General features: G+C 43.4%; 46 protein-coding genes, 2 pseudogenes and 1 riboswitch. Of the genes and pseudogenes, 35 read left to right on the top strand and 13 right to left on the bottom strand.

Annotation, left to right across the window (positions count from 1 at the left end; all coding sequences use genetic code 11):
• Positions 1–124: 124 nt before the first annotated feature.
• Complete coding sequence (locus KQH97_RS08840; RefSeq protein ID WP_367614652.1) at positions 125–376, bottom strand: DUF4367 domain-containing protein; 252 nt, start codon at positions 374–376, stop codon at positions 125–127.
• On the opposite strand from KQH97_RS08840, the pseudogene KQH97_RS02985 reads away from it, so the two are divergent.
• The 3 genes and pseudogenes from KQH97_RS02985 to KQH97_RS02975 form a co-directional block, all read left to right on the top strand.
• Positions 366–497 (top strand): annotated as a pseudogene (locus tag KQH97_RS02985) (resolvase); the annotation flags it as partial. The gene KQH97_RS08840 and the pseudogene KQH97_RS02985 sit on opposite strands and share 11 nt — an antisense overlap.
• 55 nt (positions 498–552) lie before the next feature.
• A complete protein-coding gene (locus KQH97_RS02980; protein ID WP_216552640.1) occupies positions 553–855 on the top strand; it encodes a hypothetical protein in 303 nt (100 codons plus the stop codon).
• A 110-nt stretch (positions 856–965) separates the two neighbouring features.
• Positions 966–1,370: a hypothetical protein gene (locus KQH97_RS02975; RefSeq protein WP_216552639.1), complete on the top strand. Its 405-nt coding sequence runs from the start codon at positions 966–968 to the stop codon at positions 1,368–1,370.
• A 241-nt stretch (positions 1,371–1,611) separates the two neighbouring features.
• Here KQH97_RS02975 and KQH97_RS02970 read toward each other — a convergent pair.
• Both KQH97_RS02970 and KQH97_RS02960 read right to left on the bottom strand, forming a co-directional pair.
• Positions 1,612–2,049 (bottom strand): annotated as a pseudogene (locus tag KQH97_RS02970) (GGDEF domain-containing protein).
• A gap of 60 nt (positions 2,050–2,109) precedes the next feature.
• On the bottom strand, positions 2,110–3,000 hold the full coding sequence (locus KQH97_RS02960; RefSeq protein WP_216552635.1) for an AraC family transcriptional regulator: 891 nt from the start codon (positions 2,998–3,000) through the stop codon (positions 2,110–2,112).
• A gap of 135 nt (positions 3,001–3,135) precedes the next feature.
• Here KQH97_RS02960 and KQH97_RS02955 point away from each other — a divergent pair, with 135 nt between their 5' ends.
• The gene (locus KQH97_RS02955; RefSeq protein ID WP_216552633.1) at positions 3,136–4,680 is read left to right on the top strand and encodes an alpha-amylase family glycosyl hydrolase; all 1,545 of its coding nucleotides are present in this window, start codon (positions 3,136–3,138) and stop codon (positions 4,678–4,680) included.
• 16 nt (positions 4,681–4,696) lie between these two features.
• Entirely contained in the window at positions 4,697–6,475 is a 1,779-nt protein-coding gene (locus KQH97_RS02950; RefSeq protein ID WP_216552631.1) for a glycoside hydrolase family 44 protein, read from the top strand.
• 1,078 nt (positions 6,476–7,553) lie between these two features.
• Here the strand turns inward: KQH97_RS02950 and nrdR are convergent.
• Both nrdR and KQH97_RS02940 read right to left on the bottom strand, forming a co-directional pair.
• A complete protein-coding gene (nrdR, locus tag KQH97_RS02945) occupies positions 7,554–8,006 on the bottom strand; it encodes a transcriptional regulator NrdR (protein ID WP_022288601.1) in 453 nt (150 codons plus the stop codon).
• Between the two features lie 407 nt (positions 8,007–8,413).
• Entirely contained in the window at positions 8,414–9,589 is a 1,176-nt protein-coding gene (locus KQH97_RS02940) for a glycosidase (RefSeq protein WP_117928113.1), read from the bottom strand.
• Between the two features lie 424 nt (positions 9,590–10,013).
• Between KQH97_RS02940 and KQH97_RS02935 the strand changes: the two genes are divergently transcribed.
• A complete protein-coding gene (locus KQH97_RS02935) occupies positions 10,014–11,432 on the top strand; it encodes an ABC transporter substrate-binding protein (RefSeq protein WP_181979838.1) in 1,419 nt (472 codons plus the stop codon).
• Positions 11,433–11,496: 64 nt separating this feature from the next.
• Here KQH97_RS02935 and KQH97_RS02930 read toward each other — a convergent pair whose 3' ends face one another.
• The 4 genes from KQH97_RS02930 to KQH97_RS02915 all read right to left on the bottom strand — a co-directional run bounded on the left by KQH97_RS02930 (position 11,497) and on the right by KQH97_RS02915 (position 18,745).
• Entirely contained in the window at positions 11,497–12,513 is a 1,017-nt protein-coding gene (locus KQH97_RS02930; protein ID WP_216552629.1) for a CPBP family intramembrane glutamic endopeptidase, read from the bottom strand.
• Between the two features lie 198 nt (positions 12,514–12,711).
• Positions 12,712–13,287, bottom strand: coding sequence for a phosphate propanoyltransferase (pduL, locus tag KQH97_RS02925; protein WP_253286352.1), 576 nt, complete (start codon positions 13,285–13,287; stop codon positions 12,712–12,714).
• Positions 13,288–13,451: 164 nt separating this feature from the next.
• On the bottom strand, positions 13,452–18,029 hold the full coding sequence (locus tag KQH97_RS08835; RefSeq protein ID WP_216552627.1) for an NPXTG-anchored protein: 4,578 nt from the start codon (positions 18,027–18,029) through the stop codon (positions 13,452–13,454).
• Complete coding sequence (locus KQH97_RS02915) at positions 18,026–18,745, bottom strand: TetR/AcrR family transcriptional regulator (protein WP_367614651.1); 720 nt, start codon at positions 18,743–18,745, stop codon at positions 18,026–18,028. Before KQH97_RS02915 ends, KQH97_RS08835 begins: the two co-directional genes overlap by 4 nt.
• A gap of 240 nt (positions 18,746–18,985) precedes the next feature.
• Here KQH97_RS02915 and thrH point away from each other — a divergent pair, with 240 nt between their 5' ends.
• The 14 genes from thrH (at position 18,986) to KQH97_RS02845 (ending at position 32,771) form a co-directional block, all read left to right on the top strand.
• Positions 18,986–19,588 carry a bifunctional phosphoserine phosphatase/homoserine phosphotransferase ThrH gene (thrH, locus tag KQH97_RS02910; RefSeq protein WP_038673078.1) on the top strand — a complete coding sequence of 201 codons (603 nt, stop codon included), beginning with the start codon at positions 18,986–18,988 and terminating at the stop codon, positions 19,586–19,588.
• Between the two features lie 26 nt (positions 19,589–19,614).
• Entirely contained in the window at positions 19,615–20,859 is a 1,245-nt protein-coding gene (locus KQH97_RS02905) for an SGNH/GDSL hydrolase family protein (protein ID WP_216552625.1), read from the top strand.
• Positions 20,860–21,111: 252 nt separating this feature from the next.
• Positions 21,112–21,411 carry a DUF2325 domain-containing protein gene (locus KQH97_RS02900; RefSeq protein WP_022288593.1) on the top strand — a complete coding sequence of 100 codons (300 nt, stop codon included), beginning with the start codon at positions 21,112–21,114 and terminating at the stop codon, positions 21,409–21,411.
• Positions 21,412–21,454: 43 nt separating this feature from the next.
• Positions 21,455–22,027: a DUF3793 family protein gene (locus KQH97_RS02895; RefSeq protein ID WP_117858587.1), complete on the top strand. Its 573-nt coding sequence runs from the start codon at positions 21,455–21,457 to the stop codon at positions 22,025–22,027.
• 12 nt (positions 22,028–22,039) lie between these two features.
• Positions 22,040–22,447: a flavodoxin gene (locus tag KQH97_RS02890; protein ID WP_038671242.1), complete on the top strand. Its 408-nt coding sequence runs from the start codon at positions 22,040–22,042 to the stop codon at positions 22,445–22,447.
• Positions 22,448–22,743: 296 nt separating this feature from the next.
• Positions 22,744–22,956, top strand: coding sequence for a FeoA family protein (locus tag KQH97_RS02885; protein WP_022288590.1), 213 nt, complete (start codon positions 22,744–22,746; stop codon positions 22,954–22,956).
• A gap of 69 nt (positions 22,957–23,025) precedes the next feature.
• Complete coding sequence (locus KQH97_RS02880; RefSeq protein ID WP_022288589.1) at positions 23,026–23,247, top strand: ferrous iron transport protein A; 222 nt, start codon at positions 23,026–23,028, stop codon at positions 23,245–23,247.
• A 104-nt stretch (positions 23,248–23,351) separates the two neighbouring features.
• On the top strand, positions 23,352–25,841 hold the full coding sequence (locus KQH97_RS02875; protein ID WP_216552623.1) for a ferrous iron transporter B: 2,490 nt from the start codon (positions 23,352–23,354) through the stop codon (positions 25,839–25,841).
• 51 nt (positions 25,842–25,892) lie between these two features.
• On the top strand, positions 25,893–26,051 hold the full coding sequence (locus KQH97_RS02870; protein WP_117865120.1) for a FeoB-associated Cys-rich membrane protein: 159 nt from the start codon (positions 25,893–25,895) through the stop codon (positions 26,049–26,051).
• A gap of 34 nt (positions 26,052–26,085) precedes the next feature.
• The gene (locus KQH97_RS02865) at positions 26,086–26,463 is read left to right on the top strand and encodes a metal-dependent transcriptional regulator (RefSeq protein ID WP_117877934.1); all 378 of its coding nucleotides are present in this window, start codon (positions 26,086–26,088) and stop codon (positions 26,461–26,463) included.
• A gap of 177 nt (positions 26,464–26,640) precedes the next feature.
• Positions 26,641–27,339 (top strand): ABC transporter ATP-binding protein, encoded by a 699-nt coding sequence (locus KQH97_RS02860; protein WP_216552652.1) that lies wholly within the window; start codon positions 26,641–26,643, stop codon positions 27,337–27,339.
• 11 nt (positions 27,340–27,350) lie between these two features.
• Entirely contained in the window at positions 27,351–29,609 is a 2,259-nt protein-coding gene (locus tag KQH97_RS02855) for an ABC transporter permease (protein ID WP_216552621.1), read from the top strand.
• Between the two features lie 296 nt (positions 29,610–29,905).
• On the top strand, positions 29,906–31,291 hold the full coding sequence (gene trkA, locus KQH97_RS02850; RefSeq protein ID WP_216552619.1) for a Trk system potassium transporter TrkA: 1,386 nt from the start codon (positions 29,906–29,908) through the stop codon (positions 31,289–31,291).
• 10 nt (positions 31,292–31,301) lie between these two features.
• On the top strand, positions 31,302–32,771 hold the full coding sequence (locus KQH97_RS02845; RefSeq protein ID WP_216552617.1) for a TrkH family potassium uptake protein: 1,470 nt from the start codon (positions 31,302–31,304) through the stop codon (positions 32,769–32,771).
• A gap of 71 nt (positions 32,772–32,842) precedes the next feature.
• Here the strand turns inward: KQH97_RS02845 and KQH97_RS02840 are convergent, their stop codons facing one another.
• Positions 32,843–33,634 (bottom strand): hypothetical protein, encoded by a 792-nt coding sequence (locus KQH97_RS02840; protein ID WP_117938386.1) that lies wholly within the window; start codon positions 33,632–33,634, stop codon positions 32,843–32,845.
• Positions 33,635–33,910: 276 nt separating this feature from the next.
• Between KQH97_RS02840 and KQH97_RS02835 the strand changes: the two genes are divergently transcribed.
• Positions 33,911–34,237, top strand: a complete 327-nt coding sequence (locus KQH97_RS02835; protein ID WP_117877944.1) for a helix-turn-helix domain-containing protein — start codon at positions 33,911–33,913, stop codon at positions 34,235–34,237.
• A gap of 123 nt (positions 34,238–34,360) precedes the next feature.
• Here KQH97_RS02835 and spoIIID read toward each other — a convergent pair whose 3' ends face one another.
• Complete coding sequence (spoIIID, locus tag KQH97_RS02830) at positions 34,361–34,627, bottom strand: sporulation transcriptional regulator SpoIIID (RefSeq protein ID WP_038671255.1); 267 nt, start codon at positions 34,625–34,627, stop codon at positions 34,361–34,363.
• A gap of 209 nt (positions 34,628–34,836) precedes the next feature.
• Between spoIIID and KQH97_RS02825 the strand changes: the two genes are divergently transcribed.
• The 3 genes from KQH97_RS02825 to KQH97_RS02815 all read left to right on the top strand — a co-directional run bounded on the left by KQH97_RS02825 (position 34,837) and on the right by KQH97_RS02815 (position 39,278).
• Positions 34,837–36,423, top strand: a complete 1,587-nt coding sequence (locus tag KQH97_RS02825) for an MBL fold metallo-hydrolase RNA specificity domain-containing protein (RefSeq protein WP_117938385.1) — start codon at positions 34,837–34,839, stop codon at positions 36,421–36,423.
• A 92-nt stretch (positions 36,424–36,515) separates the two neighbouring features.
• Positions 36,516–37,451 carry a uridine kinase gene (locus KQH97_RS02820; RefSeq protein WP_216552615.1) on the top strand — a complete coding sequence of 312 codons (936 nt, stop codon included), beginning with the start codon at positions 36,516–36,518 and terminating at the stop codon, positions 37,449–37,451.
• A 153-nt stretch (positions 37,452–37,604) separates the two neighbouring features.
• A complete protein-coding gene (locus tag KQH97_RS02815) occupies positions 37,605–39,278 on the top strand; it encodes a bifunctional diguanylate cyclase/phosphodiesterase (RefSeq protein WP_216552613.1) in 1,674 nt (557 codons plus the stop codon).
• Between the two features lie 87 nt (positions 39,279–39,365).
• Here the strand turns inward: KQH97_RS02815 and KQH97_RS02810 are convergent, their stop codons facing one another.
• Together KQH97_RS02810 and recQ are read right to left on the bottom strand one after the other, a co-directional pair.
• Positions 39,366–39,950 carry an energy-coupled thiamine transporter ThiT gene (locus KQH97_RS02810; RefSeq protein WP_216552611.1) on the bottom strand — a complete coding sequence of 195 codons (585 nt, stop codon included), beginning with the start codon at positions 39,948–39,950 and terminating at the stop codon, positions 39,366–39,368.
• Positions 39,951–40,008: 58 nt separating this feature from the next.
• A riboswitch (TPP riboswitch) is annotated at positions 40,009–40,118 on the bottom strand.
• A 111-nt stretch (positions 40,119–40,229) separates the two neighbouring features.
• Positions 40,230–42,515, bottom strand: coding sequence for a DNA helicase RecQ (recQ, locus tag KQH97_RS02805; RefSeq protein WP_216552609.1), 2,286 nt, complete (start codon positions 42,513–42,515; stop codon positions 40,230–40,232).
• Between the two features lie 252 nt (positions 42,516–42,767).
• Here recQ and KQH97_RS02800 point away from each other — a divergent pair, with 252 nt between their 5' ends.
• From KQH97_RS02800 to KQH97_RS02750, 11 genes are all read left to right on the top strand, one after another.
• Positions 42,768–45,362: an EAL domain-containing protein gene (locus KQH97_RS02800; protein WP_216552607.1), complete on the top strand. Its 2,595-nt coding sequence runs from the start codon at positions 42,768–42,770 to the stop codon at positions 45,360–45,362.
• An 83-nt stretch (positions 45,363–45,445) separates the two neighbouring features.
• On the top strand, positions 45,446–47,782 hold the full coding sequence (locus tag KQH97_RS02795) for a diguanylate cyclase (protein WP_216552605.1): 2,337 nt from the start codon (positions 45,446–45,448) through the stop codon (positions 47,780–47,782).
• A gap of 294 nt (positions 47,783–48,076) precedes the next feature.
• Complete coding sequence (gene hflX, locus KQH97_RS02790) at positions 48,077–49,330, top strand: GTPase HflX (RefSeq protein ID WP_181982684.1); 1,254 nt, start codon at positions 48,077–48,079, stop codon at positions 49,328–49,330.
• Positions 49,331–49,680: 350 nt separating this feature from the next.
• Complete coding sequence (gene aroF / locus KQH97_RS02785; RefSeq protein WP_038671269.1) at positions 49,681–50,703, top strand: 3-deoxy-7-phosphoheptulonate synthase; 1,023 nt, start codon at positions 49,681–49,683, stop codon at positions 50,701–50,703.
• 112 nt (positions 50,704–50,815) lie between these two features.
• Positions 50,816–51,286, top strand: a complete 471-nt coding sequence (locus tag KQH97_RS02780) for an LURP-one-related/scramblase family protein (RefSeq protein ID WP_216552603.1) — start codon at positions 50,816–50,818, stop codon at positions 51,284–51,286.
• 49 nt (positions 51,287–51,335) lie between these two features.
• Positions 51,336–52,445, top strand: coding sequence for a 3-dehydroquinate synthase (aroB, locus tag KQH97_RS02775; protein WP_216552601.1), 1,110 nt, complete (start codon positions 51,336–51,338; stop codon positions 52,443–52,445).
• Between the two features lie 12 nt (positions 52,446–52,457).
• The gene (gene aroA, locus KQH97_RS02770) at positions 52,458–53,687 is read left to right on the top strand and encodes a 3-phosphoshikimate 1-carboxyvinyltransferase (RefSeq protein WP_216552598.1); all 1,230 of its coding nucleotides are present in this window, start codon (positions 52,458–52,460) and stop codon (positions 53,685–53,687) included.
• Positions 53,688–53,773: 86 nt separating this feature from the next.
• A complete protein-coding gene (aroC, locus tag KQH97_RS02765; RefSeq protein WP_038671275.1) occupies positions 53,774–54,865 on the top strand; it encodes a chorismate synthase in 1,092 nt (363 codons plus the stop codon).
• Between the two features lie 27 nt (positions 54,866–54,892).
• Entirely contained in the window at positions 54,893–55,492 is a 600-nt protein-coding gene (locus tag KQH97_RS02760; protein ID WP_022288567.1) for a DUF4364 family protein, read from the top strand.
• 107 nt (positions 55,493–55,599) lie between these two features.
• Positions 55,600–56,103 carry an RNA polymerase sigma factor gene (locus tag KQH97_RS02755; protein ID WP_117877962.1) on the top strand — a complete coding sequence of 168 codons (504 nt, stop codon included), beginning with the start codon at positions 55,600–55,602 and terminating at the stop codon, positions 56,101–56,103.
• Positions 56,096–57,193, top strand: a complete 1,098-nt coding sequence (locus KQH97_RS02750) for a hypothetical protein (RefSeq protein WP_216552596.1) — start codon at positions 56,096–56,098, stop codon at positions 57,191–57,193. The genes KQH97_RS02755 and KQH97_RS02750 overlap by 8 nt, the downstream gene beginning before the upstream one ends.
• The last annotated feature ends 478 nt before the right edge of the window (positions 57,194–57,671 follow it).

The following is a 57,671-nucleotide window of genomic DNA, read 5'->3' as shown; positions in this document are numbered from 1 at the left end:
TTTTCTCCTACACCTAATATGACAATGAAAATTGTTTGTTTGTGATATGTTTTTATTAATTTACTTTATTTTTGTGGGTTCACACAATTCCAACACAGATCGTTTGTCTAAGTTGCTGCATATTTCAAAAAATATATTTACCATTGTCCCATATAAATGTATGATCATGATCTGTATTATGAACTAGATACTCTTGTCCGTTTTCATCTGTATATGATTCAAATGTTGACTGTTCATTATCATAATTACTAAGATATGCATCTTTTGTGTATTGTTCAAAAAAGATATAATCATCATCCTTGAAGTATGTTATTATAATTGAATTTTCCATTTTATCATAGTCGACTTGTTTAAATCCGTCAATGGCTATCCTCAAGATGTATGCAGCGGATAATGGTTTTAGTAATACCGTTTACTATGTCGATGACGTGGTTTTGGGAACAACTTTCGAGCGTGACGGATTCAAAGCAATGATGACGGACATCGAGGAGGGTAAGAGCTGAGATCTAGGATGAACTGATCCGTGGACTTATGAATGTTGTCGGCGGAAATTTGAACAGACCTTTGTCTATGGCAGATATGGATAAAGCTCTTGAAGATATAGAGCTTTTACTCAAGGAGCATTGGAGCGTCTTTCATGCTTTTATGATAACTCATCCGGATCTATGCTTTATTGAAAAATGGGAAAGCTGTACCAAGCTCAAATTCAAACTGCGTTATCCCGAAAAGGTCACAATAAAAAACTATGTCCTTATCGCTGAAATGGTGGCTTCCGCTGTAAACGGTGCATACACCTTTCTGGCTGTCCTCACCGGACAAGGTCAGCACCAAAGACCTGAAAGAGATCATCTTTGAGGTCATGGATAATATTGTTGAGATACTCTAAAGTCCGAACACTTTTTGCATTTTTGTAGTGGTAAATTGATCGCTTTTGTGCTATGATGATAGTAAGCCGAATGAACGTAATGCTTACGATCAGTTGCGGTGCAAAGGTGATTTTAATTTTAACAAGGAGGATATTTTATGGAAAACATCATTATCGTAAATTTTGCGTTGAAAGCGAGGGCTTTCAAGCGCTTTCAGAGCTTAAAGCAAGGTCAGTGACAAATGATTATGTCGTATCTCAGGCTATCATCGCAAAGAATACCGAGGGCTCGATCAAGACACTTGACGGCTTCGACACGGGTGCGCAAACATCGAATGATACCGCTGTCGGTGGTCTTATTGGTTCCCTCCTCGGTATCGCAGGCGGACCGCTTGGAATGATGATCATGGGCGGCTACGGTGCCTTGATCGGCAGTGCTGTGGACTGGAGCGATGCGGCTGAGGTAGCAGCAGAGGTCGATGAAGCTGCAAGAGCGCAGGAGTAAGATCGCATCACAGTTTGCCGAGATAAGCAGCAAATTCAAGAAATAATATCACGGAGGGATCGGCGATCCAACTTTTGAGGGCTGAATTTTCTATTTGGAAAAGCTGTAATAATAAGACACGGATAGCCGTCTGAAGCAGGACGGTTATCCGTGTCTGAGTGTATTCGGCAGCTAAGGTAGGTATTATAAGTACGCAAATGATATCAGATTTTTTACCCATAAGCAGTGATATGATTGTATGTCATATCCTGTTTTTCTTTCTCATCAGCTTATTTTCATACATTCGCTCATCAGCGGTCTTGAGCAGCTCGCTTACAACATTTTCACTGTAAGGAGCACTTGCCCACCCTATGCTCGCTGTTATCTCGTAGGGCTTGTCGGAACTTCGACCCACAGCTTCGAGTGTTTTTAAAAAGCGTTCTGTTCGTCTTTGCGGTTCATCATCAGCGTATTTTCCTATCCCTATAAGACAAAACTCATCACCGCCTGTGCGTACACATATCTCTTCATTACTGGCAATGCTCTAAACAACATTCGAGACGGTTCTGATCCCATAGTCTCCTTCAGCATGGCCAAAGGTGTCATTTATCGCCTTCAAGCCGCCCATATCTGTTCTAAGTACCATTGCAGTATCGTCAGGGGCGGCATTCTGAGCCTTTTCGTGCAGCCAGCTTTTCATGCCGCAGCAGTCTGACAAACCTACAGTGAAAACACGGCTGTACAGCTTAATGATAACCTTTCAATCATTCTGTACTGTCTGATCTGAGTCTGTGCAGCGTGAGCGGTACTCCTTGGGAGAGCAGCCGCCGGCGGATCTGAACTGCCTGTTGAAGTTCGAGAGGTTGTGATATCCGCATTCAAAAGCTATATCTGCAACGCTTTTGTCGGTGTCTCTCAAAAGCTCTCTTGCAAGCTTCAGGCGCAGCTGGGCTATATATTCCATTGCTCCGACGCCGGTTTCCCTCTTGAATGCACCCATGAAATAGCTTTTGCTCAGGTGAACAACGCCCGCAAGCTGGTCTATGGTGAGGGGCTCAGTAAAATGCTCATTGATGTACTCTATCGCGGGGCGCATCAGTGAGCTTTTTTTTACAAAACCGTTCCTTGAAATGCTGCCGCTCTCATAGAGCAGGAACATGAACCGAAACAGCTCGCTTTTTATCAGCATATCAAGAAGGGGCGTGTCACCCTTGGCGGCACTTATCATATTTTCCACCGTGGTCAGAAGCTCGCTGTAATAGCAATGCTCGGGGGTAATGTGAGTTTCTATACTGTACGCTCCTGAAATGAGAGGTGCGATAAACGCATCTGCGGCACGGTCATTGTCACGGCTGCCCAGCATGGAGCCGTCAAGATCAAGGGTATCGTAGACACATCTCTTGTCATCATGCTGATAAACAGCATGGAGCATGTCAGGCGGCGTCAGCACAATATCGCCCTTGTAAGCTGTAAAGTGTTTATCGCACGTTATAAAATCACCCTCGCCCTCCAGAATGACATTAAGCTCAAATTCCTTATGCCAGTGCAGCGGAACATTGGGAAAGTATTCGGAAATATTCGAGATATAGTAAGAAAACGGCTTGTCGGCTGTGCTGTGCCGGCGGTGTTCCTTTAATGCGGCTTTTTCCATATTATCACCATAAAAGTATTATAGTATCGGTTTATGATATTATCGGCGTAGATTTTTTCTCCAATATGTAGTATTATATCATACAGAAGCAAGCAAATCAACCCCTTGACGAATATTTATACGGAGGTAATTATTATGGCAAAAAGACCTGACTGGCTCGACGACGCAGTATTTTATGAGATCTATCCCCAGTCCTTCAAGGACACGGACGGTGACGGCATCGGAAATATAAACGGCATCACCGAAAAGCTGCCCTACATCAAGGAGCTGGGCTGCACGGCGATATGGATAAACCCCTGCTTTGAATCGCCCTTTTTGGATGCAGGCTACGATGTTTCGGACTATTGCAGGGTAGCCCCCAGATACGGCACAAATGACGACCTCGTTCGTCTGTTCGAGGAGGCTCACAAGCTGGGTATGCACGTTCTGCTTGACCTCGTGCCGGGGCACACCTCATGGGAGCACCCCTGGTTCAAAGAAAGCATGAAGGCCGACCGCAACGAGTTCACCGACCGCTATGTCTGGACGGACAGCGTTTGGGAGGAGCCTGCGGGCTACCCGTCAATAAGGGGCATATCCGAACGTGACGGAAGCTGTGCGGTCAATTTCTTCACCCACCAGCCTGCTCTTAACTACGGCTTCTACAAGCCGAACGCTCCCTGGCAGCAGTCTATGGATTCCGAGGGCGCTGTAGCTACCCGGGAGGCGCTCAAGGACGTCATGCGCTTCTGGCTTTCACGGGGCTGTGACGGCTTTCGTGTGGACATGGCAGGTTCACTTGTCAAAAACGATGAGGATCAGAAGGGCAACATCGCCCTCTGGCAGAACATAAGGGCATTTCTTGACGAGGAATACCCCGAGGCCGCAATGGTCTCCGAGTGGGGAGAGCCTTACCAGAGTCTTGCAGGTGGCTTTCATATGGACTTCCTGCTGCACTTCGGGTCTTCCCACTACAACGACCTGTTCAGAAATGAAAAGCCCTTCTTCAGCGGAGAGGGTGACGCATCGGCGTTTGTGTCCAAATATATGGATAGCTATGAGCGTTCGCAGCGTAAGGGACTGATTTGCATACCCTCGGGCAATCACGATATGGACAGACTCGCCCGCCACATCAAAGGAGAGCGCAGAAAGCTTGCCTTTGCCTTCCTGCTGTCGATGCCGGGAGCACCCTACATCTACTACGGCGATGAGATCGGCATGAACTACGTTGAGGGGCTGAACTCTGTTGAGGGCGGTTACGGCAGGACCGGCTCGCGCTCACCTATGCAGTGGGACAGCTCGGAGAATGCAGGATTTTCTTCCGCTCCGGCAGAGAAGCTCTATATCCCCCTTGACCCCGACCCCGACAGACCGACTGCGGAGAAGCAGATTGCCGTCAATAATTCGCTGCGCAGCGAGGTCAAAAAGCTAATTGCAGTAAGACAGGCGCACAAAGCTCTGCAAAGCCTTGGAGATATCGAGTTTGTCTGCGACGGCGCAAAGGGCAGACCTCTTGCATATGTCAGAAGCTTTGACGGCGAGAGAATACTCGTTGCAGTAAACCCTACCGATTCCGCCTATGAGCTGACGGTCGGCGGCTCACTTGGAGAGGTTATATACAGCTTCGGGAGCGGTGCAGAGATAAGCGGCAACAGCTGCGTTATCGGAGCAGGCTCGGCAGCGTTTGTGAAGCTTGATTAAAAAGGACAGTGATACTATGCGAATAAGAAATCTTGCGGCTTTTATGGCAGCAATGTCCATAATGCTCAGCTGCACGCTTTCGGTGAGCGGCACTTCATCGGGCAGAACAGTGAACATAACCGTTGATACGGGCAAGGATAGAAAAGCGATCTCTCCCTATATTTACGGCGTTAATGCGGAGCTTATGGAAAATGACGTTTCCTGTAAGGCGGTGCGTGCGGGCGGCAACCGCTACAGCGCTTACAACTGGGAAACGAACGCTTCAAATGCAGGAGCTGACTGGAAAAACATCTCCGACGGATATTTTCAGCAGAATGTTCCGGAGGATATGAAGGACAAGCCGGGCTGTGCCGCTCTGAAGCTGAATGAGGTCTGCACCGCAAAGGGCGCATACCCTCTTATGACGCTGCAGCTTGCGGACTACGTTTCTGCCGACATGAACGGCGAGGTCAGCAAGGCTGAGAGAGCGCCCTCTGACCGCTGGAAAAAGGTTGAACTTGTAAAGGGCGATGAATTCAGCCTGACGCCCGATCTGAATGACGGCACTGTTTATATGGACGAGTTTGTAAACTACCTTGTGAACACCCTTGGAGACTCACAGAACGGCGGCATCAGGGGCTATTCTCTCGACAATGAGCCGGGGCTGTGGAGCAGCACTCACTCACTCGTTCATCCCGAAAAAACCACCTGCGCTGAGATCGTTGAAAAGTCGGTAACTATGTCTAAGGCAGTAAAGGATATTGACCCGAATGCCGAGATATTCGGTCCTGCGCTTTTCGGCTACGGGGCGTTTACGAATTTCGCTGATGCGCCTGACTGGAAAGAGATAAAAAACGACAACCCCGAGTACAAATGGTTTATAGATTACTATCTTGACGAAATGAAGAAGGCAGAGGACGAGAACGGCAGGCGACTGCTCGATGTACTCGATGTGCATTTTTACACCGAGGCAAAGGGCGCCTGCGGAAAGCGCTACTGCGAGCATTATGGCGATCCCGACTGTGTTTACAATAAGCTGAACTCGACCCGAAGCTTCTGGGACGATACCTACACCGAGGACAGCTGGATAACCGACGCAGGCGCAGAGTTCCTGCCGATACTTCCGGCACTTAAGGAGTCAATAGATACCTATTACCCCGGCACAAAGCTTGCCATCACTGAATATGATTTTCAGGGAGCTTACGATGTCTGCGGTGCTATAATGGAGGCGGACACCCTCGGCATTTTTGCACAGAACGGGGTCTATGCTGCCAACCTGTTTACAATGGACGCACAGTATCAGCTTGCCGCGATCAATCTGTACACCAACTATGACGGCAGCGGAAGCGGCTTTGGCGATACGCTTGTGTCCTGTACCACGGACGATATCGAGACCTCGACCGCCTATGCTGCAATTAACGGAGATAACGAGGACGTCATCACCCTCGTAGTGACAAACAAGGCGTTTGACGACAAAACGACCGCAAATATCGAGCTTGGAAACGAGTACAAGTACGCTCACCTTTACGGGATAAACAGTATGTCAGCACAGTTATTTGATATGACCGATTCAAACCCGGCTGTGACACTGAATGGCAGCAGCCTGACTCTTGAAATGGAGCCAAGGACGGTATCGCTTCTGGTAATTGCCAAGGATAAGGAAGCTCTTGATACAAGAGAAGCTGTTTCCTCCGCTGCCGAAAAGGGAGAGGAAAAAAGCAGTCTCCCGCTTATCTTGGGGATAGTCGGAGGGGCAGCGGCTCTTGTGGCAGCTATAGTGTTTGCTGTATTCAGGATAAAGAAAAATCAACACTGATCGCAGGTTCTCGGAAACGCCCTGAAAGCGTTTTCGAGGGCTCTTTTGGGCGCTTTAGTGTAATTAAACGTCCGGTTCTACCGGGGACATAAAAAAGCTTCAGCGAACGCTTTAAAAAAACCTCCGAATATGATAAAATAGTAGTAATTTGGCGACTGCATTACTAAATTAAAATACACGGAGGTTATAAACAAATGAAATTAAGCACCTAACATATAAGGGCTGCCAGTGAATGTAATGCGGTGCTGAACCCTCAGAGTCTCTTGAGAGGCAAAGTCAGTAACAGTTCCTTTTTGGAGCAAAGCAAACCACCACTTTTGTGGTGGTAATGATTATAAAAAGTCACTTTAACTATGCGTGCTAATATCCTCTTTCTAAAATCATCTCCGTCATTTCCTTCTCGGCAACAGACTGCTGTATGAAAAATACAATAAGAAGAATAAGGACTCAGTAACCAAACGGTTATGGAGTCCTTTCTGCTTTCATAAGACAGATAATGTCTGTTAGAACTCTATTTTAAATATGAAATTTCCAGAGCTGAAAGCAAAGATAATTCTGATTTTGGAATATACGGCACAGCGATATTTTTCCAGTTATACTTAAAAATGAGAGCAGTCAGCACATCTGTCATCAGGTTCGGCTGTTTGGTGTCGATCACAGGCGTAAGATCATCACTATGCCGCCCATTGTCATTTTAACGGACAGGGCAATATATCGCCTATGCCTGATCATGCAGCTTGCTGATTCTTTTTGAATCTTTTGTAAACGAGTGCAAATTTCGCCCGAGTTCTGTCCTATATATGTGAAACGTGTATTCAGTTAGAGCAGGCTGGCTCTTTTGACCAAATTTCATTTTTTTACTTGCTGTTTTATATTGCTCGGAACAGATTCAACCAGATCTTTTACAATATGAATCTCTCCACGGAGTGTAGATCGCTTTGTTTTGACACTTTTTACGAAAATTGATTACATTTATTGTTGGTTTATTGGTTGCATAAAAGCAAAACCCCTGATTCGAGATGAATCTAGGGGTTTTGCGACAGGCTGAGCGTCCCGAAAATTATCGGAACGCTCTTATTTATTTCTTCTTGTCAGAAAGCTCAGTGATTATCTGAATGAACGAATCAACGTCAGAGAAGTCTTTGTAAACGGAAGCGAAACGCACATATGCAACGTGGTCGAGCTTTTTCAGACCCATAAGCACCATATCGCCTATCTCGCTTGTAGTTGTCTCAGTCTGCATTTTGTTTGCAAAGGTGTTCTCTATATCGTCAACAAGGTTTTTCATATCGTCAACACTGACGGGACGCTTTTTGATAGCGTTCTGAATGCCTTTTATAAGCTTCTGTCTGTCAAAAGGCTCAAACGAGCCGTCACGCTTGTATACCATAAGCTGTGGCTTTTCGACCACCTCGTAAGTAGTGAAACGCTTTCCACATTTCGGACACTCACGGCGGCGACGCTTTTTTCCCTCGCTTGGACGTGAATCTATTACTCTTGTATCTTCATAGTTGCAAAAAGGACATCTCATTATTAACACTCCTTAGTTAAGAGAAAATGTTGTGTGTGATATTGCATATATTGTGCTTTTATTAATTAATTATACCATAGATTGTGGACGATTGCAAGAGGGTATTAAAAAAAGTTTCGGTAAAGGGATTCAGCAGTTTTGCGGCAGACAAACCATAGCATAATTGTAGGGGACGGCGCCCTCGACGTCCCGTTTCTGGTAGCGTCAAAGTTTTGGCTTTGTCACAGATTTGTGTAGACATTCCGTGCGGATAATGTATAGTTCGTCGGGCAAACAACCAGGGGACGTCGAGGACGACGTCCCCTACATGGGTAGTGCAATATTTATGCACGGATATGGCAGACTTGAAAAAAGTTTTAGTGTACAAAAAAACAGACAGCAGAAGCCGTCTGTTTGTGTTTGATATATTACTTGTTAAGATATTCGAGATTTTTTCTGATAAGCTCGCATCTCTGCTTTACGCAGTCAACAGAACGCAGTGGGTCTGACGGAGTGTTGAATGTGTAATCCATAAGCTTGTCGATCGTTGTTGCCGCAACGTGAAGTCTTGTGTCTGATGAAGCGTAGTAAATATACACGTCACCGTTTTCACGAACGATCGCGCCGTTTGTGAACGCAACGTTTGATACGTCGCCCACTCTTTCACTGCCGTGTGGTGCAATGAAAAGTCCTGACGGCGAAGCGATTAGCTTGGAAGGGTCTTTAAGGTCAGTTGCAAATACATAAATTACGTATCTAAGACCTGCGGCTGTGTTTCTTACGCCATGTGCAATGTGTATCCAACCCTTTGGTGTCTTGATAGGCACTGCGCCTGCACCGTTCTTTACCTCTGTGATTGTGTGATACTGCCTTGGTGAGATAACAACTTCATCTGTGCAGATAACAGGGTTTGTGATGTCTTCGCAAAGACCGAAGCATACTCCTCCGCCTGAGCCGGTTTCGATAAAATCGTCCTGTGGACGTGTGTAGAATGCGTACTTTCCGTCAACGAACTCAGGGTGAAGTACAACGTTTCTCTGCTGTGGTGACTTGGACTTGAGATTAGGAAGTCTTTCCCATGTCTTAAGATCCTTTGTCCTTACGATTCCAGCCTGAGCTGTTGCGGCAGAAAGATCGTTTGAAGTCTTGTCTTTGCTTTCTGAGCAGAATACACCGTATATCCAGCCGTCCTCATGCTGAGTAAGTCTCATATCGTATACGTTTGTTTCCTCCGGTTCAGTGTCAGGAAGCTGAACAGGGAAGTCCCAGAAACGGAAGCCGTCAACAGGGCTGTCGCTCTCTGCTACTGCAAAAAATGACTTTCTGTCATTGCCCTCAACTCTTGCAACAAGGTAATACTTGCCGTTGAGATAAATAGCGCCTGAGTTCAGTACTGCGTTTATGCCCAATCTCTCCATGAAGTATGGATTTGTCTCAGGGTTCATGTCATATTTCCAGATAATAGGTGCGTGTGCGGCTGTCAGAACAGGGTAAACGTATCTGTCATAAATTCCGTTGTAGCTGTCTGACACAATGTTTTTTCTGTTGATGAGAGCCTCATATTTGGCTGTCACCCTTGCTTTGTTTCTTTCAAAATCTGTCATATCAAGCAATTTCCTTTCGGTAAAAAATCTTCTTAAACAAGTATACTATAATAATTCGCTAATTACAAGTACCACTGAAAACATCAAACGATTACATGAAAAAAGTTTTACGAACTGCATAAATACGGTGCATTTTTTACCGCCTGTGTTAATGTTTTCTACAAAAGGCTTTCAAACTGCATATTAAATATTTGAACTTTATATGCATATTTTATACGATATTGATTGTAATATTGTGTTTTAACAATACACATGGATTTCATTGTGCAAAGTGTACAATGAAATTGCTGATAATTGTGCTATAATGGTGATTGACAATAGCTTTATATGTGTTGTATAATTATAGCAAGATTTAATATATGAACTCATCAACTACACACGGACAGCTTTGATGCTAAAATATTGAATTATGGAGGAATATTTTATGAATTACAAAAAGTACATAGCGGCTGTAATGGCTTTGTCAATGGCAACAGGAGTAGCGGGTTGCGGAAGCTCATCAAACTCTTCAAGCAAGGCGGAGGACGATTTTTCTGCAACAGAGAACGTTGCGGTAGCTGACACGGAATCTATCGAGGCTATCCCTGAGGGTGCTGAAAAAGAGATACTTTATCTCGGCGAGGGCGACCTTAACCCTACTAAGGGCAATCCTGAGAAGAGTACAGAGCTTCAGCTTTTTGAGAGCAAGGGCGGAAAGATAAGATTCCAGCAGACTTCAAATGAAGACAGGTTTGATAATCTTGCCGCTGCTATCACAGCTAACAAGGATATCCCTGATATATTCAAGTATGAGTGGCTTGCATTCCCCTCACAGGTAGTAAAGGATATGTATCAGCCTATTGACAGCATAGTTGATTTCAGCCAGCCTTTGTGGTCTGCAACAAAGGATACAGCAGATCAGTTCATGCTCAATGGAAAGCACTATGTTGCACCTCTTGGCTATTCTGCTTCTGCGATGCTCTGCTATGATAAGGATATCATTGACGCAGAGGGTCTTGACGATCCATATGAGCTTTATGTAAACAATGAGTGGACTTGGAAGAATTGGGAGGATATCATGTCCTCATATGTTGGCAACGCACCGGCTGATACTGAGCGTTACGGTGTAAACGGCTTCTTCAGAGCGCACGTTGTTCAGCAGACAGGCAAGCGTCTTGTAAACTATGACCCTGCAACAAACGAGTTTTCAAGCAACCTTAACGACCCTGATATCGAAAAGGCTCAGAACTTCCTTTATAATATGATGAAGGATGGACTTATCCTTAACGGCTGGGTAGGCTCTGCAAGAGATTGCTTCAATCAGAACTGCTTGTTCTATGCAATGGGCGAGTGGGCTTACACAGGCAACCAGACTCCGAAGGAGGGCGAGAACTGGGGCGTTGTTCCTATTCCTCAGTATGACGATAATCAGCAGAAGATAACAACTTCTGATATGACAGCTTTCATGTGGGTAAAAGGCTCAACAAGAAGCGAAGCTGTTAAGTGCTGGTTCGAGTGCGTAAGAGCTTCAAAGACAGATCCTAAGTATGAGCAGACAAACAAGGACAAGTTCATGGAGAACAACCCTAATTGGACAGACGAGATGTATGATGTGAAAATGGACGTTGTTTCTGACGATTACCTTATGCTCTTTGACTATGCTTACGGTATATCTTCCGCTCTCGGTGACAGAAAGCAGTTTGACGGAAACCAGTGCCTTGTTGACGCACTCTACAGTGATGCTTCAAATGTTAATGAAGAAGGTGTACAGTCCACATGGACGCAGGTTCGTGAGAAGTATTCTGCAACTGTAGATTCCGAGATAAAGGAACTCAACCAGAAGATCGCAAGCCTTAAATCATAATAAATAACTCCTGATAAAAAAATAACGCAGGCTGTAAAAAGTCTGCGTTATTTTTATGCGTATTTTAGAATAGCCCAAGACCTAAAGCTGTGCGGACTGTGATGAAGATAAGCCCGGCAAAGGCGAGTATGGTAACTGGTGCGGTGAGATAGATGACTATCTTTTTGCCTTGTGAAACGTCAGGGCAGAAGTTTATGAGCCTGAAGCTGTCACGGTGATACCTAAGCTCTTTTACAAAAAGTACAAGTCCTACTATCATAAGACCGAAAGAGAGAAGAGCGACAGCAATTATTATCATTGGTGCTGTGCCTGTGATCTGACCTTTTTCAAGGTCTGCGGCAAACTTGTCAAAGTCTATGGAACCAAGTGCGACGCTCTGAATTGCTCCGATAGTGTTCATGGTGAAGTGAAGTATCAAAGACGGGAAGATAGATCCTGTTTTTGCAACCATAAAGCAGGCACACATACCCATAACAGCCGCATAGAGTATCTGCTGATAGCTTCCATGCCAAAGACCGAATGTCAGACCCACCATTATAATGCCTGTGAGCTGTCCGCATTTTTCAGCATTTCTGAAAAGCGTACCTCTGAACATAAGCTCCTCAAAAAATGGTGCAAGCACTGACATTGCCAGCACGCTCGTTACGCCCCCCAGGGCAGTGCCGCTTGAAGTGAAGTCAACGCCTTTAAGGCTCGTTCCCGAAGCTTTCTGCACATATGAGAAAATAAATGTGTTGATATAATTTGCGGCATAGATAAGCCCGAATGATATGACGATCCATTTTGCGACCCATTTTGCAGGCATTGAAGGCTTTCTGAAACAGGCTGTTATTTTCAGACCTTCTTTTTTGCCGCTCACAAGTCTGAATACCACAAGAACTATTGGCACAACTACTAGATACTGTATGCAGTAGCTCACAAGCTGAGCGATATCCTCATAGTAGGCGGACTTTCCTGCGATATGGTACACCGACAAGTCGCCAAGTCTTATAAGTACGATATCAAGCACATAGAAAATTATCACCATAAGTGAATTTACGTTTGAGGTTTTTCGTATAAGTTTTATTGTATCGTTATTCATTTTATGATCTCCATATTTGCGTTATGTGTTTTACAAGAAAATTATATCACAGGTGGAGTTTTGTGTCAATCGAAACGTTGTACTACTAGTGAGGAATGAGGAGTGAGGAATGAGGAATTGTGGTATCGCCTGCGGCGATGATTTTTTTTTATGAAAAAAGACCGCCCTATGATGAGCGGTCTTATATGTACTATGAAATTAGAGCTTTACTATCTCGCCGTACTGCTCTCTGCCTGCACCTACAGCGTTTGACTCGTCTGTATCAATGTGCATAGCAAGAGCGAACTTGTCGCTTACTCTGATAACAGTGTCGCAGAGGATAGCTGTTCTTTCTGCAGACTCTATCTTGACTGCAACGATATCCTTATCCTTTACGCCGAATGTTTCAGCGTCAGCAGGCGTCATATGGATATGTCTTTTAGCAACGATAACGCCCTCAGAACACTCTACTTCGCCACATGGGCCAACAAGCTTGCAAGCGCCTGAGTCTGCTGTGTCGCCTGACTCTCTGATAGGAGCGGCAACACCGATAGAACGTGCGTCTGTAGCTGAAAGCTCGATCTGGTCTGCTTTTCTTACAGGACCGAGGATAGAAACATTTGCAAGCTCTTTCTTAGGACCTACAACTGTAACTCTCTCCTCACAAGCAAACTGACCAGGCTGTGAAAGATCTTTCTTCTTTGTAAGTGTTGCACCCTTTCCGAACAGCGTTTCAAGAGTTTCCTGAGTAACGTGAACGTGACGTGCAGATGTTTCAACGATAAACTTTGGCATGATGAACATTCCTTTCAATTATTGTATTTACATTTCTATTTTACTACTATTTTCGCCACAGGTCAAGGGGTAATTTAACTTTGGGTAACAAATTTTTTGTCATGTTGATCAAAAAAACAGCGGCTGCCGTTTGAGACAACCGCTGTGTGCAGTTAAGAGATCAGTTATTTCTTGTGTTTTTTCTTTATTCCCATTGCCGCACTGCCGCTTATCAACAGCATTGCAAGCCAAAGGCTCATACCACTGCCGCTTCCGGTCTGTGGATTTTTCTGCTCGCTCTTAGGCTTATCAGCCGTGGAGCTGTCTGCCTTGATTTCGCTTGAATCGTTTTTCGGCTTTTCTGCTGTAGAGCTGTCTGTCTTGCTCTCGTTAGTATCGTCTTTCGTTTTATCTGGCTTTGAGTTATCTTTTTTGTCATCACTTGGAGTGTCTTTCAGCTTATCTGTAATAGTGTCTGCCTTTTGTATCTCCTTTGTGCCGTCCTTGTCACCGAAATACTTGCCGCATTCTTCGCAGTACCAATACTCGATATTTCCCTCTTTGTCATGTGTTGCGTCAACTTTATCTATATGTGTGAGCTTTCCATGATTGTTCTGGTCGATATCGCCGTATTCACTGCCGCAGATATCGCAGGTGGCTTTCTTTGTGCAGGTCGCTTTGCCGCCGGAATGTGTACACTTGTATCCACACTCTGTACATTCGCCTGCGTTCCATTCGTGGGATTCTCTCTCGATAGTTACCTCGCCGCAGCAATCATATTTTTTCTCATGTTCTTTGGTGTCAAAGTCCCAAACAGGTTTGCCTGTGTGATTTGTCGGGTCAAGGTCGCCGTATTCTTTATTACAGAATTTGCACTTTGCTTTTTCAGTACAAGTCGCAGTGCCGCCCACATGGTTTTCGAGCACGGTTACTCCTTTTTCACCTGTGATGACAAAACCGTCTTTGAGTTTTGCCGAAGCGTAAACCGTCATTGTTCCGCTCTCAAGATCTGACGCACTTACCTTTGCGGTGTAAAGATCGTCTTTTGCGGTAAACGCCAATTCTGTACCGTCGCCTGCAAATCTGAAGCCTGCTGTCACGTCAGTACAGCCCTCAGGCAGAGCAAATGTAAATTCATAATCACCTAAAGGACAGGTCTCGTCAGTTCCGTTTATGGATATCTTCAAAATAGTTGATTTTTTCGTTTCATATCCGCAAATTGTACATTCCTGCCAATATTCACCGCCTTCCGTATTCCACTTGTAGGCGTGAAGTTCCTTTTGGCTGTCAGTTCCGCACTCACTGCACTGCTTCCAATGTCCGTTTTCGTCGGATATATAATCGCCGAAGCTGTGTTCGATAGGCTCGCCCTCAGTAGCCTGACAGCGTTTGCAGGTCTTTGGAGCTGTGCAGGTCGCTTCTTTCCAATCATGTCCCAATGGGTTTATAGGCTCATCTTTGTACTGTGAACATTCGGAGCAATTAAACCTCTTCACACCCTTATCGATGCAAGTCGGCTCGGAGATTATCTTTCCCTCGTCAAATATATGTCCGTCTTCTGCGCAGTTTCTTTTTACTGTAAGCGTTGCTTTTTCCGATACCCAAGTACCCACATAGTCCGCATTTTCAGCGTTTTTGACCGTACATCTGTACATATATCCGTTAAAGCTTATGTTCGTTGCACAGGTGGTGAATGTAGTCGACCATTCTTCCTTGCCGTCCACGACTTTTGAATCAAGAGAGAACGTTCCGTCAGCTTCGGTAACGTCTGCAAAAGTCTTTCCATCGTCCTTGCTCACCTGCCATATCACCTCAGCTCCGTAAGGATTTCCCTGAGCGATAGGAAGTGTGAACGTAGCCTTTTCTCCGCTGTTTATGGTCTTATTGCCGAGTGAGGCTGTAAACTCAGGAGAATAATATATTGTAAGCTTTGCCGCATTTGAAACTACAGAGCCGTATTCATTTGATACAACACAGCGCACAAGCTTTCCGTTGTTTTCTTTTCGCACTTTTAATGAATGTGAATTGTCGTTGGTATATGGGATATCAACGAAAGTTTCTCCGTTATCGCTGCTTTCCTGCCACTGATATTGGAGCGGTTCACTGCCTGTTGCTTCTACATTGAAGAAATAGTAACGTTCAATTACGATAGTTATTTCTCCGGGCTTAACAGGTTTAGGCTGGCTAGGAGCGTTTGTTGCACCGCTTTGCGGATGTTTTACTATGACCGGTGCTTTTTCGGAGAAGTTTATCGTAACAGGGCCGAAAACGGTCGGCTCAGTTTTTTGTCCGTCGCCTGTTGATACCCATGTTTTGCATCTTATCTGCCAGCCGTTCATTTGGCTTTCTATAGTAGGCTCGTAAACAGAAGAAGTTTCGCCGTCAATGGCGGTGAAAGTCTTTCCGCCGTCCTTGCTCACTTCCCATAGGTAATTCAGCCGTACTGCGCCATTTGGTGTATTGTTTGTGACCTCGAATTTTGCCTTTTTATCCAAGTGGAATTTGTCAGGAGCAGTAAATACCGGCTCGTCAATGAAGATATATGCGTCATAGGTATAGGAATGATTGAGCTTGGAATCCCAGCCTAAATAATATACATCTGCCTGATAATGCGTACCATTGTCACTGTTGCCCATACGCCCCACATACATGCTTGTGCCATGGGCATTTATTTTTGTGCGCTTGTCGTTTTCAACACTGTACCATTCTACTCGGATATCACTGTCTTGCAGTGAGGACGGCTCGTTTTCCATTGTTTTCAGCGTAACGACGTCGTTCTTTTTCACAACAAAGTATTTTAATGTTATAGGATCAAAAGGTATCCTATGCTCTAAGATATTCGTTCCATAACGCAGATTAAAATAGGTGTTCTCATCTTCAAGAGTGCCGTCAGCTTTTATTTTAAAAGCATTCACGCCATAAATGGAATCCTGTGACTTGAGCCAGAGATGAAGCTTGTTTCCGTCATGGAATATTTCTGAGCGGTTATAGCCATAAAAATCGTCATATGGCGGCTGACGTGTGTTAGCACTGCCTATAAACTCATTGCCATCTGCACCCCTTGCAACATAGGTGTACTTGTGTACCGAGTTTCCTTTTGCGTCCACAGCCTTGCCGTTGTCATTGAAGTCAGCGCTTCCGCCTGATATCTGCAAGATTACGTTGTCACCAAGCGTTCCAGAGTAGTTTCCGCTATCAATGATGACCTTGCCCTCTCCTACAATGTTAAGTCCTCGCACGATCGCACTGTTTGTAAATTCTATCGTGCCGCCTTTCAGCTCGATAGGATAAGTGAAATTATATGTTTTATCAGGGGAGGTCTTTAATTTTAAAGTTGCGCCGTCATAGACAATGATCTTCGGAAGCTCAAAACCGCTTTTGATATCTATGTTCATTTTGATATCGCCTGAAAGTATGTTTACATCAAATGGAACGTTGGTGTCCAGATCGATTTCATATATATCTTTTAGATCTATTCCGCTTGCTAAATAAAATGTTTCATAATCATGCATATCCTTGAAATATGACATTTTACCACGGCCATTATCATCTTTTATATAGATGTCATCCATGTTTTCTGTATAATACTCTGTATACCCTCCGAAGCCATACTGCGCAAACTTCTTGAAGTCAGCGGGACAAGTATCGCTTTCATAGAGTTTCAGCCGTCCCGAAACTGTTATTTCGTTGCCGCCTGATTTACGGAAACCACGATTGACGCTTTCATAATCCACATACTCTGTTCCGGCACGGACACGTCCTTTTCCTAAAAATTTTATGGCGTAATGGTGAACTTGTACGCCATATTCCATGAATCCCGGCGTGGACGGATTAATGTTTCTGCCTTCTACTGTGGCGTTGTTCTTTATTACGATACCGCCTGCTTCAAGGCCTGAGGTGTATTCTGAATCATACTCTTGTGGTTTGTATATCTCTTTAAAGACGTTACCTTCGACCTTACTGCCGTCAACTGTCAAAATTCCATATACCATTATTCCTGCAATAGTTGAACCTGCATTGTTGAAATATCCGCCTGAAGTGAGATTTTTTGGTCTGTAGTGTGTGTAATTGGTGCACTCTCCCTTAACAGGTCTGTATGTAGCACGACCCTCTACGGTGGTATTAGTGCCGTTTACATAAAGCGACCCCTCGACATAAATGCCGTTCATGCCCACAGTTGGTCCGTTTGCGCAAGCCCAGACAGTACTGTAGTCATTAACTATCATATTATACTTTACGATAATGCAAGCGCCGAAGCTTTCGCACGATACATTAGTAGCATTTTGTTCAGTTCCGTCGCCGATAGTAAGATTTGAGCAGTATATTGCTGCGTCATGTGTTACTGCTGAAAATGTTCCGTCGCCAATGATAGTGATATTACTGTCAGGAGCGTAAATTCCGCTGTAGCTCTCATTGTATTTTGTTGCGGCTTGGCTTGAAAATGGGCTGTCGCCAAGATCAATGCTGCCGACAAGCTTTATGTTCAGATCTTGTTCGCCTTCAACGTATATAAGACCAAATCGGCTGGGTCTTTCGCTGTTGCCGTTTATACGTTTGCCTATAGTCGCCATATTGTAACCAAGAAGCGTCAGGGTCTTGCTTTGTATATCGTATTTCCAGCCCTGTTTGCTCCATGTTTTATCAGACGTTACCTGTTCTTCACCTATCCATATGCCATATTCTGTGACCGCAAATGCGTTCAAAGGCGTAATGGACATTACCATACATAGAGTAAGTATGATGCTCAATAACCGTTTTTTCACCTTGTTTCCCCCATTTCGTCGTCTTTTGAAAGTTTAAAATCGAATGTCATTTCCAACATTGCAAACAGCTTATACATGACCTCTGTGGCGATAGCTCTAATATCAAGCGATTTGATAAATGCAAGCACTTTTGCCTGTTCTTCCTCCGGTACTTTATACACTCGCATTGCCGCCGTAAGAAAACGTCTAAGCTTGTGGTCAAGAGGAAAATGGATATCGCATTTTCTTGCCATATAGTTGCGCATTATTCCTGATGTTCCAATTTCCATTTCATAGAAATCGCTTTCGGTATAGCCCGGAAAATTCGAGCCGAATATCTGTTTCAGTTCCGCCGTAGTGTGGACATAGATATACTCAGCCGTTTCAGGCATAGTATAAGCTTCAATGTAGATCTCTCGGAGATTTTCATTCAGCTCAGTGAGGGTTATCTGTATGGCAGTTTCCACAGCATATGTGTATATCGGCGACATATTATCACCAACAATGTTCTTTGCCACTCCAAATTGTCCGCTGAACATCGTGCCCACAAGTTCCATTAGAATAGCGTCTTTTGTGGAGAATAAGTTCTGAAAGCTTCCTCTTGCAACGCCAGCTTTTTTCACTATCTGTGAGATAGTTGTCTGTTTATACCCCTGTTCCAGAAACAGTTGGACGCATACAGTGAGTATCTTTTTTTTCGTTTCGATACCGTCTTTTCTTGTAGAAATATGTATCACCTCTTTTCATTGTTTATTAATAATGATTTATAATTAGTATATGTATTAGTTATAGCATATGTAACACAATTTGTCAAGTGTTAGAAAGGGGTAACAGCGAAATTTTACAATGGGCAACGATTTTTTTGTATTATTTTTGCCTTAATGATTTAAAGCAAAACTCTTGTATTATTATAAAAAGTATGGTATAATCAAATTACGAATTTTTTGTATATTTCTAAGGAGGAAATAATTATGAGTATGTATATCACTTGTCTTGACCTTGAGGGAGTTCTCGTTCCTGAGATATGGATAGCTTTTGCTGAGGCTACAGGTATCCCTGAGCTTAAAAGAACAACAAGAGATGAGCCTGACTATGACAAGCTTATGAAATACCGTATCAACATTCTTAAGGAGCATGGTCTTGGTCTGAAAGAGATCCAGGATACTATCGCAACTATCGACCCAATGCCAGGCGCAAAGGAGTTCCTTGACGAACTGAGAAGCTTCACTCAGGTAATAATCATCAGCGACACATTTTCGCAGTTCGCAGGTCCTCTTATGAAGAAGCTTGGTTATCCTACTATTTTCTGCAACACTCTTGAAGTTGCTGACAACGGCGAGATCACAGGCTTCAAGATGAGATGTGAAAAGTCAAAGCTCACAACTGTAAAGGCTCTCCAGTCTATCGGTTTTGAAACTATCGCAAGCGGTGACAGCCACAATGACCTTGGCATGATACAGGCAAGCAAGGCAGGCTTCCTTTTCAGAAGCACAGACAGCATAAAGGCTGAATATCCTGAGCTTCCTGCTTATGAAACATATGATGAGCTTATGGCTGCAATAAAGGCTGCTATGGACTAATAGTCTTTAATAAAGGAAAAACATAGATGAAAAAGGTAATATCACTTATAATGGCAGCGGCTTTGTCACTGTCTGCGGCAGCTTGCGGTCAAAGCGCTGACAGCAGCGTGGTTGATAAGTCAAGCTCAAAGGCTGATGAAAAGCCTGCGGTGGAAAGCTGTAAGATAGCTGATGATAAGTTCGATACATATGTGTCGAACACTTACGTTGCCACGGGAAACAATTTTGTGGTAAAGAAAGCTAACGAGGTAACATACAGAGCATATTTTCCACTGGAGGAATACGGAGAGCTTGAATACGCTTTCTATTTTTCAAATACTGTGGATTCTACATACAACGCTGACGGAAAGCAGGCTTTTGCAGGCAAAGAGGGCGGAGAGTATGAGATTTCCTCGGCTTATGTCTGCGACGGTGGAACAGGTCCGGATGACGAGATAACCTCACGCACTGAGGTAACATTTGACGGTGCAGGCTCAAAGAAAGTCGCACCTGCGGAAACTTTTTGGAGCGACCCTGTTACGCTGAATATCCCTGAGGATCATTATCTTGTGTGGGAGTGGACGGTGACGGGAAGAGATATCCCATGCAACAAGATGTCAAACCTCACGTCTACCACATCATCGAAAAACGGCAGCGATTTCACTTATTGTGACGATGTGCCACTGCCGCTTCTTATAGGAGCAAAGCGTGATGTGAAATATCGTGTTACGGCTATCGGCGACTCTATCACACAGGGCTGTATGACAGACTTCATGGCGTATGAGTTCTGGGCGGCACGCATTGCAAAAGAGCTTGGTTCTGATTATGCTTTCTGGAACTGCGGTCTTGGCTGGGCGAGAGCGAGCGATTGTGCACAGAAAGGCAATTGGCTCGGAAGAGCGCTCAACAGCGACATCATGATAGTTGCGTTCGGCACAAATGACATTGTTTCGGGCGAATACGGTGGAGATGGCGGAAACAATGCCGACGAGGTGAATGGCTATATAAGCACTATCCTTGAACAATCTCAGGCGGCAGGCTGTAAGACTATCTTGTTCAATGCTCCTCCACAGGATTATGACGAGGAACACGAAGCGGTGAGAACCGCACTTAACGATACTGAAAAGCAGACGGCTGACAAATACGGCGCAGAGTATTTTGACTTTGCGGCACAGCTTTCAACACCTGAAAACCCAGCAGGTGCGCTTTATGGCGGACACCCGAACGGCGAGGGTGGCAAGGCCGTGTGCGATGCATTCATGAAACAATTCGCAGAGCTTTTAGGCAAATAATATTTGTTTTTATACGGCGTTGTGTCTTTTGACACTTCGCCGTATTTTTTTACAAAACAATACCAAACATAATCTGCGATATGTAACGCATATTATATATAGTATCTTCGCTTTTGCCGTGAATATTTTATCATATGAAAAGTTTATACTTCTGACATAAGTTTCCCTTGACAAACGGGGTTAGTTTATGCTAATATGAATATGGTTAGTAAATACTAACTAAATTAATGAAAAGGAGGAGTTAAGAAAAGTATGAGCGTTATAATAGTAGGCGGAAATGACCGTATGGCAACACGCTATAAGGATATATGCAAATCATATGATTGCAAGGCTAAGGTGTTTATCAAATATCCTACAGGTTTTGATAAGAAGATAGGCAGTCCTGATCTGGCAGTGGTGTTTACTGATACAGTGTCACATAAAATGCTCAATGGTCTTAACCAAAGAGCAAGCAAACTTGATTTTCCCGTGGCTATATGCCATTCATCAAGCTGTTCGGCTTTGAAGAACGTGCTTGAAAAATATTGTACTAAAGGCGTTGTAAACGCATAGATCTATATGTATAGGTTAGGAATTTCTAACCAAAGGAGGGACTATGTCACAGTCTGAGCTGAGAAATTTTGAAAAAAGCATGGCTTATCATCTTGCCCCTGCAATGCTTGGAATAAAGCCTGCCTGTCTTATGTCAATGGAAAAGAACAAGGACGGGCTTGAAGAGAATGTCGAGCTTTTCAACAGCAGGGCATATACAAAGGGCATGAAGCTAACAGTGCTTTGCGAGTGCAAAAGCAGAAAGCTGCTTTTTCTCTATAACGAAAAGCTTTTATCTGACAGACTTGCAGACATAAGAGTGAGAAAGCTTCTTGAAAGCTTTGGCTATGACAGCCGTATGACCCTTGAACAGCAGCTTGAAAGGCTGTCTGGAAGAATATCCGCAAGTGAGGATTTTCCTCATGAGATAGGTCTGTTTCTAGGCTATCCTGTTGATGATGTTACAGGGTTCATACAGAACAAGGGAAGAAACTATCTTCTTTGCGGATATTGGAAAGTCTACTCTGACGAAAACAGAGCAAGACGTATTTTCAGCAATTATGACAAGTGCAGAAATTATCTGTGTAATAAACTTGCTCAGGGCGAAAGCATTTACCAAGCCCTGAAAATTTCTTAGGAGGTAATCATAATGAAAACAGCAGTAATTTATTGGAGCGGTACAGGCAACACAGAGGCTATGGCAAAGGCAGTTGCAGAGGGTGCAGGCGCAGAGTGCTTCGCAGTTTCTGAGTTCAGCGGCAATGTTGAGGATTATGACGCAATAGCTCTTGGATGCCCTGCAATGGGAGCAGAGGAGCTTGAGGACAGTGAGTTCGAGCCATTTTTCGCAGGTATCGAGGGCAAGCTCTCAGGCAAGAAGATAGCACTCTTCGGCTCGTACGGCTGGGGTGACGGCGAGTGGATGCGTCAGTGGCAGGACAGAGTTACGGGCGACGGTGCAACACTTGTAAATGGCGAGGGACTTATTGTAAACGAAACTCCTGACGACGACGCTCTCGCAAGCTGCAAGGCTTTGGGCGAGGCTCTTGCTAAGTAAGCGTATATCTCCAATGTAATAATGTAAACTGCAAACGCAGGCGGAAAAAGGCAGTTTTGCTTTTCTGTCTGCGTTTGTGCAGTGATTAAGTTATTGAAAACTAACTAAAGTTATGTTTAACTAACTTATGATTTTGTGCAAGCTTACAAAATTGAAAAAACGGCACATTTAGTCTTGACAAATTCGGTTAGCCGTGCTAAACTATATTATGGGTTAGAAAATGCTAACCCTTTTAATAAGCCTGAAAGTTAGATTAATCTAACTTTTGATACTGACAAAAGAACAGGAGGGTCTGAATGATGCCGCTGACATTTGCAAACGTAGGGGAAGAAAACATGATAAAGAAAGTAGGCGGAAAACCTGAAACAAGAAAGTTTCTTGAAAATCTGGGTTTTGTCGCAGGTGGAACGGTAACGGTAGTAAGCACTATCGGAGGAAACGTTATTGTTAAGGTCAAAGAATCAAGAGTAGCTGTTTCAAAGGAAATGGCTGCGAAGATAATGGTATAGGAAACATTTGGCGGTCAAGCCATGATAAATATGTTTGAAGATATTTTGTATAGTTAGGAGGAACAGGTTATGGCAACATTGAAAGAAGCTAAGATCGGTTCAACAGTTACCGTGAAGAAGCTCAACGGCACTGGTGCTGTAAAGAGAAGGATCATGGATATGGGCATCACAAAGGGTGTTGAAGTCCATGTAAGAAAGGTTGCGCCTTTGGGTGACCCTATTGAAGTAACGGTCAGAGGCTATGAGCTTTCGCTCAGAAAGGCTGACGCTGAGATGATCGAAACGGTCTGATACATAGTTCAGGCAAACAGCAAAAAATTTCATCGGCAGAGCTGATGTGTACTTAGAAGATGAGGATATATCAGAGTGCCGAAATTCTGAAAGGATCAAATTGTATGGAGATCAAAATTGCTCTCGCAGGTAACCCTAACTGCGGTAAAACAACTCTTTTCAACGCTCTTACAGGTTCAAACCAGTTCGTAGGTAACTGGCCGGGCGTAACAGTTGAAAAGAAAGAGGGTAAGCTCAAAGGTCATAAGGACGTAGTTATCATGGACCTTCCTGGTATCTATTCTCTTTCACCTTATACACTTGAGGAAGTAGTTGCAAGAAACTATCTTATAAGCGAGCGTCCGGACGCTATCCTCAATATCATCGACGGTACAAACCTCGAAAGAAACCTTTATCTTACAACACAGCTTGTTGAGCTTGGTATCCCTGTTGTTGTTGCTATCAACATGATGGACGTTGTTAAAAAGAATGGCGATAAGATAAATACAGATCAGCTTGCTAAGGAGCTTGGCTGTCAGGTCTGCGAGATATCCGCACTTAAAGGCACTGGTATCAAGGAAGCTGCTGAGCTTGCAGTAAAGGCTGCTGAGTCAAAAGTTCCAATGGTACCTCAGCATTCATTCAACGGCGTTGTTGAACACGCTATTGCTCATATTGAGGAAGCATTTCTCCATGATGTTGCTGAAGAACAGCAGAGATGGTACGCTATAAAGATATTCGAGAGAGATGAGAAGGTCATTGAACAGCTCGGTATGTCTGAGCAGGTAAAGGCTCATATCGAAAAGGATATCTGCGCTGCTGAAAAAGAAATGGACGACGACTCGGAGAGTATCATCACAAACGAGAGATACATTTACATAGCTTCAATAATCAAGGATTGCTATAAAAAGAAAAATCAGGGCGGCCTTACAACATCAGATAAGATCGATAAGATCGTTACGAACCGTTGGCTCGGTCTTCCTATCTTTGCAGTAGTTATGTTCCTTGTTTACTATATCTCAATGGTAACAGTAGGTTCAGCCGCAACTGACTGGGCAAACGACGGACTCTTTGGTGACGGTTGGCATCTGTTCGGCATCGGTTCATCTGACGCTGAGGACGCTGCTGACGAATATGGCAGCTCGCTTGACATAATCAACGCATTTATCGAGCAGCAGGGCGGCGAGGCTATCGACAACGAAGCTGACGATTTTGACGTTGCCGCTGCAAAGACAACAGCAGACAACCTGCTTGCTACAGTAGATAAGTCCGCAACTGCTGATTATACAGTAGAGGACGAGGAAACACTTGAAGAAACAACAAAAACAGCTAAGTATGCTGATCTGGAAGCTGCAGTTGCAGCCGCTGAGAAGTATAAATTCGCTGATCCGGATCCTGCTGATTACGGCGTATGGGTACCAGGTATCCCTGTACTTATCGAAAGCGGTCTTGACGCAGTAAACTGCGCAGATTGGCTCAAGGGTCTTATCCTTGACGGTATCGTAGCCGGTGTTGGTGCGGTTCTTGGATTTGTACCACAGATGCTCGTACTCTTCATTCTTCTTGCTATCCTTGAGGCTTGCGGTTACATGGCTCGTATCGCATTCGTAATGGACAGGATCTTCAGAAAGTTCGGTCTTTCAGGAAAGTCATTTATTCCGATCCTTATTGGTACAGGTTGCGGTATCCCTGGTATCATGGCTTCAAGAACTATCGAGAACGAGCGCGACAGACGTATGACTGTCATGACAACAACATTTATTCCTTGCGGAGCTAAGACGCCATTTATTGCAATGATCGCAGGTGCTATCTTCGGCGGCTCTGCTTGGGTAGCAACAGGCGCATACTTCATCGGTATCGCAGCTATCATCATTTCAGGTATCATGCTGAAAAAGACAAAGATGTTCGCAGGAGATCCTGCACCATTCGTTATGGAGCTTCCTGCTTACCATATCCCAACAGTAGGCAACGTACTCAGATCAATGTGGGAGCGTGGCTGGTCATTCATCAAGAAGGCTGGTACTATCATCACACTTTCAACTATCTTCGTATGGTTCACTTCATACTTCGGCTGGGTAGACGGTTCGTTCGGTATGCTCACAGAAGACCAGATGGAATACAGTATCCTTGCTCACATTGGTAAGGCTATCTGCTGGATCTTCGCACCTCTTGGCTGGGGCAACTGGCAGGCAACTGTTGCAGCTGTTACAGGTCTTGTTGCTAAGGAGAATATCGTTGGTACAATGGGTATCCTTTACGGCGGCGGAGATGGTTCAGTTTACTCTGCGATCGGTGCTGCATTCACCGGCATCACAGGTATGTCGTTCCTTATCTTCAACCTTCTCTGTGCACCTTGCTTCGCAGCAATGGGAGCTATCAAGCGTGAGATGAACAGCAGAAAGTGGTTCTGGTTCGCTATTGGCTACGAGTGTGGTTTTGCTTATGTTATCGCACTTATCGTAAATCAGCTTGGCAACCTCTTCACTGGTAAGGTAAATGTTATCGGTCTTATCTTTGCAATAGCTCTTATCGCTCTTATCATCTATATGCTCGTTAGACCTTATAAGGAAAGCACAAAGCTTGAAAAGGACGTTAAGGTAGGCGCAAACGCATAATAAAAAGCAAATATCATCACTGATCTTGCATAAACAGTTGGGAGGATAATTATGTACACAGTAGTCGGTACGATTCTGATAGCAGTGATTCTCATTGCTATCGTGGCAGCTATAATTTACAAGCTCGTAAAGGATAAGAAACAGGGCAAAAGCTCTTGCGGTGGCAGCTGCGGCTGTTGTCCAAATTCTTCTCGCTGTCACAGATCATGATAAAACAGTAATAAACTTCGGGGAGGTCATCTGAATGCTGACTAAATCACAGAAAAGGTATTTATTTGCCATATACAGACTGGGTCAGAACGGCAGACCTGTCAAGTCCACAGAGGTAGCTTCTGTTCTGGGCGTGACAAAGGCAAGCACCGTCAAGATGACTCAGAAGCTTATAGACGAGGGCTATATAATCAAAGAGCCTTACCGTGAGATCACACTGACATCTGAGGGCATAAAGGCAGCTAATGAGCTTTATACTCCAAGTGTGATACTTCAGGATTTTCTTGAAAACCGTGTGGGCGTTGAGAGAAAAAATGCCGAGAATGACTCGGTGGCTATTGTTTCTCAGATATCTGAGGACGCTCTCGACAAGCTTGTAAGCTTTGCTTTGCAAAGCACGACAAACGGCTAAATCAGTAATATTTATATCGTTAGATCCCGCCTTTTTCGGCGGGATTTATCAGATATATCGGTTAGCTGCAATTAACCACAATGTGAAGTAAGTTATGGCATACAAATATGTATAATAAGACGTTTAAAGACGGCAAAGATACATTATTAAAATAAATGGTTGGAAAGGGGAATGAATGTGTTTCTTGAAATAAAGAACATAAAAAAGCATTTTGGCGAGGGCGAGAGCAGAGTTGAAGTGCTTAAGGGCATTGATATCGAAATAGAAAAAGGAGAGTTCTGCGTGCTTCTCGGACCGTCAGGCTCAGGTAAATCAACACTTCTGAACATTATAGGAGGCATTGACGCCGCTGACGAGGGGTATATCTCAATAAACGGCGAAAAGACTGCCGATATGAACGAAAAGGCACTGACCCTTTACAGAAGAAAGCACTTGGGTTACATCTTCCAGATGTACAACCTTATACCTAACCTGAATATCAAGGAGAATATCGAGGTAGGCGCATATCTTAGCGACAAACCTCTTGACGTTGACGACCTGCTTAAAACTCTTGGGCTTTACGAACATCGTCACAAGCTTCCTAATCAGCTTTCGGGAGGTCAGCAGCAGAGAACTGCTATTGGCAGAGCCATCGTCAAGAACCCTGACATCCTGCTCTGCGACGAGCCTACAGGTGCGCTTGACTACAATACCTCCAAGGAGATATTACAGCTTATAGAGGACGTAAACAAGAAGTATGGCAACACTATCATAATGGTAACACATAATGACGCTATCAAGCAAATGGCTGACAGAGTTGTAAAGCTCAGAGATGGTATGATAAGAAAGAATTATCTTAATGAAACTAAGCTCACAGCCGCAGAGCTTGATTGGTAAGGAGGGTCATCATGAAAAACCCTCTTATCAAGCGTTTGCCCAGAGAGCTTAAGGGCGAAATAGGAAAATACATCGTTCTGTTTTTGTTCATCACAATGATGATAGGCATAGTATCAGGCTTTCTTGTTGCGGCAGGCAGTATGTCTGTTGCTTATGACGAAAGCTTTGAGAAATACAATATCGAAAGCGGAAATTTTGAGCTTCTTCAAAAAGCCGATGATGATGCTATCAAGAAGATAGAGAACGGTGAGGAGAAGATAAAGGTATATGAAAATTTTTATCTTGACAAAGAAACAAAAGAAGTTGACAGCACTATCAGGCTTTTCAAAAATCGTAAGGATATCGACAAGATATGTATAATGGACGGTGAGCTTCCTTCTGCTGATGACGAGATCGCTATTGACAGAATGTATGCTGACAATAACAAGCTTAAAGTCGGCGACAGCCTGACGGTCGGCGGCAAGAAGCTTAAGATAACAGGTCTTGTTGCACTTTCAGATTACAGCGCACTGTATTCTAATCCGTCTGATATGATGTTTGACGCTTTGAAGTTCGGTGTAGCTATCGTTACCGATACGCTTTTTGACGATTATGGTGAGGCTGATCTTCATTACAGCTACTCATGGAAATATGGTAAAACCCCGGCAAACGACGAGGAAGCTCAGGATATGGCTGAGAAGGTCATGAAGCATATAAATGGAATCTCAATGCTCACTCAGTTTATTCCGGAATACTCAAATCAGGCGATACATTTTACAGGCGACGATATAAAGGGCGATAACACCATGATAACAGTTTTTCTTTATCTTGTTATGGTCATAATCGCATTTGTTTTTGCTATAACAACGGGAAACACCATTGCAAAAGAAGCAAACGTTATAGGTACGCTCAGAGCCTCAGGCTACACAAAGGGCGAACTTGTTAGACATTATCTTGCAACGCCTATGATAGTCGTGCTTGTATCTGCCATTGTAGGCAACATACTTGGTTACACCTGCTTTAAGGATTTTGCTATCAAAGCGTACTATGGAAGCTACAGTCTGCCAACATACAAAACGATCTGGAACGCAGATGCGTTTATAAAGACGACAGTAGTTCCTCTTATAATACTTTTCGTAATAAACCTTGTAATGCTTGTAAATAAACTAAGTCTTTCACCGCTTAAATTTTTAAGGCGTGATCTTAAAAAGCGTCAGAAGAAAAAGGCTTTTAAGCTCAACACAAGGATAGGCATATTAAAGCGTTTCAGACTTAGAGTCATCTTTCAGAACATTCCTAACTATATTACAGTGTTTGTTGGCATTCTTTTTGCTAATGTTATCATCTTCTTTGGCCTTGGCATGAAGCCTATGCTTCTTCATTATCAGGATATAATAGAAGATAATATGATAAGCAAATATCAGTATGTGCTGAAAATGCCTGCTGAAACTAAAACAGAGGGTGTAGAGAAATATTGTTCAGGCTCTCTTAAAACTGTCGATGACAAGCTAAAAGAGGAAACGGCAACTATTTACGGAGTTAAAGAAAACAGCAAGTTCGTTCATGCAGATATAAAAGACGGCGGAGCGTTTATCTCTGATGGTTATTCTCAGAAGTATAACATAGAGGTCGGCGATGAAGTGACGCTGAAAGAGTCTTACGGAGATAAAAAATACAATTTTAAGGTAGAGGGTATCTATGACGATCCTGCAACTATAGCAGTTTATCTGACAGACAGCGACTTCATAAAGACCTTTGAACTTGAGGACGGGTATTTTAATGGTTATTTCTCCAATACAAAGATAAAGGATATAGACGATCTGTATATTGCGACAACTATAACGAAAGACGACCTGACAAAAACATCACGACAGCTCATACTGTCTATGGGTTCTATGATAAGTATGTTTGCGACAGCGGGTATTATAATGTTCATGCTAATTGTTTATCTTCTTTCAAAGGTCATAATAGAAAAGAACAGCCAGTCTATTTCTATGACAAAGATACTGGGTTACAACAACAGGGAAATAAACAGCCTTTATATAACGACTACGACCATAGTCGTTATAGCCTCAATGCTGCTGACTGTTCCTATAGTAAATGTCACTTTGAAGTATATATTCAAAGTTGCTTTCGCTCAGTATTCAGGCTGGATGCCATATTATGTGCCAGCAAAAATATTTGTTGAAGTGCCGTTGCTCGGTATCGTTTCATATGCGGTGATAGCATTTATCCTTACAAGACGTGTAAAGAAAGTACCTCTTGATGAGGCACTCAAAAATGTAGAGTAATTCTTCCAAATCATTCTTTTTTAATTGAGCTGTGCTGTCGGTATGTATCGGTGGCACAGTTTTTTTGTGCTTTTTTTATAACTTTTTTTGAGAATCGCTAATTTGGAAAAATGAGTTAGGCAATCGTCGTAAATTTTATTAATATCTTTACTATACTTTAACATATTATTAACAGCATAGTGATACATTATATGATATGGAATTATACGCTTTTATAAAAAGGCTCTGCTTAATGAAGAGAAGAAGTGCAGAGAACTGCTGTGAATGGCAGTATGTCATTCGGTGGGAGGAAAAATATGAGTAAACAAAAGAAGCCTGCAGGCGGTTTGAATATTATTATTGTGGGCTGCGGAAAAGTAGGCACGACCCTTGTTGAACAGCTTGTGAAAGAGGGTCACGATATCACGATAGTTGACAAGAATGCAAAGAAAATACAGGAACTCAGTAGTCTTTATGACATTATGGGCATCGTAGGAAACGGCGCAAGCTTTAGCGTTCAGCAGGATGCCGGCATAGAGAACGCCGACCTTATAATTGCTGTCACAGAGTCTGATGAGCTTAACCTGCTTTGTTGTACACTTGCCAAGAGAGTAGCAAAGTGTTCGGCTATAGCAAGAGTAAGAACACCTGATTACAGCAAGGAGATAGTCTATCTAAGAGAGAAGCTTGGCCTTGCAATGGTCATAAATCCTGAGCTTGAGGCTTCAAGAGAAGCGTCAAGAATACTTTGTCTGCCAACAGCTCTTGAGGTAAACACCTTTGCGAATGGTCAGGCGGAGCTTATAAAGTATAAGATACCTGAGGGCAATCCTCTTGTCGGCACTACGATCGCTGAGCTTAGCCGTAAAACGGCAACAAACCTGCTTATATGCGCTGTTGAGAGAGAAGGGGAAATATATATTCCATCTGGCGATTTCACAATGAAAAAGAATGATGTTATCTCATTTTGCACCCAAAGAAATTTTTCAAGAACGTTCTTTGAGGATCTCAGTGTGAAGACAAATCAGGTGAAGAACACAATGATAATAGGCGGTGGCAAGGCGGCTTATTATCTTGCAAAACGTCTTATTGGCATGGGGATCAACGTCAAGATAATCGAGAATGACAGACAACGCTGTGAGGATCTCAGTGTGCTTTTGCCAAAGGCGATAATAATAAACGGTGATGGCACTGACGAGGAACTTCTGAAGGAAGAGGGCATAGAGTATGCAGAGTCATTTGTGGCTCTCACGGGAATAGACGAAGAAAATATCCTGCTCACTCTTCATGCCAGACAAGTGTCAAATGCTAAGACTATCACAAAGATAAACAGGATAAACTTCAAGGACGTTATAAGCAGACTGGACCTTGGAAGCGTAGTATATCCAAGATATATCACCTCTGAGGCGATAATAGCCTACGTCCGTGCGAAGAACGAATCGGGAGATAGCAATATCGAAACGCTGTATCATTTGTTCGATCATAGAGTAGAAGCTATCGAGTTCAAGGTGGATCAGGAGTCAGAGGTCACAGGTGCACCGCTTCAGGCTCTTGATTTAAAAAGACATTTGCTTGTAGCGTTCATAAATCGAAACGGCAAGATCATTATCCCGAGCGGTCAGGATACTATAGAGAGGGGCGACACTGTAATGGTCGTCACTACTCATACGGGATTTAACGATATCACTGATATTCTGAAATAGCGGAGGAAATATGAACAGCTCGATCATTCGATATATTTTAGGAAACGTTATGCGAATGGAAGCCTGCTTTTTGCTTCTGCCTTGCATAGTGTCGCTGGTTTACGGGGAAGGCGTGGGACTTTATTATCTTGGAACAGCCATTGTGTGCCTTGTTTTTGGCGTGGTAATGGCTTGGAAAAAGCCTAAAAACTATGTGTTTTATCTCAAAGAGGGTTGTATAGCAACATCTTTGAGCTGGATAGTTATGAGCCTTATTGGGTGTATGCCTTTTTGGATAAGCGGAGAGATACCAAGCTTCACGGATGCTATGTTTGAAACAGTTTCCGGCTTTACAACAACCGGTGCTTCGATCCTTACCAATGTTGAGGCGCTTTCTCATACTGCACTTTTTTGGCGAAGCTTCACGCACTGGATAGGCGGTATGGGAGTTTTAGTTTTCCTGCTTGCTATCATACCGCTGAGCGGTGGCTCAAATATAAATCTTATGAGGGCGGAAAGCCCTGGACCATCAGTGGGCAAGCTTGTTCCAAAGATGAAATATACCGCAAGGATACTTTATATAATCTATTTTGGCATGACCATATTGGAATTTATTTTCCTTATTATCGGCAAAATGCCTGTGTTTGACAGCATTTGTACAGCCGTTGGAACGGCAGGCACGGGTGGTTTTGGAGTCAAGAACGACAGCTTAGGAAGCTATTCGCCATATTTGCAGTGGGTGGTTGCCATTTTCATGATACTGTTTGGCGTGAATTTTAACGCATACTATTATATTATATACAGGCACTTTAAAAAGGCATTCAAAATGGAGGAAGTACGGTGCTATTTTGCTATAATCCTCATTGCCACAGCTATAATATTCGCAAATATCCTCGACCGCTGTGTTAGCATTTTTGACGCACTTACAAAATCAGTATTTCAGGTGGCGTCGCTCATTACAAGTACGGGCTTTTCAAGCACTGACTTTAATCTGTGGCCTCAGATATGCCGGACGGTGCTTGTACTTATAATGTTCATAGGAGCTTGCGCAGGCAGTACGGGCGGAGGTATAAAGGTATCAAGAGTGATCGTGCTTTTCAAGACAATGATAAAGGAGCTTCACTCATATATACACCCAAAGAGCATACGCAAGGTAAACCTTGACGGCAAACCTGTTGAGCATGAGATAGTGCGTTCTATAAATGTTTATATCGTAACATTCGTGATAATTTTTGCTTCATCAGTTTTTATGGTGGCATTTGATGGTAAAGATCTTGTAACAAACTTTACTGCTGTGCTGACAACCATCAATAACATGGGACCTGGTCTTGCGGAGGTAGGTCCAACAGGCAACTTTTCAAACTTCTCTGTTTTTTCAAAGTTCGTTTTCATGTTCGATATGCTTGCAGGCAGATTGGAGCTTTTCCCTCTGCTGATACTTTTCCACCCCTCTGCATGGAAAGATCTTATCTCTAAAAGGGCGGAAGCAAGAAAATTCTGATAACATAAAAAGGACTGCATCTCGACCCATTCAGGGACGATGTGCAGTCTTTTGATTTTCTATAAGGTATGTTATTTAAAGAAAAACCCTGCTGTCATGTCAAGATAATTTCCGCCGCTGTAGTTTGGATACTGCTTCTCGACTTCTGCCTTGAAGCTTTCTGCGCTTGTGCAGTTTGCAGCAATGGATTTGAGGTTTTCAAGATAGTCTATCTTTGTCTGAGCGTCTTTAAGATCCTCAGGTGTGTAGTGGGAAGTGAGTATAAGGTCATAGCCCTTTGCAATATAGTCACGAAGCTGTGCAATTATTGCGTCAGCGTGACCTGCCCCTGCAACGATAGAGTGGCAATCGTGACCGAGCATATGAGTGTAAACTGCATTTATCTCAGGTATCTCAACGTCAAATGCCTCAGAAGTCTGCTTGATAACAAAATCAATGCCGCCGATAGCGATCTTGCCTTCGCCGATAACGTTCGTTATCTTGTGAACTGACTTGTCGAAAATATCGCCGAATGCGCCTGTGAAGTTGTTGATAAGAGCCTTTCCACCACCGTTTTCTGAATATTCCACAGCGTTCTGTGTTGCATACTTAGGCACGTCAGGCAGGAACGTTGCGCCTGCGCCGTGATATGCCACCAGCATACCTTCTACCTCAACGTCCTTGAGATAGTCTGCAAGCTCGGTATTGTTGTCAAAGAAGCAAGGTGACTCGATAACGACAGCCTTGCCGTTTTTCTCGACGATAAAAACTTCGTTGTCGATAAAATCGTTGGTCTTGTAAGCGTGAAGCTTTATGCCACCGAAATCGTAAACGTTCACTTCGCCTTTTGCGAGCTTAACAGATGTAAATGTATTTTTGTTCATAATATATTCCTCCTAAAGTTTTGCGTTTGGATTTGACTTTCGGAAGAACAAGCGCTTGATCTCTTTCCTTGACTTTATCATATCACAAAGTTTTTACCTTGAAAAGTACGCACTTTTTTGTAAGGTAGTTACCAAAAAGTAAGTTTTGCGCAAAAACGCTGTTTTTATGTAAAAATAAAATTGTAAACATTATATGAATAAAACTAATGTTGCTTTTTGACTTGTAATATGCTATAATGAATGTAACATTCTAAATGAAACTATTGAGGTGATAATATGCTGAGAAAAGAAGATCTGCCTGAATGTCCTATAGCAACAACTGTGCAGCTTATCGGCAACAAGTGGAAACTGCTTATCCTGCGCAATTTGCGTATGCGTCCATGGCGGTTTAATGAGCTTCAAAAGTCACTGACAGGTATAAGTCAGAAGGTGCTTACGGAAAATCTCCGTGCAATGGAATCAGACGGGATAATCGTTCGCACTGTTTATGCAGAAGTGCCGCCGAGAGTAGAGTATTCGCTAAGCGACCTTGGCGAGACCATGCGTCCTATTTTAGACGCTATGGAGAAGTGGGGAAATGAATATAAGGCATCATTTAATTGAATTATAATAATATACAGAATAAGTAAAAGCAAAAGACTGCATATCGACCTGAAAATGGTCGTAATGCAGTCTTTTGTTGTAAGATCAAATTGTAAATTTAAAAATGCTAGCTTTTTACGCCTGTTATTTTACAGCCTTTTTGAACTGCTGTTCATATTTATGCTTGGTCGCTATTCCGCCTCTTATATGTCTTTCACGTTTGTTTTCCTCAAGGACCTCTTTTACGCTTTTGAAAAGCTGAGGAGAGATTTTCGGCAGACGTTCTGTCAGATCCTTATGTACTGTGGATTTGCTTATGCCAAATTCCTTTGCCGCACAGCGTACCGTGGCTCTGTGTGCCGCAACATATTCTCCAAGCAGCACACATCGTTCCTTTTCGGATCCATTCATTGTTCACACCCCATTAAATTTTTCTGTAGTAATCTATATGCTGTTGCTTACCTCATTATTACTTGACGTTCTTTCAGACTTTACAAAATAATTGCCGATAATCAAATATTTTTATGCAAAATGCTTGAAATCACACTGGGAATGTGCTATAATGTAAGTGTGATAGAGATACTGTCACAGAATATGAACGAAACGAGGGGATAAGGGCAATGAAACTTAATTTTATCGGTGCAACACATGAGGTAACGGGAAGCTGTACATATATAGAAGCCTGCGGAAAGAGATTTCTGGTGGATTTCGGAATGGAGCAGGGCGTTGACTATTTTGAAAATGCGAAGATACCTTGTCCTCCTGGAAATATAGATTTTGTATTGCTGACTCATGCTCATATAGATCATTCAGGTCTGCTTCCACTGTTGGCGGCAGGCGGCTTTGCTGGACAGATACACGCAACGGAGGCCACTTGTAATTTATGTGAGATAATGCTGAGAGATTCAGCGCATATTCAGGAGTTTGAAGCAGAGTGGAGAAGCAGAAAGGGCAAACGTAAGGGCACTGGCGAAGTGTCGCCACTCTATACTATGGCAGACGCAGAGGCGGCTATTGCCTGCCTTTGCCCACACCCATACAGTGAGGTGACGGAGATATCCGAGGGCATAAAGGTACGCTTTATCGACGCAGGTCACCTGCTTGGTTCATCGAGTATAGAGATATGGCTCACAGAGAACGGCGAAGAACGTAAGATCGTATTTTCGGGAGATATAGGAAACCTTGACCAGCCTCTTATCAGAGATCCGCAGTATATAACGGAGGCAGATTATGTTGTAATGGAGTCAACATACGGCAACCGTCGCCATGATAAGCCGAAGGACTATGCAAAGAGTCTTGCAGAGGTCATTCAAAAGACATTTGATAGGGGAGGAAACCTTGTTATACCGTCATTCGCAGTGGGCAGAACTCAGGAACTGCTGTATTTTATAAGGCATATCAAGGCGGAGAATATGGTGACGGGTCATGGGGATTTTCCTGTGTATGTGGATTCTCCACTTGCTATCGAGGCAACGCAGATATTCAACAAGAACAAAAATTCCTGTTTCGATGAAGAGGCAATGTCCTATGTGAACAAGGGCATAAATCCTATCACTTTCAGCGGACTTAATATCGCTGTCACAAGTGACGAGTCAAGAGCCATAAACTTTATTGACACACCTAAGATAATAATTTCCGCAAGCGGTATGTGCGAGGCAGGCAGAATAAAACACCACCTCAAGCACAATTTGTGGAAACCTGAAAACACCATACTTTTTGTGGGCTATCAGGCAATGAATACCCTTGGAAGAAGTCTTGTAGAGGGTGCAAAAACGGCAAAGCTTTTCGGTGAGGAAGTCGTTGTCAGGGCTGAGATACTGGTGCTGCCAGGCGTGAGCGGCCATGCTGACGTTGACGGTCTGGACAGGTGGATAAAAAGCTATGAAAAGCCGCCTAAGAAAGTTTTTGTCAACCACGGCGAGGATTCAGTTGCCGAGGCGTATAAGGAGCATTTGCGTAACGATTTCGGGCTTAACGCCTTTGCACCTTACAGCGGTGCGGAACTTGACCTTATAAGCGGCGAGTTCAAAAACACGACCCCTATAAAGATAGTCAAGAAGACAGGTGCGTCGCCTAACTATCAGCGTCTGCTCAGCGCTCTTGACAGGCTGACGGCTTTGGTAAACAAAAGCTCAGGTCTTACGAATAAAGACCTTGCAAAGCTCACTGATACCATAAATAATATCTGTGCAAAGTGGAACGATTAGCTTTTGCTGCACATATAATATGAGATACAGGGCAACACTGCACGCTTTATGTGTGGTGTTGCCTGACGCATACGAAAGGAACAAACCACACAATGAAAAAGATACACGTCAGTGCTATAAACAGAAAGGTCAGAGATGACGAAAAGCTTTTTGTTGAAGAGTGCGACAGAAAATATAATGAAAAGCTCGTTGCCATTGCAGACAGCATCGAGGAGCATCAAAAGGAGAAGCCTATATTGCTTTTGGCAGGTCCGTCAGGGGCGGGCAAGACCACAACAGCGTTGAAAATAGAGGAAATACTTGACAGCAGGGGGATACACACCCACACTATCTCTATGGACGATTATTTTCTGCCTGCTGACAGCTTCACCGCTGTTATAGGAGAGGACGGCAAGCCTGACTATGAATCTCCTGACAGAATAGACCGAAAGCTTCTTTATGAGCATATGGAAAAGATAAACAGCGGTGAGGAAGTCGTTCTGCCGAAGTTTGAATTTTCAGAACAATGCAGGCGTGATGGAGAAAAACTCAGACGAAACAAAAACGACATAGTTGTTTTTGAGGGTATCCATGCCCTTAACCCGGAGGTCACAGGTGCGGCTGGGGATTATGCAAGATGTATGTACGTCAGTGTAAGAAGCAGACTTGAATTGAAAGACGGTGAGCTTCTGCATCCTTGCTATATCAGGCTTATGCGCAGACTTATAAGGGACGGATTTTTCCGTGGCAGAAGTGCAACGGAAACACTAGATATGTTCGACAGCGTTGAGGCTGGCGAGAACAAGTATATAATGCCATACAAGCACAGGGCTGAGTTTTCAGTGGATACTTTTCACGCTTATGAGCCTGCCTTGTATAAGAACTATCTTTTGGATACACTGCGACGTGAGAGCAGGAGCTATAAGGATTTTGAACGCTTTTTGCCTATGCTAAAAGCCCTTGAGGAGATAGAGCCGGTGATGCTCGAAAGTGTGCCTGTAAATTCCCTTGCAAGGGAGTTTGTAGGTGAAAGCAGCTATAGCTACTAAGACGATAAAACGCCGTCGGAAAAGGACGGCGTTTTGCTATGTTTGCTTGACTTTTTTTATAAAAAGTAGTAAAATGAAATAAGGTAAGTACAGGTATTTTTGAAAACGTTTTCCTGAACGTGATCATTGAATAAAAAATTAGTGGGGATAAAAATGAATTTTGATAATGATTTGATGCTTTTCTTCCGAACGATATATGAAGATTCGGAGAATATGGACAAATGCAGTGCCAAGGTGAAAAGTGCTGTGGCTGCTGTGGCAGACAAGCTTGACATCGTCAGAGCGGAGCTTGCAGTGAAAATGCCTGCAACAAAGCTTTGTGAGGATGGAGCAGATATGCTCATGGTGCTTTATGACAGAGAGAAGGACGTGGAAAACGAGCCTTTTGAGGCAAGTTTTCCTTTGTTTGAAGGCGGCTTTATAACAGTGACCTTTTATTCTGGTAATTCCAATGGCTTTGATAACGAGCAAAGGAATATCGTAGAGATAATCGCAAACACTGTTTTTATCCAATTTAACAGGGTAATTATGCAGGAGCTTGTTACTCATGTTATAAAAACGGATATCGAAACAGGTGCAGCAAATTTAGACGCTTTGATAAATTACGCCGGTATGCTTATAGCACAAAACAGGATAGAGGATTTCAGTATAATTTTTTTCAATATACATAACTTCAAATATGTAAATAAGGTATTAAATTACGAACAGGGCGACGTTGTTTTGCGTAATTATACAAAGACTATATACCGAAATCTTTCAGATGGTGAGATGATCGCAAGACTTGGCGGCGATAATTTCGTTATGCTTGTAAAGAACGAATCGCTCAGAGAATATATTGATATGCTCAGCTTTATGAACATAAGGTATGACGATGGCAAAGTATCAAAGGATTTTATTTTTAGTGCAACCATCGGATATTCGTCAACTGTGGGTATAAGATATCCAAGAGAAGTAATGGCTCGTGCAAGCATTGCATATGCTGCTGCAAGACGAGTTGGCGCAGGCCATGTAATGGAGTATTCCGAAAATATAAAACAAGAACTGATGAAAATTCAGGGAGTGCTGTCAAACTTCATGGCTGGGCTTATGGCAGGTGAGTTCGAGGTGTATTATCAGCCAAAGGTACGCATCGAAACCAAGGAGATATTTGGTGCAGAAGCCCTTGTACGTTGGCATAGAAAGGGAAGGTTATCAGCACCGGTGGAGTTTATTCCGCTTCTCACGAATGACGGAAGCATAATAAAGCTTGACTACTATGTGCTTGAAGAAGTTTGCAAATGGCTGAGAAAACGCATAGATATGGGTTTTGAACCCTTGAGGATATCAGTGAATTTTTCGAGGAAGCACCTGGAAGAAAAAAATATGATAGGTAATATAGTTGCCTTGATCGACAAATACGAGCTTGATCACCAGCTTATAGAAATAGAGCTTACTGAAAGCGAGGATTATCAGAATTTTGAGCTTATCACAGAGATCGTGAATGGTCTGAGAGCTAATGGTATCGTCACATCTATGGACGATTTTGGTACTGGCTTTTCATCGCTCAATATGATAAAGAATGTTGATCTGCAGGTAATAAAGATAGACAAGTCCTTTATTCCTCTTGAAAAGGATTATGAGGGCAAGGATAAAGATCTTATAATGTTCTATTACATTATAAAAATGGTTAAAAAGCTTGGCAAGGAAACTATCGCCGAGGGAGTTGAAACTGAGCAGCAGCTTGACTATCTCAGAGAAGTTGGCTGTGACGCTGTTCAGGGCTTTGTGTTTGACAAGCCTCTGCCTGCGGCTGAGTTTGAGAAACGTCTTGCCTGCGGTTATAACTGATAAATAAAAGGACGAACATTTTGTGTTCGTCCTTTTTTTTGCATGAATGAAAACAGCCGCAGACCGCCAGCCTTTTGCAATGTGTGATTATTTATCCTGTGTGGAAAGAATTTTTCTAGTCTGAGGTATCTCAAAAAGTGCAAACGCACCGATAGCTGTGAATATCATTTCAGGAAGCATATATGAGCCGTTGTAAAGCAGGCTGTAGAGTACGCTGTTGTCTGTTGAGAAGCCGTCCCACAGTGCGCCGAATGACTTCCAGATAACAACGCCGCTGATGAAGTGGCAAACAAATCTCAGGAAAACTGCTATCATCGTTCCTGCTATCCAGCCCACTGCGCCTTTCTTTCTGAAAATTCCTGCCACACCGAGAACTGTGTAGGCTGCAAGATAGTCAATGAATATGCAGGCAACGAGCATTACAGGAGAAAGTCCCCAGCCGAAAAGTCCGTCTGTGATACCCTGAATGAACTGAATGAGAGAGAAAACAAATGCCGCTCCAAGACCCTTTGCTACGCCATGCTTAATGCTGAAAACGGCTATAGGAAGCATGGAGAGCAGTGTGATAGAGCCGCCCCAAGGGAGCTTGTATACTCTGATAAAGCTAAGCACTGTTGCCAGTGCCACCATTACTGCACCCTCGACCAGTGTGAGTGTTTTTGAATTTTTCATATTATACCATTCCTTTCTGCGTACAAAAAATGCGTATGCCTGATAAAAGGGCATACGCATAGATATACACACTATTTTCCTACGCTGGCATTACCCATATCAGGTGCGGTCAGAACATCAATTTGCTCTTTCTCAGCCGAAAAACATTCAGCTCCCGTGTCGTTTTATGTACTATTGTTATTATACTGCTTTTTTCGTGGGTTTTCAATAGCTTTTCTGATTTTCCCCACCTAAATTGTATGAAAACATAAATATTTGTCACAAAACCGCATTTTATTATTAGTTTTGTACATCTTTGCTGAGTATCTCCTCTATGTTCTCAAAAATAAATTCCTGCGCCTGCTTTGGAAAAAGTATCGTCTTGTAGCTGTTTCCAAGCTGTGATATTTTTTCACGCTCTATTATTCCTGCTTCGGGGGAAAGTATTGTAGTTTCAAGAAAGCCCCTGCCGTTTGCTCCGTCTTTTGCAAGATAATTTTCACCTATGAGCCATTCTTTTATGGCAAGTTTTATGCTTCTTATATCGCCGTCTGTGCCGAGCTGATAGAAAATGCTGTCGCATACTTCTGAAAGGGTCATATCCTGTTCTTTGCCTGAAAGCTCACCTGCGTGGGCAATTATATATTCCTTTGTGCTTTGACCGCCTTCCGCCATCTGTTTTTGCAGATAGCCCTCTGGGATATATTTATAACCCGAAGCAGCGTCAGGATTTTCCTTGAGATATTTCTGTATCTCAGCTACAAAGTATCTTCCATAACGTTCCTGCTTTGACTTTCCCACTCCTGAGATATTCAAAAGCTCCGTCTGCGTCTTAGGAAGCTTTATACACATATCACGCAGTGAAGCGTCTGTAAGAATGATATATGCAGGCAGACTTGCCTGTGTCGCAAGCTTGCTCCGCACTGCTCTGAGCCGTCCGAAAAGCTCCTTGTCAAATGTCGTAACTTCGTCCCTGCCGATCTTTGTGACCGTTTCGCTCTTTGGCTTTTTCTTTGGAAGGCGTATTGTAATAGTCTTTTTGTCCATTAATATCTCTGCAGACCTTCTTGTAAGGGTAAGCACAGAAAAATCCCCGTGTGAAGTCTGTGTGATGTAATCATCAGCTTCAAGAAAAGCTATGAGCCTGCGGATATAGACATGCGTGGAGTCTTTCATTATGCCGTATGTCGAAAGAGTGGAAAGGTCAAAACGCTTTACCTTTTCGGAGTCTGAGCCTTTAAGTATCTGTGCTATTACACCTGCTCCAAAAGAAAGGTTTCGCTGGTGAAGTCTATAAATGCAGGAAAGCACTTTCTGACAATCCACAGACACGTCAACTTCTTCTGTTTCTCCGAAATCACCCAAACAGCCTGAACAGTTCTGACAAGGCTTGTCCTGCTTCTCACCAAAATATCCAAGGATAAACTCTCTCAGACAGCCGTTTGTGTTGCAGTAATCGGTCATCTTTTTCAGACGCATAAGATCACGTTTGCGTATCATTTCAAGAGTGTCATCGTCAAGGTCGGGATTGTCATGAGAATTGTTTATAAGAAACTTGTTGGTCGCAACGTCCTGACCGCTGTAGAGCAAAATGCACTTTGCTTCGTTGCCGTCACGTCCCGCTCTGCCTGCCTCCTGATAATAGCTTTCAATATTCTTAGGCATATTATAATGTATGACATAGCTCACGTTTGATTTGTCTATTCCCATGCCGAAAGCATTGGTCGCCACCATGACCTGGACACGATCAAAGATAAAATCGTCTTGATTTTTACGCCTTTCCTCATCAGAAAGTCCTGCATGATAGCGTGAAGCGTTGTAGCCGTCGGCACAGAGCTTTTCACACACGCTCTCAACATTTTTTCTTGTAGAGCAGTAGATTATTCCGCAGTTGTCTTTGTATTTCTCAACTATCCTCACTGTTTCACTGTATTTGTCATGAGGGTGAGAAACGCCAAAGTAGAGATTTTTTCTGTCAAAGCCTGTGGTTATGGTGAAAGGGTCACGGAGTTCAAGCATTTTGATAATGTCCGCTTTTACTTCTGCGGTGGCAGTGGCGGTGAATGCGCTGACGATAGGGCGGTAGGGAAGTTTGCCAAGAAACTCGGGTATCTTCATATAGGAAGGTCTGAAATCCTGTCCCCACTGAGAAACGCAGTGGGCTTCGTCCACCGCAAGCATGGATATCTTCACCGACGAAGCCAGTGACAGAAACGATCCTGTCATCAGCCTTTCAGGTGCAACATATATTATCTTGTACATACCACGGGCGGCGTTTGATATAGCCATTTCATACTGTGCCGCCGTCAGTGACGAGTTCAGATACGCTGCCCTCACTCCCGATTGTATCAGCGAGTTCACCTGATCTTTCATAAGGGATATGAGAGGCGAAACAACTATGGTTATCCCGTCAAACATAAGGGCAGGTATCTGATAGCACATAGATTTGCCTGCGCCTGTTGGCATAACTCCAAGGCAGTCACGCCCTGCAAGTATGCTGTCTATTATCTGCTCCTGACCATTTCTGAACTGAGAGTGTCCGAAAAAGTCCTGAAGCACTGAATACTTATTGCGAAAATCTGTCATTTTATCCTAACTTTCCATTGTGTGTATGCTTATATTATACTACCAAAAACCAGCTAAGTCAAACAGATATACAAAATTCCATGCGCGATTTTGTAACATCTTTTTCTTAGTCGCTATTGTAATTTTATCGGGATTATGTTATAATAGGCTTGATAAATAATTAGTTATAAAAATATAAAAAAATTAACAAATCTCCAAAGGAAGGATTGTCTGAACACAGTCGTATATTCAGGCATGGTGAAGATCATGGATATGGAAAATAAATTGTGGCAAAGCTATTTTGGTGCTGTCTGGGGAAAGGTTTGTTCAATATGGCACAATATCGGCGGGTTTGTTATGGACGAGAAAAGCGGAGAGTTTTATGCCGATGAAAACTGTCGTGCTCTTATGGGACTTAGAGAGAACACAGATTATGACAAGTTCAGAGATATAGTTGCATTGAACGGCGGAGGACGAGATCTTGGCCTGCCGTTGTGTATAGAACTTCTTGACACTCCAAGTGGCATTACCGCCGGAATAGTGTATCTGTCGAAAGAATATATGTCAAAAAGTGTTTTTGAAGGGCTCGACATTATACCACAATCAGAGCTTGTAAGACTTCTTGATGGAATGACACGCTCATCATTGCTTGCTCTTGTAAGATTTGATGGAGCAGGGAAGCTTTTGGATTCAGACTACTGCATAGGGGAGGCACTTAAGGCGGCTGTTGCGGTTTTGCCTGAAAATACTGTAACGGCATTCAATTCAGACGGTCAGTTTTGGATATATGTTCCATGCTTTGGAGGTAAGCCTGAGGAATTTGCTGACAATATACGTAAAGCGGTGAAGGAGTGTTGCCTGCCAGATGAATTTGGAGTGAGATCGTCTTCAAATCATTCGCTGTCTGTGACGGCAGGCATAAGCAGCGGCTTTGAAGTGCCAGCAAGACTCATGCACGCAGCAGGCTTTGCACTCTATGAAGCTAAGGCAAAGGGTGCAGGCAGTATTTGTTGCTTTGATCCTGAAAAATATGCAAAGCAGAAGAGTGATATCGAGAATATCAGGGCTTTTTCAGAGCTTCTTGATAAAAATCTGTTTACATATCATTTTCAGCCTATCGTTAGTTCTTCAACAGGCGAGATAGTCGCTTATGAAGCGCTTATGAGAACAAAGGGAAATATAGCACTCAATCCGCTTCAGATACTCAACTGTGCTAAAAATTTCGGCAGACTTTACGATATAGAGAAAGCTACACTGAAAAATACTCTTAAATATCTCAGCAAGCATCAGCTCGATTTTGAAAACCGCAGGCTGTATATAAATTCAATATCATCTCATGCTCTTGACGATAAGGATTTTTATGCGATCGTCAATGATTATGGCGAACTTCTTGAAAAGGTCGTTATCGAAATGACAGAGCAGACGGAGATAAGCGAGGACGACCTCGATAGAATAAGGGTGCGTCTTGAAAAGAACAATATGAGCCTTGCTATTGACGATTACGGCACAGGCTACTCAAATACATCGAATCTTCTGCGATATGATCCTGAGGTGGTAAAGATAGACCGTTCCCTCATTTCTGGCATTGACCAGAATCCTAAGGCTCAGAAGATAGTTTCAAAAATGGTGGAATATTTCCATTCAAGCGGATATACCGCACTTGCAGAGGGCGTTGAAACAAGCGAAGAACTTAAAACCATGATATATTTCGGCGTCGATCTTATTCAGGGCTATTATGTTTCTAAGCCGAAGCCTGTGCTTATCCACGATATCTCGGAAAATATCCGTGAGGAGATAGTGGCTTACAGTATCGAGGCTGGAGATAAAGATAAAAAGGTCTTCCACGCTGAGGATAATGACGTTATCGACCTTGCTGAGATGTATAAAAAAAGATATTCTGACATTTTTCTCGGCACAGGTACATTTACTCTTTCAGGAAAGGCTGAGGACGATCGTGCAGTGCCTTTGTCCGTGACAATTGGTAATGGTGTTGATTGCGTCATTCATTTGAAAAACGCATGGCTCACTACATATGAGGATCTGCCGATCATAAAGCTAGGCACTGGCTCTAGAGTAAGGATAGTGTGCAGCGGTGAAGATCATATAGACGGCAGAGGTATTTATGTTCCTGAGGGATCGTCGCTAGAGCTTGTAGGCTCAGGTGAGCTTTATATCAGATCAGAATCACAGGATTGCTATGCAATAGGTACTGACAGCAAGCAGCCTTGTGGAAGGATAACTGTCGCAATGACAGGTGTTCTTGATATAACTGCAAATGGCGACAAGTGCGTCGGCATAGGCGGAGGAGGCTGCAAAGATGGTATTGTCATTGCAGGCGGTGATATAGCTGTAAATTGCAGTGGCGATAGGTGCGTTGGTATTGGAAGCATCGATGGCGACGCAGATGTGACTATATCAAACTGTGGCTGCAGACTAAAGCTTGCGGCAGGAATGTCAGTGGGCATTGGTGCCGTAAAGGGCAGTGCTGATATAAGCATTTCAGACTATAACATTAGCTGTGTGCTTTCGGGAAATAATCTGACTGCAGTGGGAGTTATGAGTAACGGGACCGGAAAGATATGTATTCTCGATGGCAGGCTCAACATTTCCATGAAAGGACGAACTCTCAACTGTGTGGGAACAAGGGGCGGCAAGCTTGACTGCGAACTTGAAAATACTGTCTTTACGCTTTACTGCGAGGGTGGTTCTGTTTCAGGCGTTGGAGATAAAACAGGCAAAGGTGACGTGACAGCAAAAAGCTGTCAGTTTGATGTAATGTTTCTTACAGGCGACGGTTGGGAAATTGGAAGTCCGGAGGGTATGCTTTCGGTCACTGACTGTAAGAAAGATATCAAGATAAACGAATAAGGCAAAGCCCATAGGCGTGCCTTGTGTGACGCTGCTTTAGATCGTCTGAAGCAGCACGGCTGATTTGTACGGAGGATCATGAGATGATGAATGATACTGCTAAACGCAGACGTATAAAAATAGGACTTTTGGTGAGCCACCTTGAAGATGATTTTGACGATGCGGTTGCAGAGGGCGCAATGATAGGTGCAGAGCAGTGCGACGCCGACCTCGTTATTTTTCCAGGCAGATATATAGATGGGATCTATGCCGACAAGCTGAGAACGGTGTATGAGTATCAGTATAATACTTTGTTCGATATGGCGGCGGCAAATAAGTTCGACGTTCTGCTTGTGCTTATCGGCACACTTGGAACATATCTTGACAACGAGCATAAGGTTCAGTTTCTGAAAAAATTTGCTGGAACGCCTGTTATAACTATAACGGCACATATTGATGGTTATCCTTGTATCATGCTCGACAACAGAACGGGAATGAAGGAGGCTATAGAACATCTTATAAAGGTGCATGGCTGTAAAAAGATAGGTATGGTAAGCGGACCTAAAACAAGTGATGATGCCCTTGAAAGACTTGACGTTTACAAGGAAACTCTTGAGGAAAATGGTATCATCTATGACGAAAAGCGTGTTGCATATGGTAATTTTTCGAAATTCTGTGTTGACGAAGTCGGAAAGCTAATTGACGATAATCCAGAACTTGATGCTATCGTTTTTGCAAACGACCAGATGGCAATTGCGGGCTATAAGGCTATGGAAGAGCGTGGGATACGTCCCGGTAAGGATATCCTTGTGACAGGCTTTGATGACGATCCAGTGGCTGAGGAGCTTAATCCGCATTTGACGACTGTCAAGGCTGACCCTTCTGAGCTTGGCTATCATGCCGTTCAGGAGGCTGTGAACTATGTTATAAATAAGGCTATAAACAACGATAAGATCTCTTCGGGAATGGTAAGAAGAAATTCTTGTGGATGTCAGGGCAACTCAAAATTAAAGACCATATCTTTTGGACGCATATCAGATGATCCGGAAGCGTTTGCAAGAAGAATGGGACAGTTTTTGTTCAATAAATACAGTGCAAGTGAAACAACTGCGAAAATGCGAGAAAATTACGTCAAGATAATATATGCTCTTGATGATTATGCCCGTGAGGAAAATCTTGATAATGAGATCAAAAAAGACAAAGTATTAGAAATGACCTCAACTCTTGCCAGTGAAGAATTTTTTAGGTTTGTGAGCGTTGATGAGCTTTATGCTTCTGTTGAGTATATTCAGCAAAAGCTTATCTCTCGTTTTGATAACGTGGAGAAGCATTTGAAGTTAAATCAGACTTTTATTCAGATATACAAGATACTGGCAGAACGCAATGCGAATTACTGTAAGGAAAAGCTTGAGGATAATGAGTTTCTTGCATGGCAGGCAAACTCCATCACAAGGGATATGCTTGTGTTTGAAGCTTATGATGACAGAGCATATGAAACTGTTGTGGATAAGCTTACGAGGCTTCATATGGAATCAAGCTTTCTGTTCAGCTTCGAGCCTGCCCTTATTCACCTTGGCACAGATAAGTGGCAACCGCCGGAATATATGTATCTCAAAGCCTATCACAATGGTTCTGACGCAATCCAGCTCCCACATGAAGAGCAGGCTGTAAAGTATACAGAGCTGTTGTCGAATAAGTATTTGCCAACAGACAGACGTTATACATTAGTGGTATCACCATTGTTCTCTAACGAGGAGCATTACGGAATACTGATGTGTGAGATAAAGCATGAGTATTTTAATTATTTGCAGTCGGTGACTGTTCAGCTTTGTGCGGCACTTAAAATAATAACCTTGATGAAGCAGCAGGCTGTTACCCAGAAGCAGCTTAAAAAGAGCCTTATCGAGATCAAGGAAAACAATGAGCTTCTTCGAGATCTTTCAAGGCAGGACGCTTTGACGGGTTGCTACAATCGAAGGGGATTTTTTGAGGAACTTCGTAAAAGACTCAGCAATGACAAAAACGAGGGTGAAAAGGCTATCATGGTCTTTGCCGACCTTGACTGTCTGAAAACCATAAATGATAAATTTGGTCACGAGGAGGGCGACTTTGCTATACTATCTGCGGCAAAGATACTTAAACACTCTTTTGGCAACAGTGAGATAGTGGGTCGTATAGGTGGCGATGAGTTCGTTGTATGCGCTTTTCTTGATAACGCAATAGATATCCCGTCAATGAGAAACCATATAGAAGCGGTCACAAGAGAATACAATATTAAATATGCCGCTGATAAGCCATATATAATCCATACGAGCGTAGGCGTTTATCCGTTCGTATGCAGTGCCACGCTTGAGATAGGAGAGCTTCTCAGCCATGCTGATATCCTGCTTTATGAGGAAAAAAAGCACAAGAGAAGTATTCTTAAAAGCGATTATGAATAACATTTGCAGGCTGTCTGAAAAAGGCAGCCTGTTTTTTGTTTTTATGCTTGACAAAATATCATGGCTGTGATATAATAAAACATATTTTACGAAAGGAGCGTCGGATGACATGAGAATTACAAGAATATGGGTGAGAAATTATTAAACCGAATATCAGGCAGGTGCATTGGCACAAGCCGCTCCGACTCTTCCGTATAACGTTTTGGTTACACGCCTGAGGGTGTGTTTTTTTATGCCTGAAAAAGCCGAAGAGCGGCTTGATAACAGACATTAGGAGTGATTAATATGGCAGAAATGTTTGACAACACAATAAAGAAAGACCGTGTGCTGTTGGCGGCAGTGGACACAGGTTCGTATGACGTGGAGCTTTCCCTTGACGAGCTTGAAGAGCTGACAGAAACAGCAGGCGGTGAGGTGATAGCGAGAGTGACACAGAAAAGGCCGTCCTTTGACAGCGGTACCTGCATAGGCTCAGGCAGGCTTGAAGAAATGGCTGAGATATGCAGAAATGAAAATATTGACAGGATAGTTTTTGACTGCGAACTTACAGCCACACAGATAAGAAATATCGAGGACGTATGCGGCGTTTTCACTATTGACAGAACTATGCTCATACTGGATATCTTTGCTCAGCGTGCGACTACTCGTGAGGGCAGATTGCAGGTAGAGATAGCACAGAACAAATACAGACTTCCAAGGCTTGCAGGCATGGGAACTAATATGTCACGTCTTGGCGGTGGTATCGGCACAAGAGGTCCTGGTGAGTCGAAGCTTGAAACTGACAAGCGACACATCAGAACACGCATTGCGGCACTTTCAGACGAGCTTAAGGAGATAGAGAAGCGTCGTGGGCTTATGAGAAAACGCCGCAAGAAAGACGGTGTTCTTACAGCGGCGATAGTGGGCTATACAAACGTGGGCAAATCCACACTGCTTAATTATCTTACAGAAGCGGGCGTGCTTGCAGAGAACAAGCTTTTTGCGACTTTGGAAACAACATCAAGGGCTATAGAGCTTCCTGACGGCAGGTCGGTGACGCTTATTGACACGGTAGGACTTATCAGACGTCTGCCGCATCAGCTTGTGGAAGCTTTCAAATCCACTCTTGAAGAGGCGGCAAGTGCGGACGTTATAATCCATGTGTGCGACGCCTCGGCTGATGACTGCGAGGAGCAGGCAAAAGTTACCCTTGAACTGCTCAAAGAGCTTGGCTGTGAGGGAATACCTGTGGTGACAGTGTTCAACAAGTGCGACAAAGTGCCTTATATAAACGAGCTTGACACATCAGGTGAAGCGGTGAAGATATCCGCCAAAAACGGCACAGGCATTGACAGCCTGCTTGCGGCTATACAAAAGGCGTTACCCGAAAACAGCGTAAGATGCAGGCTTCTTTTGCCTTTTGACAAGGCGGGTCTTGTGAACACCATAAGGCAGGAGGGCAGGATATTCAGCGAGGATTATACCGCTGATGGTATCGTTCTTGACGCTCTTGTGGATATCAAGGTCTATCATCTGGTGGAAAGCTATAAGGTGAAAAACGAAGAATAAAGTGTTTTGCAAACGTTAAAAAAGTGTAAACTCTCGGCATGGCTATTGACAAGCCCTGCCTGTGAGAGTATAATAATCGTGGTTAGCAATAACAAATAAATCGAAAGGAAAAAACAGAATATGTCTACTGTTATCATGTCTGCAGTCTTTACATACTTCTTTATGAGCTTGAGCTACTTTTATGGCTTCGAGTTTTTTTGGCGTGTGAAGAAAGCGACGAGATCAGAATAGGCGTATAGAGAAGTTTCTGTTTTTATATATGCGTTTATTATAAGCCGTGGCTTTCTTGTAAAAGAATGTCACGGCTGTTTTTATTGCCTATACAAATTTGATTTTCGGAGGAAAGTAACATGATCATCGTATTGAAAAACAATTCACAGGAAAAACAGGTAGAAGAGCTTTTGAACTGGCTCGACCAGTTCCATGTATCGACGAATCTGGTAGAGGGTGTTCATTCAAATGTTATCGGTCTTATTGGCGACACAACTCAGATCGATATAGAAGCAGTTCAGGCTAAGGAATGTGTTGAAAATGTACAGCGTGTTCAGGAGCCTTACAAGAATGCTAACAGAAAGTTCCACCCTGATAATACTGTTATCGACGTTGCAGGCAGAAAGATAGGCGGCGGAAAGCTTCAGGTCATTGCAGGTCCTTGCTCTGTTGAAACTGAGGAGCAGATAATCACAACTGCTATCGCTGTAAAGGAAGCAGGTGCAACAATGCTCAGAGGTGGCGCATTCAAGCCAAGAACTTCACCATATTCATTCCAGGGTCTTGGCAAGGAGGGCATCGACCTTCTTATTCAGGCTAGAAAGATAACAGGTCTGCCTATCGTTACTGAGATCATGGATCTTTCTGATCTTGACTGCTTTGCTGACGTTGACGTTGTTCAGGTAGGAGCAAGAAATATGCAGAATTTCACGCTGCTCAAGGCTCTCGGCAGAAGCGACAAGCCAGTTCTTCTCAAGAGAGGACTTTCATCAACACTTCAGGAGCTTCTCATGTCCGCTGAGTACATAATGTCTGAGGGCAATCAGAACGTTATCCTTTGCGAAAGAGGTATACGTACATTCGAGCCTGCCACAAGAAATACTCTCGATCTTTCAGCCGTTCCTCTGCTTCAGCAGAAAACACACCTTCCTATCACTATCGACCCTAGCCACGCTACAGGTATCGCTTCACTTGTTGAGCCAATGGCACTTTGCGCTGTAACAGCAGGCTGTGACGCACTTGAGATAGAGGTACACAACGACCCTAAGAACGCATGGAGCGATGGTGCGCAGTCACTTACTCCTGCACAGTTCGCTGAAACAATGAAGAAAGTTAAGGCACTTTCCGAGTTCATGGGCAAGCCTCTTGATGTAAACGAATAAACAAGACATTGAAAAAGAGGTGTTTTCGCACCTCTTTTTCTTTACAAATATTCAGTTATGTGGTATAATATTTTAGAACTGTAAATGGATAAAGTACAAAGGAGGAAGAGCGATGAAACTTGTGCTTAAACAAAGGCTTTTTTCATGGTTTGACAGCTATGACGTGTGCGACGAATACGGCAAAGCAGTTTTCAGCGTAAAAGGCAGACTCGCATGGGGGCACTTGCTGGAGATATACGACAACATGGGAAACAAGGTCGGCGTGCTGAAAGAAAAGGTGCTGAAAATTTTCCCTACCTTTGAGATATACATAGGCGGAGAGTATATGGGCTGTATAAAGAAAGAGTTCACATTTTTCAAGCCAAAGTTCCATATAGATTTCTGCGGCTGGAGAGTGGACGGTGATATTTTCGGCTGGGACTATTCCGTTTATAGCGGTGCTGAACAGATAATGCGTGTGTCAAAGGAGCTTTTGCACCTTACCGATACCTATGTCATAGACGTTTATGACGATAGCAATGCTTTGGCAGGATTGCTCATTGCACTTGCGATAGACGCCGAGAAATGCTCAGACGGCAATTAGGCTTTTATGATAGCTGTGTAAAAGATTGTACTGAAAGGTTTTGATATTAATGAAATTCAACTGCGAGCTTAAAAGGGTCGTGGACGATTCTTATGATATAGAAATAGGCAGAAAATTGCAGGATACGCTGGTCAGCGACCTTAAAGGCGGTCTTGTGGGAAAGATAAAGAAATTTGCCGTTGTAACGGATTCTATCGTTGTGGATCTCTATGGCAGAGATATTTATGACAGGCTCAACGCCGCAGGTCTGAAAGCTGAGCTTTTTGTGATACCTGAGGGAGAAAAGTCCAAAACAAGACCGATGAAAGAGTTTGTTGAGGACTCTATGCTTGAAAAAGACTTTCGCCGTGATTGCTGTGTGGTAGCCGTTGGCGGCGGAGTTGTCACAGACCTGGCAGGCTTTGTTGCAGGAACATTCGGCAGAGGAGTGCCTTTTGTGAATTATGCCACAACGCTCCTTGCGGCGGCTGACGCATCAGTTGGCGGAAAAACTGCCGTTGATACGCCCCTTGCTACAAATCTTATCGGTCTGTTCAATCAGCCTAAGAAAGTTTATCTCGACATAGACACATGGAAAACTCTGCCTGAAAAACAGCTTTCAAGCGGTCTTGCGGAAACTATAAAGCACGGCTGTCTTGGTGATAAGGAGCTGTTTGAGTATCTTGAAAAAAACGTGGAAAAGGTGCTTGAATGTGACGGCGAAGCTTGCGAGTATATCGCAAAGAAAAACTGCGAAGTCAAGTACAAAGTGGTAATGAAAGACGAGAGAGAGTCGGGTCTGAGAGAGGTGCTTAATCTCGGTCACACTGTTGGCAGAGCTATCGAAACTGTGTCTGATTATAGACTATATCATGGAGAAGCTGTAGCTATCGGTATGGTGGCACAGTCCAGATTGGGCGAGAAGCTTGGTTTCATATCCCATGAAAATGAACAGCGTGTGGAAAAGCTTCTTGAAAGGGCAAATCTTCCTACAAAAATACCTGACTATATTGACAGAAAGGCTCTTGTGAAAAAGCTTTATACAGATAAAAAGGTCCGTGACGGAAAGCTGAGATTTGTTTTCCAAAAAGAAATAGGCGAGATGATGTGCTTCGGTGAAAATCAGTACGGCAAAGAGATATCCGAGGAGCAGATAGCTGAAATAATCACAGAGATGTAACGGAGGATGGCGATGAACATAACTGTATTTCCGAAAAAACTCAGCGGACAGGTGACAGTTCCGCCCTCAAAAAGCGTTGCACACAGAATGGTGATAGCGGCGGCGCTGTCAAACGGCGTTTCTGAGATAACAAATCTTTATCCCTCGGTGGATATCCTTGCGACTATGGATTGCATGAGGGCGCTTGGGGCGAAAATAGATTTTGACGGTGACAAGGCTGTGATAGAGGGCATAAAGGATATTCCTGAGAGCGCAGCTTTGGATTGCTGTGAGAGCGGCTCAACGCTGAGATTTCTCATACCTGTTGCTTGTGCGTTTGGGGTGGATACTCAGTTCATCGGCAGGGGCAGGCTTCCGCAAAGACCTATCACACCATATCTTGAAGAGTTTCCAAAGCATGGCGTAAGCTTTGAATACAACAACACTATGCCTTTTTCCACAAACGGAAGGCTCACAGGAGGCAGGTTCTATGTTGACGGTGGAATATCTTCTCAGTTTATCACAGGGCTTCTGTTTGCTCTGCCGCTTCTTGAGGAGGACAGCGAGATAATACTCACTTCTCATTTGGAGTCAAAGCCATATGTTGACATAACTTTAGGCACTTTGAGAGAGCATGGCTGTCAGGTTGAGGAAACAGAGAACGGATATTTTGTAAAGGGCGGTCAGCATTATATGCCTTTCAGCGGCAGAGTTGAGGGGGATTATTCTCAGGCGGCTTTCTTCAAGGTGGCAAATTCTTTGGGCAGTGATATTGATATCGCAGGGCTTTCTGAAAAATCTTTTCAGGGAGATAAAAAAATTGTTGAAATATGCGAGAAAATAGTGTATAATAAAAATGGCGGTTTGCAGCCTTTTGACCTCGACTGTTCGGATATACCCGACCTTGTGCCTGTTCTTACAGTGCTTGGAAGCTTCTGCGAGGGAAAAAGCTATATACGAAATGCCGCACGTCTTAGGATAAAGGAGTGCGACAGGCTTTCGGCTATCTCACAGTGCCTTAACGCAATTGGCGGAAAGGTAACTGAGCTTGAAGACGGATTGGAGATAGAGGGCGTTGGCTCACTGAATGGCGGAGAAGTTGACAGCTTCAACGACCACAGGATCGCAATGTCAATGGCGGTGGCTGCCACAAGATGTACTTCACCACTGAAGATAAACGGTGCGGAGTGCGTCAGCAAGTCATATCCCGATTTCTTTGAGGTATATGAGAGCATCGGAGGAGAGATAAGCCGTGAGCCTTAACGTGGGCTAGTACAAAAAATTGTACTTATCTGGCGGGTATCTGCCGTTATTTATACAGGCTTTATAAGCTGACAGGAGGAAGTAAAATGTCATCAACATGGAACAACAATATAGGCTTTACCGTTTTCGGTGAGAGCCACGGCCCTGCAATAGGCGTTGTTATGGATAATGTACCGCCGGGGGAGAGCATCGACCTTGACAAGATATATCAATTTATGGCAAGAAGAGCGCCTAAGCAGAACAAGACCTCTACACAGAGAAAAGAAAAGGATATGCCGCAGATAATGTCTGGCTATTTTAACGGCAAGACTACTGGTACTCCTCTTTGTGCGCTTATAGCAAATACAGACCAGCATTCACAGGATTATTCAAATCTTTCAAGGCTTGCAAGACCAGGTCACGCTGATTATACAGGCGCATTGAGATACAGAGGCTTCAATGATGTTAGAGGCGGCGGACATTTTTCAGGCAGACTTACTGCGCCCCTATGCTTTGCAGGAGCAGTGGCAGGTCAGATACTTGAAAAAAGAGGTATCTATGTGGGCGCTCATATCGCAGAGATCCATGGCATAAAGGATAAGGCTTTTGACCCTATCAATACCACTAAGGATATGATAAGGGAGGTTCGTGAGAAAGAGTTTCCGACTATCATTGACGTTCAGGGCAACGAAATGATAAAGGAGATAGACAAGGCAAGAAAGGATAAGGACAGCGTTGGCGGAATTATAGAATGTATCGCTATCAATGTTCCAGCCGGTATCGGCTCGCCTATCTTTGACGGACTTGAAAACTCTATAGCTCAGCTTATTTTCGGTATCCCTGCGGTAAAGGGTCTGGAGTTTGGTGCAGGCTTTAAGGTGGCGGAAATGACAGGTTCGGAGAACAATGACGAGTTCTATGTAAATGATAAGGGCCACGTTGTGACAAAGACAAACAATCACGGCGGAATACTGGGCGGAATAGCTTCTGGTATGCCTATCACACTTAGAGTGGCTTTCAAGCCTACTCCGTCAATAGCAAGACCGCAGGCAACTGTGGACTATTCAGCTATGAAAAATGAAACTCTCGAAGTAAAGGGCAGACACGATCCTTGTGTTGTTCCAAGAGCTGTGCCATGTGTTGAGGCGGCTGTTAATATAGCTTTGCTCAATCATATGCTTGAATACCCAAATTTTTAGAGAAATTTCCAAAGGAGGATTGATAGCTTGGTACAAAATCCTGAGGCTCATATATCAGAGAACATGAAGAACATTTCCGACGTGTATGAGGTTCAAATACTTCTGGCTTATTTTCTGGGTCAGATAAATCAGCTTTGTACGCCTAATCAGCTGACAGAGATAGCAACGGGCGAGGGCGTTGTGAACTATTTTGTATATACGGAAGCTGTCAGCAGAATGTTGGAAAACGGCACGCTGGAGCTTGCGGAAATAGAAGGCACGAATTACTATCGGCTCACTGAAAAGGGCATTGAGGGCGCTGAGAAATTCAAAAAACTTGTGCCGAAAAGTTTTAGAGATAAGATATATGCGGCAGGTCTAAGACTGTTCGTCAAGCTTAAAAACGATCGTGACGTAAGCTTTGATATAAAGCCTGCAAAGCGTGGTTATAACGTGCATTGCCGCTGCTGTGACGATGATATGGTGCTTATGGACATAACTCTTTACGCACCTGATCAGGAGCAGGCAAATTATATAAAATCAAAAATTCAGATGAATCCTACAGATTTCTATTGCAGAGTGGTGGACTATATAATCGAGAACGAGGAATATGTGCCGTCTGCTGCAGAGGAGCAGGGATTGTTCTAAAGAAAGTGGAGCCGTCTGGGCATATGCTCAGGCGGCTTTTGAAAAAAAATTTTATTTTTTGTGACATTTCGGGAGAGAATAAGTATTTATTATAAAGGGGTGATCAAATGGACGTCAATTTGAAAAATACGCCTTCAGAGATAGACAGGCTTATAGATAAATATAAAAGTACCGTTTATGGAATCGCTATAGCACGTCTTGGCTCAAAAGCAGATGCAGACGATGTTTTTCAGGAAGTGTTTCTTGCAGCTTATCGAAAGGGGATAACAGTCAAGGACAATGATGAGGAGAAGTTCTGGCTTATCAGGACTACTCTCAATCAGTGCAAAAAGATAACATTGTCAAGCTGGCGCAGGCGTACAGTTCCCCTTGAAGAAAGAAAGGAAGAGGTAAGCTTTTTCAGAAGCCGTGAGGAAAATGATGTTTTCTGTGCTGTAACGGAACTGCCTGAAAAATACAGAATGGTGGTCTATCTTTACTATTTTGAAGAGGTGTCTACTGATGAGATAGCAAAGATAATGAAAGTACGCAGTGGAACGGTGAGAATGCAGCTTACAAGGGCAAGAGAAATGTTGAAAGAAAAGCTGAAAGGAGGATATTTCTATGAATAAGGAATTTTTCAGAGGCATGAAAGAGCAGATAGAGCCTGATGAAGAGCAGGTCGAGGAATTGAAAAATAAGCTCAACAATACTGCGGTGGTAAGCAGGAAACCTATGTGGATAGGCGGAGTATGTGCGGCGGCACTGTGTGTGGCGGTTGGAGCAGGTCTGTTTTTATCCGACAGCAAAACTGATAAAAACAGCATAAAGACAAGCGGCAGTTCATCAGTGCAGTACAATGACAGTTGGTCGCCTGACCTTATAAATAGAAATGGGAACGGCTCTGACGAAAATCAGACAGTAGCTGGTGGCGAAACAGAGGAAAGCATTGTCGACAGTACACCTGATTCAAAGATCGACAACGGCAAGACGGACGATACGCCCAATATAAACAACAATACGGGTGGAAATACGCAGATAGCAGATAATGACCACATAAGTGACAACAATGGCGGAATTATTTCAGACAATAGTAATACAGAAAATACAGATAGTAATGCAAACGACAGCAAATCGGAGACCACATCGTCCAAAAATGAAACGGAAGACCCTATAGAGTTCGATGACAAAGACCCTGTATACCCTGAGATATATGTGCAGGACGAAAGGCTTTTTGATATGACGTTAAAGGGCAAGGCGTTTGCGTTTCCTGCAAAGTATAGTGATGTAGCGGATATGGGCCTTTGGGCGGCAGGTTTAGGTGGTTATTCTGAGAGCGTTGACCCGAAGAATTATGTGATAGCGGAAGATGATATGGAAACTTTCTTCAGCAATGGTGCAACAGGATATTCAGGAAGCATGACCATTGACAATTATACTTATGAAGAAGCTAAGGCAAGTGAATGTGATGTCATGGGATTGTTTTTGGATAATTGTCCTGAGTTCTCTATAGGCGGAATAAAGACTGGATCGACTATAGAGGAAGTGAATAAGACATTCGGCGTTAATTATACTAATGAGTGCAGGACGCTTACTGTACATTCGCAGAACGGCGCTTTTACAGACAGCAAGGGTACTTTTACTCTAACAGTTGTATTTGCGTTCAATGACGGGGTAGTTTATCATGTAGGCGAGTCAAAGATATATTCGACGTTCTTCTGATCGTCAATATTGTGTAAGTTTTGTACTGTTTCTGTGCAAAATAATGAAAATATCTATAAAAAACATAGAAACGGTACAAAACGCTTGACAAAAAGGCATAAAAGTGATAAAATAAACAAGTCGCCTCGAGAGAGAGCGATAAAGAAAGAAGCGAAACGAAGGTAAAAGGTTCGGGAGAACAGAAGAGACCTGAGAAGTAGCTTGAAAAGAACTTCGCAAAAGAGCTCAAATGAATTCATAAAGAATTCACAAAGAAAAGTCTTGACATAGCTTAACTAATATGATATAATAGATAAGCTGATTTAAGACAGCACATTAGAAAACACAAAAAATCGAAAGTCAAAAAACTTTTTTGAAATAACTTCAGAAAAGGGGTTGACAAAAGATAAAAAGTGTGATATAATGTAAAAGTTGCACGACACAAAAGAGTGTAACGAAACAGCATCTTGAAAATTGAACAAAGACGAATAGTACGAAA

Source organism: Ruminococcus sp. MSJ-25 (genome assembly GCF_018917825.1).
Classification (GTDB): Bacteria; Bacillota; Clostridia; order Oscillospirales; family Ruminococcaceae; genus Hominimerdicola; species Hominimerdicola aceti.
The sequence above is the reverse complement of the archived record's forward strand: the minus strand, read 5'-3'. Positions and strand labels throughout refer to the sequence as shown.

Coding starts and splice junctions, on each gene's coding strand:
- KQH97_RS02870 (WP_117865120.1), top strand. CDS start 25,893: ATGTACACAGTAGTCGGTACGATTCTGATAGCAGTGATTCTCATTGCT.
- KQH97_RS02750 (WP_216552596.1), top strand. CDS start 56,096: ATGAATAAGGAATTTTTCAGAGGCATGAAAGAGCAGATAGAGCCTGAT.
- recQ (WP_216552609.1), bottom strand. CDS start 42,515: ATGACAGATTTTCGCAATAAGTATTCAGTGCTTCAGGACTTTTTCGGA.
- aroB (WP_216552601.1), top strand. CDS start 51,336: ATGAAATTCAACTGCGAGCTTAAAAGGGTCGTGGACGATTCTTATGAT.
- spoIIID (WP_038671255.1), bottom strand. CDS start 34,627: ATGAATGGATCCGAAAAGGAACGATGTGTGCTGCTTGGAGAATATGTT.
- KQH97_RS02895 (WP_117858587.1), top strand. CDS start 21,455: ATGTCACAGTCTGAGCTGAGAAATTTTGAAAAAAGCATGGCTTATCAT.
- aroA (WP_216552598.1), top strand. CDS start 52,458: ATGAACATAACTGTATTTCCGAAAAAACTCAGCGGACAGGTGACAGTT.
- KQH97_RS02975 (WP_216552639.1), top strand. CDS start 966: ATGCTTACGATCAGTTGCGGTGCAAAGGTGATTTTAATTTTAACAAGG.
- aroC (WP_038671275.1), top strand. CDS start 53,774: ATGTCATCAACATGGAACAACAATATAGGCTTTACCGTTTTCGGTGAG.
- KQH97_RS02845 (WP_216552617.1), top strand. CDS start 31,302: ATGAACAGCTCGATCATTCGATATATTTTAGGAAACGTTATGCGAATG.
- KQH97_RS02875 (WP_216552623.1), top strand. CDS start 23,352: ATGGAGATCAAAATTGCTCTCGCAGGTAACCCTAACTGCGGTAAAACA.
- KQH97_RS02950 (WP_216552631.1), top strand. CDS start 4,697: ATGCGAATAAGAAATCTTGCGGCTTTTATGGCAGCAATGTCCATAATG.
- KQH97_RS02820 (WP_216552615.1), top strand. CDS start 36,516: ATGAAAAAGATACACGTCAGTGCTATAAACAGAAAGGTCAGAGATGAC.
- KQH97_RS02800 (WP_216552607.1), top strand. CDS start 42,768: ATGGAAAATAAATTGTGGCAAAGCTATTTTGGTGCTGTCTGGGGAAAG.
- KQH97_RS02840 (WP_117938386.1), bottom strand. CDS start 33,634: ATGAACAAAAATACATTTACATCTGTTAAGCTCGCAAAAGGCGAAGTG.
- KQH97_RS02815 (WP_216552613.1), top strand. CDS start 37,605: ATGAATTTTGATAATGATTTGATGCTTTTCTTCCGAACGATATATGAA.
- KQH97_RS02855 (WP_216552621.1), top strand. CDS start 27,351: ATGAAAAACCCTCTTATCAAGCGTTTGCCCAGAGAGCTTAAGGGCGAA.
- trkA (WP_216552619.1), top strand. CDS start 29,906: ATGAGTAAACAAAAGAAGCCTGCAGGCGGTTTGAATATTATTATTGTG.
- pduL (WP_253286352.1), bottom strand. CDS start 13,287: ATGCCAAAGTTTATCGTTGAAACATCTGCACGTCACGTTCACGTTACT.
- KQH97_RS02905 (WP_216552625.1), top strand. CDS start 19,615: ATGAAAAAGGTAATATCACTTATAATGGCAGCGGCTTTGTCACTGTCT.
- KQH97_RS02755 (WP_117877962.1), top strand. CDS start 55,600: ATGGACGTCAATTTGAAAAATACGCCTTCAGAGATAGACAGGCTTATA.
- KQH97_RS02880 (WP_022288589.1), top strand. CDS start 23,026: ATGGCAACATTGAAAGAAGCTAAGATCGGTTCAACAGTTACCGTGAAG.
- KQH97_RS02960 (WP_216552635.1), bottom strand. CDS start 3,000: ATGGAAAAAGCCGCATTAAAGGAACACCGCCGGCACAGCACAGCCGAC.
- KQH97_RS02780 (WP_216552603.1), top strand. CDS start 50,816: ATGAAACTTGTGCTTAAACAAAGGCTTTTTTCATGGTTTGACAGCTAT.
- KQH97_RS02940 (WP_117928113.1), bottom strand. CDS start 9,589: ATGACAGATTTTGAAAGAAACAAAGCAAGGGTGACAGCCAAATATGAG.
- KQH97_RS02835 (WP_117877944.1), top strand. CDS start 33,911: ATGCTGAGAAAAGAAGATCTGCCTGAATGTCCTATAGCAACAACTGTG.
- KQH97_RS02885 (WP_022288590.1), top strand. CDS start 22,744: ATGATGCCGCTGACATTTGCAAACGTAGGGGAAGAAAACATGATAAAG.
- KQH97_RS02890 (WP_038671242.1), top strand. CDS start 22,040: ATGAAAACAGCAGTAATTTATTGGAGCGGTACAGGCAACACAGAGGCT.
- KQH97_RS02930 (WP_216552629.1), bottom strand. CDS start 12,513: ATGAATAACGATACAATAAAACTTATACGAAAAACCTCAAACGTAAAT.
- hflX (WP_181982684.1), top strand. CDS start 48,077: ATGTTTGACAACACAATAAAGAAAGACCGTGTGCTGTTGGCGGCAGTG.
- KQH97_RS02810 (WP_216552611.1), bottom strand. CDS start 39,950: ATGAAAAATTCAAAAACACTCACACTGGTCGAGGGTGCAGTAATGGTG.
- KQH97_RS02955 (WP_216552633.1), top strand. CDS start 3,136: ATGGCAAAAAGACCTGACTGGCTCGACGACGCAGTATTTTATGAGATC.
- KQH97_RS02935 (WP_181979838.1), top strand. CDS start 10,014: ATGAATTACAAAAAGTACATAGCGGCTGTAATGGCTTTGTCAATGGCA.
- thrH (WP_038673078.1), top strand. CDS start 18,986: ATGTATATCACTTGTCTTGACCTTGAGGGAGTTCTCGTTCCTGAGATA.
- aroF (WP_038671269.1), top strand. CDS start 49,681: ATGATCATCGTATTGAAAAACAATTCACAGGAAAAACAGGTAGAAGAG.
- nrdR (WP_022288601.1), bottom strand. CDS start 8,006: ATGAGATGTCCTTTTTGCAACTATGAAGATACAAGAGTAATAGATTCA.
- KQH97_RS02795 (WP_216552605.1), top strand. CDS start 45,446: ATGATGAATGATACTGCTAAACGCAGACGTATAAAAATAGGACTTTTG.
- KQH97_RS02900 (WP_022288593.1), top strand. CDS start 21,112: ATGAGCGTTATAATAGTAGGCGGAAATGACCGTATGGCAACACGCTAT.
- KQH97_RS02825 (WP_117938385.1), top strand. CDS start 34,837: ATGAAACTTAATTTTATCGGTGCAACACATGAGGTAACGGGAAGCTGT.
- KQH97_RS02865 (WP_117877934.1), top strand. CDS start 26,086: ATGCTGACTAAATCACAGAAAAGGTATTTATTTGCCATATACAGACTG.